47 protein-coding genes and 4 pseudogenes are annotated in these 57,671 nt (G+C 71.1%); 34 read left to right on the top strand and 17 right to left on the bottom strand.

What is annotated here, in order from left to right; translation table 11 throughout:
* Window positions 1-92: 92 nt before the first annotated feature.
* On the bottom strand, window positions 93-1,556 hold the full coding sequence (locus ACFYOU_RS12010; RefSeq protein ID WP_391305068.1) for a PucR family transcriptional regulator ligand-binding domain-containing protein: 1,464 nt from the start codon (window positions 1,554-1,556) through the stop codon (window positions 93-95).
* A 136-nt stretch (window positions 1,557-1,692) separates the two neighbouring features.
* Between ACFYOU_RS12010 and ACFYOU_RS12005 the strand changes: the two genes are divergently transcribed.
* The 3 genes from ACFYOU_RS12005 (at window position 1,693) to ACFYOU_RS11995 (ending at window position 5,704) form a co-directional block, all read left to right on the top strand.
* Window positions 1,693-3,267, top strand: a complete 1,575-nt coding sequence (locus ACFYOU_RS12005) for an aldehyde dehydrogenase family protein (RefSeq protein ID WP_391305066.1) — start codon at window positions 1,693-1,695, stop codon at window positions 3,265-3,267.
* Entirely contained in the window at window positions 3,264-4,427 is a 1,164-nt protein-coding gene (locus ACFYOU_RS12000; RefSeq protein WP_391305064.1) for a CoA transferase, read from the top strand. The genes ACFYOU_RS12005 and ACFYOU_RS12000 overlap by 4 nt, the downstream gene beginning before the upstream one ends.
* 80 nt (window positions 4,428-4,507) lie before the next feature.
* Window positions 4,508-5,704, top strand: a complete 1,197-nt coding sequence (locus tag ACFYOU_RS11995; protein WP_391305062.1) for an acyl-CoA dehydrogenase family protein — start codon at window positions 4,508-4,510, stop codon at window positions 5,702-5,704.
* Between the two features lie 119 nt (window positions 5,705-5,823).
* On the opposite strand, the gene ACFYOU_RS11990 is transcribed toward ACFYOU_RS11995, so the two are convergent.
* Window positions 5,824-6,384 carry a TetR family transcriptional regulator gene (locus tag ACFYOU_RS11990; protein WP_391305060.1) on the bottom strand — a complete coding sequence of 187 codons (561 nt, stop codon included), beginning with the start codon at window positions 6,382-6,384 and terminating at the stop codon, window positions 5,824-5,826.
* A gap of 88 nt (window positions 6,385-6,472) precedes the next feature.
* Here ACFYOU_RS11990 and ACFYOU_RS11985 point away from each other — a divergent pair, with 88 nt between their 5' ends.
* The 3 genes from ACFYOU_RS11985 to ACFYOU_RS11975 all read left to right on the top strand — a co-directional run bounded on the left by ACFYOU_RS11985 (window position 6,473) and on the right by ACFYOU_RS11975 (window position 8,753).
* Window positions 6,473-7,294, top strand: coding sequence for an SDR family NAD(P)-dependent oxidoreductase (locus ACFYOU_RS11985; RefSeq protein WP_391305058.1), 822 nt, complete (start codon window positions 6,473-6,475; stop codon window positions 7,292-7,294).
* A gap of 214 nt (window positions 7,295-7,508) precedes the next feature.
* A complete protein-coding gene (locus ACFYOU_RS11980) occupies window positions 7,509-8,108 on the top strand; it encodes a choice-of-anchor C family protein (protein WP_389766809.1) in 600 nt (199 codons plus the stop codon).
* A 306-nt stretch (window positions 8,109-8,414) separates the two neighbouring features.
* Window positions 8,415-8,753 carry a hypothetical protein gene (locus tag ACFYOU_RS11975; protein WP_391305057.1) on the top strand — a complete coding sequence of 113 codons (339 nt, stop codon included), beginning with the start codon at window positions 8,415-8,417 and terminating at the stop codon, window positions 8,751-8,753.
* Window positions 8,754-8,983: 230 nt separating this feature from the next.
* On the opposite strand, the gene ACFYOU_RS11970 is transcribed toward ACFYOU_RS11975, so the two are convergent.
* Window positions 8,984-10,930 (bottom strand): SMI1/KNR4 family protein, encoded by a 1,947-nt coding sequence (locus tag ACFYOU_RS11970; protein ID WP_391305055.1) that lies wholly within the window; start codon window positions 10,928-10,930, stop codon window positions 8,984-8,986.
* 52 nt (window positions 10,931-10,982) lie between these two features.
* On the bottom strand, window positions 10,983-11,423 hold the full coding sequence (locus tag ACFYOU_RS11965) for a DUF4259 domain-containing protein (protein WP_391305054.1): 441 nt from the start codon (window positions 11,421-11,423) through the stop codon (window positions 10,983-10,985).
* Between the two features lie 270 nt (window positions 11,424-11,693).
* Between ACFYOU_RS11965 and ACFYOU_RS11960 the strand changes: the two genes are divergently transcribed.
* The 3 genes from ACFYOU_RS11960 to ACFYOU_RS11950 all read left to right on the top strand — a co-directional run bounded on the left by ACFYOU_RS11960 (window position 11,694) and on the right by ACFYOU_RS11950 (window position 13,202).
* A complete protein-coding gene (locus ACFYOU_RS11960; protein WP_389766801.1) occupies window positions 11,694-12,170 on the top strand; it encodes a DUF5680 domain-containing protein in 477 nt (158 codons plus the stop codon).
* Between the two features lie 439 nt (window positions 12,171-12,609).
* Window positions 12,610-12,786 (top strand): hypothetical protein, encoded by a 177-nt coding sequence (locus tag ACFYOU_RS11955; protein ID WP_391305053.1) that lies wholly within the window; start codon window positions 12,610-12,612, stop codon window positions 12,784-12,786.
* A complete protein-coding gene (locus ACFYOU_RS11950) occupies window positions 12,786-13,202 on the top strand; it encodes an ATP-binding protein (protein WP_391305051.1) in 417 nt (138 codons plus the stop codon). The genes ACFYOU_RS11955 and ACFYOU_RS11950 overlap by 1 nt, the downstream gene beginning before the upstream one ends.
* Window positions 13,203-13,262: 60 nt before the next feature.
* On the opposite strand, the gene ACFYOU_RS11945 is transcribed toward ACFYOU_RS11950, so the two are convergent.
* Window positions 13,263-13,613 carry a zinc ribbon domain-containing protein YjdM gene (locus tag ACFYOU_RS11945; protein ID WP_391305049.1) on the bottom strand — a complete coding sequence of 117 codons (351 nt, stop codon included), beginning with the start codon at window positions 13,611-13,613 and terminating at the stop codon, window positions 13,263-13,265.
* A 204-nt stretch (window positions 13,614-13,817) separates the two neighbouring features.
* On the opposite strand from ACFYOU_RS11945, the gene ACFYOU_RS11940 reads away from it, so the two are divergent.
* Entirely contained in the window at window positions 13,818-15,041 is a 1,224-nt protein-coding gene (locus ACFYOU_RS11940; RefSeq protein WP_391305047.1) for an MFS transporter, read from the top strand.
* An 87-nt stretch (window positions 15,042-15,128) separates the two neighbouring features.
* Here the strand turns inward: ACFYOU_RS11940 and ACFYOU_RS11935 are convergent, their stop codons facing one another.
* Together ACFYOU_RS11935 and ACFYOU_RS11930 are read right to left on the bottom strand one after the other, a co-directional pair.
* Window positions 15,129-15,971: an AAC(3) family N-acetyltransferase gene (locus ACFYOU_RS11935; protein WP_391305045.1), complete on the bottom strand. Its 843-nt coding sequence runs from the start codon at window positions 15,969-15,971 to the stop codon at window positions 15,129-15,131.
* A gap of 112 nt (window positions 15,972-16,083) precedes the next feature.
* On the bottom strand, window positions 16,084-18,321 hold the full coding sequence (locus ACFYOU_RS11930; RefSeq protein ID WP_391305043.1) for a tetratricopeptide repeat protein: 2,238 nt from the start codon (window positions 18,319-18,321) through the stop codon (window positions 16,084-16,086).
* Between the two features lie 342 nt (window positions 18,322-18,663).
* On the opposite strand from ACFYOU_RS11930, the gene ACFYOU_RS11925 reads away from it, so the two are divergent.
* From ACFYOU_RS11925 to ACFYOU_RS11910, 4 genes are all read left to right on the top strand, one after another.
* Entirely contained in the window at window positions 18,664-20,106 is a 1,443-nt protein-coding gene (locus tag ACFYOU_RS11925) for a chondroitinase-B domain-containing protein (RefSeq protein ID WP_391305042.1), read from the top strand.
* 159 nt (window positions 20,107-20,265) lie between these two features.
* The gene (locus ACFYOU_RS11920; RefSeq protein ID WP_391305040.1) at window positions 20,266-20,625 is read left to right on the top strand and encodes a hypothetical protein; all 360 of its coding nucleotides are present in this window, start codon (window positions 20,266-20,268) and stop codon (window positions 20,623-20,625) included.
* A gap of 175 nt (window positions 20,626-20,800) precedes the next feature.
* The gene (locus ACFYOU_RS11915; protein ID WP_391305038.1) at window positions 20,801-22,045 is read left to right on the top strand and encodes a cytochrome P450; all 1,245 of its coding nucleotides are present in this window, start codon (window positions 20,801-20,803) and stop codon (window positions 22,043-22,045) included.
* A 209-nt stretch (window positions 22,046-22,254) separates the two neighbouring features.
* The gene (locus tag ACFYOU_RS11910) at window positions 22,255-25,095 is read left to right on the top strand and encodes an ABC transporter substrate-binding protein (protein ID WP_391305037.1); all 2,841 of its coding nucleotides are present in this window, start codon (window positions 22,255-22,257) and stop codon (window positions 25,093-25,095) included.
* Here the strand turns inward: ACFYOU_RS11910 and ACFYOU_RS11905 are convergent.
* Complete coding sequence (locus tag ACFYOU_RS11905) at window positions 25,083-26,330, bottom strand: amidohydrolase (protein WP_391305775.1); 1,248 nt, start codon at window positions 26,328-26,330, stop codon at window positions 25,083-25,085. The genes ACFYOU_RS11910 and ACFYOU_RS11905 overlap by 13 nt on opposite strands.
* 222 nt (window positions 26,331-26,552) lie before the next feature.
* Window positions 26,553-26,981, bottom strand: coding sequence for a hypothetical protein (locus ACFYOU_RS11900; RefSeq protein ID WP_391305036.1), 429 nt, complete (start codon window positions 26,979-26,981; stop codon window positions 26,553-26,555).
* A gap of 56 nt (window positions 26,982-27,037) precedes the next feature.
* Here ACFYOU_RS11900 and ACFYOU_RS11895 point away from each other — a divergent pair, with 56 nt between their 5' ends.
* On the top strand, window positions 27,038-27,583 hold the full coding sequence (locus ACFYOU_RS11895; RefSeq protein ID WP_391305034.1) for a TetR family transcriptional regulator: 546 nt from the start codon (window positions 27,038-27,040) through the stop codon (window positions 27,581-27,583).
* A gap of 328 nt (window positions 27,584-27,911) precedes the next feature.
* Here the strand turns inward: ACFYOU_RS11895 and ACFYOU_RS11890 are convergent, their stop codons facing one another.
* Complete coding sequence (locus ACFYOU_RS11890; RefSeq protein ID WP_391305033.1) at window positions 27,912-28,832, bottom strand: alcohol dehydrogenase catalytic domain-containing protein; 921 nt, start codon at window positions 28,830-28,832, stop codon at window positions 27,912-27,914.
* A gap of 75 nt (window positions 28,833-28,907) precedes the next feature.
* Here ACFYOU_RS11890 and ACFYOU_RS11885 point away from each other — a divergent pair, with 75 nt between their 5' ends.
* Window positions 28,908-29,327, top strand: a complete 420-nt coding sequence (locus tag ACFYOU_RS11885; RefSeq protein WP_391305031.1) for a winged helix-turn-helix transcriptional regulator — start codon at window positions 28,908-28,910, stop codon at window positions 29,325-29,327.
* Window positions 29,328-29,435: 108 nt separating this feature from the next.
* Here the strand turns inward: ACFYOU_RS11885 and ACFYOU_RS11880 are convergent, their stop codons facing one another.
* The gene (locus tag ACFYOU_RS11880; RefSeq protein ID WP_391305773.1) at window positions 29,436-29,852 is read right to left on the bottom strand and encodes a histidine phosphatase family protein; all 417 of its coding nucleotides are present in this window, start codon (window positions 29,850-29,852) and stop codon (window positions 29,436-29,438) included.
* 170 nt (window positions 29,853-30,022) lie between these two features.
* Between ACFYOU_RS11880 and ACFYOU_RS11875 the strand changes: the two genes are divergently transcribed.
* The 4 genes from ACFYOU_RS11875 (at window position 30,023) to ACFYOU_RS11860 (ending at window position 34,451) form a co-directional block, all read left to right on the top strand.
* Window positions 30,023-30,931, top strand: a complete 909-nt coding sequence (locus ACFYOU_RS11875; RefSeq protein WP_391305029.1) for an NAD(P)H-binding protein — start codon at window positions 30,023-30,025, stop codon at window positions 30,929-30,931.
* A 246-nt stretch (window positions 30,932-31,177) separates the two neighbouring features.
* A complete protein-coding gene (locus ACFYOU_RS11870; RefSeq protein WP_391305027.1) occupies window positions 31,178-31,363 on the top strand; it encodes a hypothetical protein in 186 nt (61 codons plus the stop codon).
* Window positions 31,360-31,860 carry a VapC toxin family PIN domain ribonuclease gene (locus tag ACFYOU_RS11865; protein WP_391305025.1) on the top strand — a complete coding sequence of 167 codons (501 nt, stop codon included), beginning with the start codon at window positions 31,360-31,362 and terminating at the stop codon, window positions 31,858-31,860. The genes ACFYOU_RS11870 and ACFYOU_RS11865 overlap by 4 nt, the downstream gene beginning before the upstream one ends.
* Before the next feature lie 710 nt (window positions 31,861-32,570).
* A complete protein-coding gene (locus tag ACFYOU_RS11860; RefSeq protein ID WP_391305771.1) occupies window positions 32,571-34,451 on the top strand; it encodes an amino acid permease in 1,881 nt (626 codons plus the stop codon).
* A 295-nt stretch (window positions 34,452-34,746) separates the two neighbouring features.
* Here the strand turns inward: ACFYOU_RS11860 and ACFYOU_RS11855 are convergent, their stop codons facing one another.
* The gene (locus ACFYOU_RS11855; RefSeq protein WP_391305024.1) at window positions 34,747-35,448 is read right to left on the bottom strand and encodes a 2-phosphosulfolactate phosphatase; all 702 of its coding nucleotides are present in this window, start codon (window positions 35,446-35,448) and stop codon (window positions 34,747-34,749) included.
* A 413-nt stretch (window positions 35,449-35,861) separates the two neighbouring features.
* The gene (locus ACFYOU_RS11850; protein ID WP_391305022.1) at window positions 35,862-36,248 is read right to left on the bottom strand and encodes a metalloregulator ArsR/SmtB family transcription factor; all 387 of its coding nucleotides are present in this window, start codon (window positions 36,246-36,248) and stop codon (window positions 35,862-35,864) included.
* A gap of 93 nt (window positions 36,249-36,341) precedes the next feature.
* Between ACFYOU_RS11850 and ACFYOU_RS11845 the strand changes: the two genes are divergently transcribed.
* The 3 genes from ACFYOU_RS11845 to ACFYOU_RS11835 all read left to right on the top strand — a co-directional run bounded on the left by ACFYOU_RS11845 (window position 36,342) and on the right by ACFYOU_RS11835 (window position 40,237).
* On the top strand, window positions 36,342-38,318 hold the full coding sequence (locus ACFYOU_RS11845; protein ID WP_391305020.1) for a heavy metal translocating P-type ATPase: 1,977 nt from the start codon (window positions 36,342-36,344) through the stop codon (window positions 38,316-38,318).
* Window positions 38,315-38,737, top strand: coding sequence for a (2Fe-2S) ferredoxin domain-containing protein (locus ACFYOU_RS11840; RefSeq protein WP_391305018.1), 423 nt, complete (start codon window positions 38,315-38,317; stop codon window positions 38,735-38,737). Before ACFYOU_RS11845 ends, ACFYOU_RS11840 begins: the two co-directional genes overlap by 4 nt.
* Before the next feature lie 981 nt (window positions 38,738-39,718).
* Entirely contained in the window at window positions 39,719-40,237 is a 519-nt protein-coding gene (locus ACFYOU_RS11835) for a hypothetical protein (protein WP_391305017.1), read from the top strand.
* 646 nt (window positions 40,238-40,883) lie between these two features.
* On the opposite strand, the pseudogene ACFYOU_RS11830 reads toward ACFYOU_RS11835, so the two are convergent.
* Window positions 40,884-42,283 (bottom strand): annotated as a pseudogene (locus ACFYOU_RS11830) (membrane-associated oxidoreductase).
* Between the two features lie 665 nt (window positions 42,284-42,948).
* On the opposite strand from ACFYOU_RS11830, the gene ACFYOU_RS11825 reads away from it, so the two are divergent.
* From ACFYOU_RS11825 to ACFYOU_RS11800, 6 genes and pseudogenes are all read left to right on the top strand, one after another.
* Entirely contained in the window at window positions 42,949-43,527 is a 579-nt protein-coding gene (locus ACFYOU_RS11825) for a CGNR zinc finger domain-containing protein (RefSeq protein ID WP_391305015.1), read from the top strand.
* Between the two features lie 309 nt (window positions 43,528-43,836).
* A complete protein-coding gene (locus ACFYOU_RS11820; protein WP_391305013.1) occupies window positions 43,837-44,142 on the top strand; it encodes a hypothetical protein in 306 nt (101 codons plus the stop codon).
* A gap of 159 nt (window positions 44,143-44,301) precedes the next feature.
* The gene (locus ACFYOU_RS11815) at window positions 44,302-44,466 is read left to right on the top strand and encodes a hypothetical protein (protein WP_391305011.1); all 165 of its coding nucleotides are present in this window, start codon (window positions 44,302-44,304) and stop codon (window positions 44,464-44,466) included.
* Between the two features lie 31 nt (window positions 44,467-44,497).
* Window positions 44,498-45,138: pseudogene (locus ACFYOU_RS11810) on the top strand (IS5 family transposase); the annotation flags it as partial.
* 438 nt (window positions 45,139-45,576) lie between these two features.
* Complete coding sequence (locus tag ACFYOU_RS11805; RefSeq protein WP_391305009.1) at window positions 45,577-47,229, top strand: FAD-dependent oxidoreductase; 1,653 nt, start codon at window positions 45,577-45,579, stop codon at window positions 47,227-47,229.
* Window positions 47,230-48,074: 845 nt separating this feature from the next.
* The gene (locus ACFYOU_RS11800) at window positions 48,075-48,377 is read left to right on the top strand and encodes a hypothetical protein (protein WP_391305008.1); all 303 of its coding nucleotides are present in this window, start codon (window positions 48,075-48,077) and stop codon (window positions 48,375-48,377) included.
* A 5-nt stretch (window positions 48,378-48,382) separates the two neighbouring features.
* Here the strand turns inward: ACFYOU_RS11800 and ACFYOU_RS11795 are convergent.
* The 3 genes and pseudogenes from ACFYOU_RS11795 to ACFYOU_RS11785 form a co-directional block, all read right to left on the bottom strand.
* Window positions 48,383-49,202, bottom strand: a pseudogene (locus ACFYOU_RS11795) (IS5 family transposase).
* A 260-nt stretch (window positions 49,203-49,462) separates the two neighbouring features.
* Window positions 49,463-50,173 (bottom strand): hypothetical protein, encoded by a 711-nt coding sequence (locus tag ACFYOU_RS11790; protein WP_391305006.1) that lies wholly within the window; start codon window positions 50,171-50,173, stop codon window positions 49,463-49,465.
* A gap of 66 nt (window positions 50,174-50,239) precedes the next feature.
* A complete protein-coding gene (locus ACFYOU_RS11785) occupies window positions 50,240-50,944 on the bottom strand; it encodes a hypothetical protein (RefSeq protein ID WP_391305004.1) in 705 nt (234 codons plus the stop codon).
* 174 nt (window positions 50,945-51,118) lie between these two features.
* Between ACFYOU_RS11785 and ACFYOU_RS11780 the strand changes: the two genes are divergently transcribed.
* The 5 genes and pseudogenes from ACFYOU_RS11780 (at window position 51,119) to ACFYOU_RS11760 (ending at window position 57,278) form a co-directional block, all read left to right on the top strand.
* A complete protein-coding gene (locus tag ACFYOU_RS11780; protein WP_391305003.1) occupies window positions 51,119-51,298 on the top strand; it encodes a hypothetical protein in 180 nt (59 codons plus the stop codon).
* A 442-nt stretch (window positions 51,299-51,740) separates the two neighbouring features.
* Window positions 51,741-53,914, top strand: a pseudogene (gene mobF / locus ACFYOU_RS11775) (MobF family relaxase).
* 8 nt (window positions 53,915-53,922) lie between these two features.
* Window positions 53,923-55,071, top strand: coding sequence for a hypothetical protein (locus ACFYOU_RS11770; RefSeq protein ID WP_391305001.1), 1,149 nt, complete (start codon window positions 53,923-53,925; stop codon window positions 55,069-55,071).
* Between the two features lie 769 nt (window positions 55,072-55,840).
* Window positions 55,841-56,770 carry a replication-relaxation family protein gene (locus ACFYOU_RS11765; protein ID WP_391304999.1) on the top strand — a complete coding sequence of 310 codons (930 nt, stop codon included), beginning with the start codon at window positions 55,841-55,843 and terminating at the stop codon, window positions 56,768-56,770.
* A 310-nt stretch (window positions 56,771-57,080) separates the two neighbouring features.
* Entirely contained in the window at window positions 57,081-57,278 is a 198-nt protein-coding gene (locus tag ACFYOU_RS11760; RefSeq protein WP_391304997.1) for a hypothetical protein, read from the top strand.
* Window positions 57,279-57,671 lie beyond the last annotated feature (393 nt).

Here is a 57,671-nt window from a genome sequence, read left to right as displayed (position 1 = left end):
GACGGGCCCCTCGGGTTCCGCCTGCCCCCGCGCCGGGTACCGACGACCGCCTACCCCCGCGCACATCGATCACCGGATCGTAACAGCGCCGGTCAGGCCAGGCCGTTCTCCCGCAGGTGCAGCCAGAGGTGGCTCGCCGTGTCCGGGTCGTCGAGGTCCGCCCCCATCAGCCGGGTGGCGGTCGAGATGCGGTGCCGCAGGGTGTTGCGGTGGACTCCGAGGTCGGCCGCGGCACGCTCCCAGTGGCCCCGGTGCCGCAGATAGGCGGCGACGGCACCGACCAGATCCGCACGCCGGTAGCTGAGGACCGGTTCCAGCGAAGGCGCCGTGGGGGTTGCGGTGGCCGCCAGATCGCGCAGGACGCCCGGCGGGACCGTGGCCAGGGTACGGCGGAGCGCCGGGAGCTGCCGGTGCAGTTCGGCCACGGCAGCCGGCGCACCGAGCACGGCTCGGGCACCGGGGAACCGTTCCGCCGTCAACCGCTGGAGCACGATCCGTACGGCCCGGGCGTCGTGGGGTTCGGCCAGGGCCCAGACCGCGTCCGGTTCGGCGACGGCCAGCAGCGGGCGGCCGGGGTCGACCGCCGGTTCGAGTGCGTCGAGCACGTCGTCGGCACCCTCGGTGAGCCCCGCCACGCCGAACGGCCGGACCCGGGGGGCGATCGCCGGCAGACCGAGGTCGGCGCCCAGGGACCGGGCGGCGTCGAGGTGACCGCTCAGCACCAGCCGGGCCACACAGGCCCGCGCGGTGCGTGCCGCCGCGACACCCCGCCGCCGCTGCTCGCCCTGGAGGGCGAGCAGTGCGCACGCGGTCAGGACGAGCTGCCGGTCGGGGGCCTTCATCGGGCGGGGGCAGCCGGTGGCGACGAAGCCGCTCAGCGGTCCGCGGCCGGCCAGCGGATGCAGTACGACGTCGTCGTCGCCCAGCGGGAACGTCGCGGAGGAGTGCGGGCCCGCCACGCGTAGCCGAGCGACCTCCGCCGCGATCCGCCGGGCGCTCGAACGGTGCTCCCGCGGCCAGACCGCCGTCACCTCGCCCTGCGGGGTGAGCTGGGCGGCCCAGCCCTCCACGGCGGCGGCCAGGGTGCGCACCACGGCGCGGACGGGGTCCGGTCCGGCCGCTGAGCGGATGAGTTCGCGGTGGGCGCCGAGGGCAGCGGCCAGTTCCTCCTGTCCGGCGGCGGCGGTCAGCGACCAGTAGGTGCGCGCGATGCTGAGGAAGGGAGTGGGCGCGGGGACGGCGCACAGCGGTAGCCCGACCGCCTCGCACGCCCGGACGAGGGTCTCGGGGACGCGGGCGTGCACCGGCCCGAGACCGATGCCGAGTGCGGCGACGCCGCGGGCCACCAGCCGTGCGGTGTACGCACGGGCCTGCGCCGTCTGGTTGGTGAGCCCCATACCGGTGGTGAGCAGGAGCTCCCCGCCGGTGAGATAGGGCGTCGGGTCGGTCAGCTCGCTGACGTGGACGCCGGTGATGTCCAGCGGGGGCGCAGCCGCGGGGGTGACCGGTGTGAGGTCGGCGCCCAGCAGCCGTACCAGGTCGTCGAGCGCCGGCACGGGCCCTCCCGGTGTCCGAAGGCGTGCGGTTCGCACAGGGTCCGCCCATTGTCGGATGAAACGTACAAGGACTTCCAGGCCCGGTCGCGCATAGTTTTCGGAGGACCAGCGACCCGCCGACGGAAGGACGTCCCCGATGTCCGCAGCTGTCCCCCCTGCCGAGACGCAGCGCGCCGCGGAACCCGGGGCCGAGGTGAGCCGTGACCCGCGGACCGGCGCCGCGACCGTCGGGCCGTCGGCCACCACGTCCGCGGAGCTGTCCGCCCTCCTCGCCGCCGCCGTGCGGGACGCGGACGAGGTCGCCTCCCGCGCCCCCGCGGTGCGGGCGGCCTGGCTCGGGGCCGTCGCGGACTCCCTGGTGGCGCACGCCGACGAGTTGACCGCGCTCGCCGACGCCGAAACCGCCCTGGGCCCGGACCGGTTGCGCGGTGAGGTGGACCGCGCCGCCGCACAGCTGCGTTCCTACGGATCGGTCGCCGTGGAGGGCGGCTGGCTCGGCATCCGGATCGACGGGCCGCGGACGACCGGCTCGGTGGAGCTGCGGCGCATCAACCGGCCGCTCGGCCCGGTGGCGGTCTTCGGCGCCAGCAACTTCCCGTTCGCGTTCGGGGTCGTCGGGCACGACACCGCGTCCGCCCTGGCCGCCGGGTGCCCCGTCCTGGTCAAGGCGCATCCCGCGCACCCCCGGCTGAGTGCGCGACTCGGCGCGCTGGTCTCGGACGCGTTGCGCGCCGCCGGCGCACCGGCGGGGGCCTGGGCACTGGTCACCGGCTTCGACGCGGGACTCGCCCTCGTGGACGCCCCCGAGGTGACGGCCGTGGCCTTCACCGGATCGCAGAGCGGTGGCCTGGCGTTGGTCGAACGGGCTGCCCGCCGCCCGGTGCCCGTGCCCGTCTTCGCCGAGATGGGGACCGTCAACCCGGCGGTCCTCACGCCCGCCGCCGCTGCGGACCCGGCCCGGCTGACCGCCGCGGCGCAGGGCTTCACGGAGTCCTTCACGCTGGGGCAGGGCCAGTTCTGCACCAAGCCCGGTCTGCTGCTGGCCCCCGCGGGCAGCGGCGCCGCGACCGCGGTCGCCGCGGCGCTCAGGGGCGTACGGCCCGGTTGGTTGCTGACCGAGGAGATCGCGGCGGCCTGTCGGCGGGGGATCGCCGACCTGGTGACCGCGGGGGCCGCGCCGTTGGCCTCCGTACCACCGCCCGACGAGGGGTTCACCGCCGCGCCGACGGTGCTCACCGCACCCGCGCGGGCCCTGCGCTCCGGCTCCCGGCTGCTGGAGGAGTGCTTCGGCCCGGTGGCCCTGGTCGTGGAGTACCACGGCGCGGCCGGTCTGCGGGAGGCGCTGGCCGCACTCCAACCGTCCCTGGCCGCCTCGGTGATCTCGGCAGGACCCGCCGACCCCGACCTGCCGTGGCTCGTGGAGCGGCTGGCGGGACGCTCCGGGCGGGTGGTCGTCGACGGCTGGCCGACCGGGGTGGCGACCTCCTGGGCCCAGCAGCACGGTGGCCCCTGGCCCGCGACCAGCAGGCCGGACGCCACCAGCGTCGGTGCGGGCGCGCTGGACCGCTTCACCCGTCCGGTCACCTACCAGAACGCGCCCCGGGCCGCGCTGCCCGAGGCGCTGCGCGACGACAACCCGTGGGGCGTGGTGCGACGGTTGGACGGCGTACCGCTCTCGGCGGTCCCCGTGACGACGGGAGGCGGAGCGTGAACGGACCGCTGGACGGGGTGTTGGTCGCGGACTTCAGTCGGGTGCTGGCCGGGCCGCTGTGCACCATGACCCTGGCCGACCTGGGCGCGACCGTCGTCAAGGTGGAGCGGCCCGGTTCCGGGGACGACACCCGTTCCTGGGGACCGCCCTGGTCGGCGACGTCCACGACGTACTTCGAGGGCGTCAACCGCTCCAAGCTGGGCGTCGCCCTCGACCTGACCGACGACGCCGACCGCGCCCTCGGGCAGGAGCTGGCCCATCGCGCCGATGTCGTGGTGGAGAACTTCCGCACCGGCTCCCTGGAGCGCCTGGGCCTCGGCTACGAGCAGGTGTCCGCCGTCAATCCCGGCGTCGTGTACTGCTCGATCACCGGTTTCGGCAGCGGCGCGGGGGCCGGACTGCTGGGTTACGACTTCGTCGTCCAGGCCGTCGGCGGTCTGATGAGCATCACCGGCGGGGCCGACGGCGAACCGACGAAGGCCGGGGTCGCCCTGGTCGACGTGCTGACCGGCAAGGACGCCGCGATCGGCGTGTTGGCCGCGCTGGCGGCGCGGGCCCGGACCGGCCGCGGCTGCCGGGTGGAGGTCAATCTGCTGTCCAGCCTGTTGGGTTCCCTGGTGAACCAGGCCCAGAGCTACCTGGAGACCGGTCTGCCGCCCGGGCGGATGGGCAATCGTCATCCCTCCATCGCCCCCTACGAGACGCTGCGTTGCCGTGACGGGTTGCTGGCGGTCGCCTGCGGCAATGACGGCCAGTTCGCGCGGCTGGCCGCCGTGCTCGGTGCCGCGGAGCTGGCGCAGGACGCGCGGTTCGCCACCAACGCCGGCCGGGTCGCTCATCGTGGGCAACTGGTGGCGGCCCTGGAGGAGCGCCTGGCGCACGGGGACGGCGCCGATTGGCAGGCGCGGCTCACCGGGGCGGGCGTCCCGGCCGGGAAGGTCGGCACCGTCGCCGACGGCTTCGCGCTCGCCGAGGAACTGGGGCTGTCGCCCACCGTGACCCCGGCCGGCGGGGGGACGCCGGCGCCCCGGCATCCGGCCGTGTACTCCACCGACCTGGTCCAGGAGGCTTCGCCACCCCCTCGGTTGGACGAACACGGCACGGCGGTGCGCGCCTGGCTCTCCGGGCCGGGCGACGAGCCGCTCCCCACCGGCGGTTGACCGGTCGGGCCGCCGGCCCCGTGTACTCCCTTCTCCTGGACGACGAGCAGCCCCAGCCCCGCATCCGAAAGGCAGGACCCATGTCCATCCCATCCGACTCCGCACGCGTCAAGACCGACCCGCTCGACCTGGCCGGCATCGACGACCTGCTCAGTCCCGAGGAGAAGGCGGTCCGGGCGGCCGTCCGGCAGGTCTGCGACTCCGCCGTTGACCCCTACGTCGCCCAATGGTTCGAGAACGGCGAACTGCCCGCCATCCGTGAGCTCGCCAAGGAGCTCGGTGGCCTCGGCCTGCTCGGCATGCACCTGGAGGGTTACGGCTGTGCGGGGATGAGCGCCGTCGACTACGGTCTCGCCTGTCTGGAGCTGGAGGCCAGCGACTCGGGCATCCGCTCGCTGGTCAGCGTCCAGGGCTCGCTGGCGATGTACGCGATCTGGAAGCACGGCAGCGAGGAGCAGAAGCAGCGGTGGCTGCCGTCGATGGCCGCGGGCGAGGCGATCGGGTGCTTCGGCCTGACCGAGCCCGACCACGGCTCCGATCCGGCCGGGATGCTCACCCGTGCCGTCCGGGACGGCGGTGACTGGATCCTCGACGGACGCAAGATGTGGATCACCAACGGTTCCGTCGCCGACGTCGCGGTGGTGTGGGCCCGGACCGAGGAGGGCGTGCGCGGCTTCGTGGTGCCGACCGACACCCCCGGGTTCTCCGCCCCGCTGATCAAGCACAAGCTGTCGCTGCGGGCATCGGTCACCAGCGAACTCGTCCTGGACGGGGTCCGGTTGCCGGCCGAAGCGGTGCTGCCCGAGGCACGCGGGCTGCGCGGCCCGCTGTCCTGTCTGAACGAGGCGCGCTACGGGATCGTCTGGGGCGCGATGGGAGCCGCCCGCAGTTCCCTCCGGGCGGCCCTGGAGTACGCGGGGCAGCGTGCGCAGTTCGGCAAGCCGATCGCGGGCTTCCAGCTCACCCAGGAGAAGCTGGCCGAGATGGCGGTGGAGCTGACCTGCGGCACCCTGCTCGCCCTGCACCTGGGCCGGCGCAAGGACGGTCCCGGGCTGCGGCCCGAACAGGTCAGCATGGGCAAGCTCAACAACGTGAACAAGGCCCTGGACATCTGCCGCACCGCGCGCACTGTCCTGGGGGCCAACGGGATCTCGCTGGAGTACCCGGTGATCCGGCACATGGCCAACCTCGAATCCGTGCTGACGTACGAGGGCACTCCCGAGATGCACAAGCTCGTCATCGGCCAGGCCATGACGGGACTGTCCGCCTTCCGGTAGGGGGCGCCGTCGAGGAGGAGCGGCCCGGTGCGTACCCGCACGGCCCACCGCACCGGGCCGGCCGGCGAGCCGTCCCTCGCCGGAGCCTCTGTGCCTCTGTGCCTCTGTGCCTCAGTGCCTCAGTGCGAGGCCAAGCCGCGCAGGGTGAGGTCCACTTGGTGCGCGACCGCCTCCGGCTCGGCGTCGGGCATCAGCTGCACGATGCGGATGAGGCCCAGGAAGCGGTAGGCGATGTCGTGGGCGGTCACGTCCGCCGCGAGGGTGTGATCGGCGCGGGAGCGGTCCACGGCGTCCTGGCCGATCGCGGTCAGGTGGATGAGACAGCGTTCGAGGTCCTCGTCCGACGGTGATCCGTCCGTGAGGAGATCGACCAGCGCCTTGTTGGCGGTGAGGTGGGCGATCGCCGTACGGAAGAAGGCACCCAGACCGTCGATCGCGCAGACGTGCGGGGGCAGCGCACCCCCGGCGAGCGAGGCGAGGTCGGTGCCGGTGACGGCCCGTACGAGGTCCTCGCGGGTGGGGAAGTGGCGGTACAGGGTCCCGATGCCGACACCGGCCGCCGCGGCGACGGCCCGCATGTCCACGGTCATGCCGGTGCGTCGGAAGGCGTCCTGTGCGGCGACGAGGATGCGCTCCCTGTTGGCCGCCGCGTCCCGCCGTTGTCTCCGGTCCCCTGTCATCCCCTCACTATAGCGATTCGGAACAGCCGTTCCGTTTGCTGCTACGGTGTTCCGGAACACGTGTTCCGTTACGGAGGGGTGGGCCGGCATGAAGACGATCGTGATCACGGGAGGCACCGACGGAATGGGCGCCGCGCTGGCGCGTCACTTCCTCGCGGCGGGTGAGCGCGTCGTGGTCGTCGGGCGCAGTCGCGGAAAGTTCGAGGCACTGGTCTCGGCCGTGGCCCTCGGGAACCCCTCGGCCACGGCGCGGGCCGAGTTCCTCGCGGCCGACCTGTCCTCGCTGGATGACGGCCGCCGAGTCGTCGACCACCTGGTGGCGCACCACCAGCACATCGACGCACTGGTCCTCGCCGCTTCCTACGTCCGGCAACGCCGCCGGGTCACGACCGAGGGGCACGAGGCGTCCTGGGCGCTGTTCTTCCTGAGCAGGTACCTGTTCGTCACCGCCCTCGCCCCGCTGCTCCGGGCGGCCGGGCGGCCCGTCGTCATCAACACCGCCGTGCCCGGCGCGCCCGTGGACGCCATCGCGTTCGACGACCCCGGGATGGCCGACGGATTCACCTTCAGACGGTCCAACGCCCAGCAGCGGCGCGCCAACGAACTCCTCGGCATCGTCGCCACGCGCGACCACCCGGACCTCGCCTACGTGACCTGGGGGCCGGCCCGGCTGGTGCGCTCCAGCTTCGCCGGCGAGGTCGGCACGGCCATGAAGGTCGCCGCCCGCGTTCTCGGGCCCCTGCTCGGCCAACGTCCGGAGCGTGCGGTTCGTCCGATCATCGACCTCGTCGACGACCCGACCCCCGGACGGGCCGCCTACCGCGGCGCCGCAGAGCGCTCCCTCACCGTCGGCGACCACGACGAGGACGACGCCGTGCGTCTGGTCGCGACGGTCGAGGAACACCTCTGACTCGGGACGGCCCCACGGAACGGACCCTTGGCGGCCGCGGTGGATCGTTCACACCGGACCGGACCGGCTCGTCGGAGCGTTCCGGCGTGTGCACGGTCCCTGCGCTCTGCTTGATCACTCCTGCACACCCCGGCGCACGCCTTCTCACCCCCTCCTGCGTGCCGAAAGGCTGACGGCGCAGGACAGTGCACTCACCCCCCTTCAGGAGGTACACATGGCAGTTGCGCGTTCCATGGCCGTCGCCGTAGTCGCGGCGGGACTCCTCACGGCCGGTCCGGGTGCGGCGTGGGCCGCCCCGTCCGCGGCGGCCGTGAGCAGGTTCGACGACGGCAGTTTCGAGTACCCCACCGCGCCGGCGAACTCGTTCACCACCCTCAGCAGCGGACAGTCGATCGGACCGTGGCAGGTCACGTCCGGGGGAGTGGACCTGATCGGCGCCGGGTTCTGGCAGGCGGCCGAAGGCGACCAGTCCGTCGATCTGAACGCCGGTCAGCCGGGCGCCGTCGCACAGAGCTTCTCCACGATCGTGGGGCGGACGTACACGGTCACCTATGCGCTGGCGGCCAACCCCGAGGGCAGCCCGGCGGTGAAGACGGGCAAGGTCCTGGTCGACGGACAGAACTTCCAGGACTTCTCGTTCGACTCCACGGGCAAGACCCGCGCGGCCATGGGCTACGTCCAACGCCAGGTGACCTTCGTGGCCAACGCGCCGACGACGACCCTCGGTTTCGCCAGCACCGTCTCTGGCGCCTACGGACCCGTCATCGACGACGTCCGCGTGACCGCGGGCTCCCCGTGTTCCTGCACCCCGTGACGGTCCCACCGGCCTGACCGCGGCCCGCTGCCCGGCAGCCGTTCCACCGGGCAGCGGGCCGGGGCGCGTCCTCCCGTGATCGGAGCCGCCCGGGCAAGTCGCCGAGGCCGCAGCCGACTTGCCCGGCCGCACCCGGCCCACCTGTGGTCCACACCGCCCGGCCTGGGGGGCGTGTTGGACGGGTTCACCCTTTCGGGGCGTTGCTGCAAAGCGTGTGGAAACGGACACTGAACGCAGTGGAGCGCGGCATTCGGCTGGATCAGCCGGTCGGTGTTCGGGCCGTGCTAGCGTGGAGAGAGGACCACTGTGTCCATCATCACTGCACCGGAAACCCCCATCGAAACTGCCGAGCAGATCGCGGGCGCCGTCGCCGGCGGCAACGTTGTCGACGTGTGGCGCGGATGGGTCAACTGGGGCCCGTACAACAACTGGGTCAACTACCCCATCACCTGGAACGTCATCACCGCGAACTCGACGGTTCTCGTCGCGGCCAGTGAGATCGACGGCAACAACGTGCGGTTCCTGGGGGCCGCGCCCATCACCGTGGCGAACATCGTCCCCGCCGCCGGGCTCGTCACCGTCAAGATCAACGTCGCCTGGAGCAGCGCCCTCCGGATCCGCACCGACATCGTCGTCCTCAACTGACCCATCACCCGGCTGCTGAGGCCGGCGGCCGACCGGCCAACGGCTCCAGGGGCTCTCGGTAGCGACCCGCCCACAGCCGATGGCACCGGCCGGCCGCACGCGCCTTCGCGGTACACGCCGTCCACCCTCCGCTTCCCCGGCCCACGCGACGACCCGCTGCCGAGTGGCGCTCGACACCCGCTCGGCAGCACCCTCGCGGGGCGCGGCAGACATCCTCGGGCCCAGCGGGCCTAGCTCAGGCGTCGCCTCTCGCCGTCCTCCGGCTGACCGTCCTCCGGACGCGCGGTCGTCCAGTAACTCCGCACCCTCGGGCGGGACCCTGCCTCCTCCGGCGCCGTCCAGGAGCGGGTGGTGAAGGTGTGCAGCCGACCGGCCTCGATCGCATGACGCGGTAGACGGGCGCCGAACTCCCGGGCCACCGCTTCCAACAGCGAACGCTCCACCTCGGCGCCGTCTCCCCGGCCACCGAAGAAGCGGCCCGGGTCCAAGGCCTGCGGTACCTCCCCACGGGTGCGCACCTCTGTGTCCACGTACGTGAAGGCGTACTGTTCGGCTCCGTCCCGTGCCACCGAGAGGTGGAAGAAGGCCCCCCGGCTCCCTGCTCTCAACCCGCACCACACCACCACTGCGCGGGTGCCGGGGGAAGCGGCCGGGGCGGGGGAGACGAACTGGTGCCGGTCGAACCCGGCGGGGGCACCGTCGAAGGCGAAGCTCCAACCGGGGCCGGCCCGGCCGACCGTCACGCAAGCCTCGTCGTCCTCGTACGGGAACGCCCTCCGGTACCGCGGCGCCGACCGACGGATCTCCCAGAAGGATCGGGGCCGACCCAGCACGGCACCGGCCCCGTCCGCGAGGCGCTCGGGCAACTCCGCCGGCTCCACCCCCTCCACCAGCACGAACCGGTAGCAGGTGCGGCTGGTGAGCGAACCCGGGTCGGCGAGCCAGGCAAGGCCCCCCGGGTCGAGCCCGGCCGTCGGCTCCGGAACCCCGCCCACCTGCCCGCCCCTCGGAGTGGACAACAGCTCACGGCCCCGCTCCGAGGTCAGGAGCGGCCCGAGCACGGGATCGGCCACCCAGCCCAGGGGTGCCAAGTGGTCCGGCCCCAGCGGTTCCCACCAGGGCAACGCCTCCCGCAGCGTCTGCCAGGCCTCGTCGGTGTCTCCCCACCGGGCCAGCTCGCGCGCCCGCTCGACCGCCTCCCCGAACGGGCCGCCCGGCGCGTACCGGTAGCCGCCGCTCCTCACCAGCTCCACCGTCGCCCGGGCCAGGGCCATCACCTCGTCGTCGGCGCCCCGCAGGACGAACGGCAGCGTGGAGCCATCCAGGTACGGGCGCGCCGCCTGCCCGGCCACCAGCACCGGCAGCAATTCCGGCGCGTACCGAGGATCCGTCACCAGGCCCTCGAAGGACGCCTCGCGGTGTCCCGACAAGCGACGGATCTGGTCGCCCAACCCGGCAGCCCGCGGCCTGCCGTACCCCGCAGCCCCGTCCAACAGTTCCTGGGCACGCCCCCACCCACCCCGTAGCGCTTCCAGCCGAGCCTCGTCCACCAACGCGTCCTGCTCGCGCGTCGTGTCATTGACGAACACCGGCCCCTCATGGTGCGGACCCGCCCGCAAGGAGTGGAACTCCCGGTGCATGTCCTGCATGAACGCGAAGAAGCTCGGGTAGTGCCGGGGCGGCGCGGCCCGCCAGCTCGCCCAGCTGTACACGGCCCACTCGCCGTCCTCACCCACACCGTCGGGGTCCATGACGAGGCGCGTGGCATCGGACTCGACGTCCAGTTGCAGCCCGTGCCGCCACACCTCCGCGCCCCGCCGCTCCTCCGGCTCGGCGTCCTCGTCCAGGTACTCCTCGAAGGTGTCCGCGAGACCGTACGCGTCGTCGTGCCAGCGGGCTTCCGCCGTCCCGGCCAGCAGCCACACGAACCCGCCGGCGTGCTGCCAGCCATCGCTGACCTTCAGGAACTCCCGGTACGACGGTGGCATCCGCCGCCCGAGGCGCGCCTCCATGGCGACGATCCGCTCCTCGGACGCGGGCGGGAACCCCAGCCACCGGGCCCGCTGGGCTGCCGTGTCCTGCTCGCTCCGCGTCTCGTCGTCCGGTGGGCAATCCGCCCACTCCCCGCTCCACTTGAGGAGGAAGGGCCGCCAGTCGAAGCTCGCGCTGTCCGTCATGCGCCCGATGCTGCCACCCGCCACTGACAGCGGCCGCGGCGCGAGGCGTCGGTCAGATCCCGGCGGAGGCGACGTCCCCTGACGACGGGACGGACGGGTCGAGCGCGTCACGGAGACGGGTGACGTCCTGCCGCCACTTCGGGCCGTCCGCGGATTCGTTCCAGAGTTCGGCGAGCTCGGACCGGTCGGAGAGCACCTGGGTCAGGGCGCTGACGGCGAGCACCCGAAGGTCCGCGGGCAGATCCGGGAGCGGCTCCGACGGGCCGTAGTTCGCACACGCGGGCTCGCCGTCGCGTTGCTGTGCGGCGAGCAGGGCGGCTGCGGCCACGGCTCGCTCGCCGTAGTACGCGTCCAGGTCGTCCGTGGGACGGGCAGCACGTTCGAGCGCGCCGCGGATCTTGGCTTCACGTTCGTTCAACGCCACGTCGTCCAGGCCGCCTCCGAAGTCGGCGGCGGTGTCGTTGTCGAAGGGTCCGATGTCCCAGGTGCCCATGTGCTGCTCTCCTCACGTGTCCTCCCAGGATGCTCGCACGGACCCCTGACAGTGAGGATGCGAGGTGTGCAGTTCCCCGCGGTGCAGTACCCCGCCGGCGCCGGACGGCCCGGCCGCCTCCCGGCCCGGCCGATCCCGTCACCGCAACGGGAGTCGCTGGGCACGGGGGGCGGCGCCGGGGGCCCCGGCCATCCAACGGTGCACCGCGGGGCCGGGCGCCACCCGACCGGCAGGGCCCGGTTGTCAGACCCGGCTGATAGGAATCCAGCCATGGAGACCCTGACACTCACACCGGCCGCCCTGGAGTCGTTCATCGTCCGGGCCAAGTCCTCCACCTACGTGGGCGGCGCGGGCAAGGTCGCTCCCCTGCGCACCGCGTCGCACGACCTGGAGTACCGGGAGGGCGAGTTGATCTACCGGGACAGTTACTTCGGCGGTACGGACTTCCTCGGCCAGGAGACGGTGCACTCGGCGGGCCGCCCGATCTGGGGCATGAACTACTACGGATACCTACTGACGGATGCCATAGACGCCTTCACCGCGGGCGAGACCATCAAGGCGGCACTGACCGCGCTCTATGCCGAGGGCCGGTTCCTCGGGGGATTCCGCCACACGGCCGGCGCACTGACCTATGTCGACGAGACCCTGGGCGAGGTGAACCGCTTCCGCGGCGTCGAACACATCGCCACCGCCGACGGCACCCTGGTGTACGAACTGCGCTACCACGGCGGCCGGATCCTCGAATGATCCTGAAGGCGACGGGGGAAGCTCCGACTTCGTCAACGCGACCACGCGCGCCCAGGACACCCCTGTGGGAAAGGCACCGTCCTTCGGACGGTCACGGAACACCGCCTCGCTGAACCGGTCCCGGCCCCTGTCGGTGCCTTACCGCTGGCCGCGGACCGGATCAACCGGCGCCCGTCGTACGACCGTTCTCGGATCACGTCCAGGGATCCCGACCGACCGTCACCACATGGTGAATTGCAAAGTTCTGCAACTCCATACATCATGGCGCGGGACTCCTTCGTGGAGCGTGGCCCCTGGCCCGCCTGCCGGTGCGGTGTGGGCACGACAGGGCGCTCCGCTGCCGGTCGTGGCCGTCGTCATCCCGTGCGTGTCACGGACGACGGCCCGGAAGGGCTGAGGACCGGCGCGAGTAGTCGAAGGCGAGGGAGACGTGGGGGCGATGCGGGTTCTGCCGGATCAGGCGTTGGCCGAGTTCTTCCGCATGCCCGGGCGTCCCCTACGCATCCGGCTGCTGGAAGTGCTCCGGGGCGGTTCGGCGCCGGTGCGCGCCCCCCTCGCCCGCCTCCGCCCCCGGGTCGCCACCGGCCACCCCCACCACGGAGGGCGGTCCCTGTGATGTTCCCCGGGATAGAGGCCCTGCCCCTCCAACTCGTCCTGGTCCTGCCCACCACCGGGAAGGCCGTCCGCACCGCCAGGGAGACCGCCGAACAGGTGGTGAGGCAATGGGGGATCTCCCCGAGCCACCCGAGCGTGGGCCCGGCCCTGCTGATCGTCTCCGAACTGGTGACCAACAGCGTTCGTCACGCCGCCATCCTGTGCGAGGACCTGACGGTCCTGTTCGCCGCCAGCCCCGACACGTTCGCCCTCGCCGTCCACGATCGCCACCCCCACCAACCGCCCCTCCACGCAGCCGCCCCGGGCGGGGGCCTCGCCACCGTCACCGAACTCACCCTGGACCTCGGCGGCACCGCCGAGATCCGGGAGGACGCCGACGGTCACGGCAAGACCATCTGGGTCACCCTGCCCCTCTGATCACCCGAGGGCGGCGCGTCCGGGAACGGTGGCAGAGCCCGGAGCGCCGCTCCTGGCCCGTCAGGCCTTCTTGACCACGCTGGACTTGAGCTGCATCGCACCGAAGCCGTCGATCTTGCAGTCGATGTCGTGGCCGTCGACGCCGTCGACGATGCGGATGTTGCGGACCTTGGTGCCGGACTTGATGCCGGTCGGGCTGCCCTTGACCTTCAGCGTCTTGATCACCGTCACGGTGTCCCCGTCGACGAGGACGTTGCCCACCGCGTCGCGCACCACTGCGGACGCACCCTCTTGGTCCGCTTCCGAACCCGGGGACCACTCGTGGCCGCACTCCGGGCAGACCAGGAGCGCACCCATCTCGTAGGCGTGGACGCTTGAACACTCGGGGCAGGGCGGCAGGTTCTCACTCACCACACCAGTCTATTTCAGCCAGCAACAGCAGATCGCCCGCAGCGCCGTCAGGGGTCCGCCGCAGCGACGGCCGCCGCAGAAGCGCGTTGAGCGTCCACCGCTCCCGTGTTCTCGGCCAGCACACCCTCAAGCCGTCCCCGCGGCAGAACACGTGTGGGTACGTTGCCCGGGGGGCGATCGGCGTCCACATGCGGAAGGGGCTGCATGACCACGGCACCGCCGGCTCGTTGGCACCGGATGGCCTTGCTCGCCGCCCTGATGGTGGCCGCGTTCACCTTCAACACCACCGAGAACCTACCGATCGGGCTGCTCGAACTCATCTCGGTCGACCTCCGGGTGTCCCTCTCCGCGGTGGGCTACCTCGTCACCGGATACGGGCTCACCGTCGCCGTGGTCTCCCTGCCGATCGCGCACGCCACCCAGGCGATGCCGCGCCGCCACGTGCTCACCGCGCTGCTGGCCGCGCTCGTCCTGTCCAGCCTGGTGTCGGCGCTCGGCTCCAGCTACTGGCTGCTCATGGTCGCCCGTCTGGTGACCGCACTCGCGCAGGCACTGTTCTGGGCGGTGATGGGCCCCGTCGCGGTCGGCCTGTTCCCACCGCAGGTCCGGGGCCGGGTCATCGGAGTGCTGTCGGTGGCCGGTTCGCTGGCGCTGGTGCTCGGGGTCCCCGTCGGCACCTGGCTGGGGCAGCAGAGCGCGTGGCAGGTACCCCTCGTCGTACTCGCCGGGCTGGGCCTGCTCTCCCTCGTCACGATCGCCGTCCTCCTCCCCACGTCCCGCCCCGGGGAGGGACACGCCGCCTTCGGCTCGGCACCCGATCAGCGCCGGTTCGGGATCGTCCTGGTGACCACGGCCCTCTCCGTCACCGGCGCCTTCGCGGGCTACACGTACGTCGTCACGTTCCTGGGAGACGTGAGCGGCTTCGCCGACACCTCGGTCAGCGCCCTGCTGATGGTCTCCGGAATCGCCGGCGTGATCGGCGTGACGATCGCGGGACCCCTCCTGGACCGCTACCCCCGCGGCACGCTGCTCGTCCCGGTCGCCACCCAGGCCGTCGGCATGCTGGGCCTGTACGCGACGGGCACCGCCGAGGCAGGAGCGGTCGTGTGCCTGGCGCTGCTGGGCGGTTCGCTCGGCCCGGTGTTCATGGCGACGCAGAACCAGATGCTGCGCTGCGCCCCCGGCCGGACCGAGATCGCGCTCGCCGCCAACTCCGGTGCCTACAACGCGGGGGTCGCGGCCGGGGCACTGCTCGGCGGCCTGGTCCTCCCCTCCCTGGGCGTGCGGGCCACGTTCCTCGTGGGCGGAGCGCTGACCGCCGCGGCGTTCACGGCCCTGCTCGCCGAACGGATGCTGCCGCCCGCGGAACCGGACCGGGTGACCGAGACCGGCGACGAGGTGACCGGCCGCCCCAGCGAGCACCGGTGATCTCGCGCGCGGCACCGACGGCTCGGCGTTCGGCCTCGTGCGGCGGGGCCTTGGCCCGTGAACGACCGCGTGGCCGCAGCGCCCTCATCAGCCGAGCGGGCCGGACGGCAGGGGCCCGCCCGCCGTGGCGTCTCGGCAGGCGCGACACCCCGCCGAGCAGCGGGTCAGCCCCGGATCGGCGACCAGGGCGGGAACCACCGCCGCCAGTGCCGCCCGGGCCGGATGGGTGACCCAACGCGACGCCCCCACGGCCGTGGTGCGGGCGCAGGGTCGGAGCAGGGGCTCCAGTTGGGGGAACCCTTCCGAGCAGGAGCCCACCTCCACCTGCGCGGTGCGGCCGTCCCGTGTGCGGGCCCAGCGCCGGAAGAGCCGGCGTCCGGACCGTTGCTCGGCGAGGTGCAGCAGGGTCATCCGGTTCAGCCCGACCCCGACGAGCAGGCTCCGGCCGTCCCCCTCGGCCAGTGCGCGCAGCGGTGCGTACACGTCCACCGGGCTCTGGCCGCCGACGAGTTCGGTCGCTGCCGGCCCGAGTGCCGTGAACGAGTTCAACGGATGGTCGCCCCGGCGGGTGCCCCGGCGAGTGAGCAGCGCAGCGGGCAAGGCCCCGAGGCGGGGATTGACGAGCCCGCACTCGGGTGAGTACGCGGCGGGCGCGGGGTGGGAGGGAGGCGGCCAGGGCCGTGCGTAGTCCACTCCGTTGCGGGTCGGGCGCATGGCCGGCCGGACGGGCGGAGCCACGGCGAAGTGCGGTTCGGTGAAGGTCGGGACGAGGACGGTGCACCCCCGGTCCAGGAGCACGTTGACGACGGCGTCCGCCCCGCCGTCCACACGGGCGCCGAAGGACCGCAGGGAAGCGTGGACCAGCACCGGCATCCCGGACAGGCCCAACGCGTCCGCCGCGCGTCCGAGGTGTTCGGCGGTGACGCTCACCCGGCCCTCCCTTCGTCGTGGGCGGGGGCAGTACGCCGTACCGACGGTACGCTCCGTTCCGTTCCGACGGTAGGGACCGCGAGGTCGGAACGGGCGGTTCGAGAGGGGCGCATCAGACGACGTGATGGGCCTCGAAGGGCTCGCCGCTGCGCAGCGTTTCGAGCGCGCGGGCCGTGGCGACGGTGTGCGGGTGGTCCTCGCCCAGCACCCGACGGCGTTCTGCGAGGACCGAGCGGGAGATCCGTTCGGCCTCGGTGAAACGTCCCTGCGCGGCGAGTGCCCAGGCCAGTTCGTGGCGGCTGGTCAAGGTCTCGGGGTGACTCGCCCCGAGCACGCGTCGCCGGGCGCGGAACACTGCGCGGTAGAGCGTCTCGGCCTCGGCGTGCCGGCCGTCCATCCCGCGGACCCACGCCAGTTCGTGTCGCGTCGCCAGCGTCTGTGGGTGATCCCTGCCCAGGACCTGCTGCCGCTGTGCGTGGACCCGACCGAGTGCCGTGGCCGCCTCGGGGTAGCGGCCCCGGTTGGCGACGGCCCAGGCGAGTTCGTGGGCGGTGGTCAGGGTGTCGGGCGCGGTCGGGCCGATCGCGCCCTCCCGAGCGGTGAGCACCCGGCGGTACGCCCGCTCGGCCTCCTGCCAGCGTCCCTGGCAGGCCGCGATCCAGGCGAGTTCGTGCCGGCTGCTCAGGGTGTCCGGATGGTGCTCCCCCAGGACCCGTCGTCGAGCCGCGCACACCTGACGGTAGTGCGCCTCGGCCGCCGGCGCGTCCCCACGGAAGGCGATCTGCCAGGCGCGTTGGTGGCGCAGGGCGAGCACGGCCGGGTGGTCGGGGCCCAGACGCGCCGTGTGCTCCAGGGCGGCGAGGCACAGCCGGGCGGCCGACCGGTGGGCGCCGTCCCGGTCGGCGGCACGGGCGGCGTCGGCGGTGGCCGCCGCCAAACCGGCCAGCGCACCGGCGTCCAACCGGTCCGCGACGTACCGGTGGAGGGCCGCCAGATGCGGGGTGAGCAGCCGGTAGCGGTGCCAGTCGTCGGGTTCGTCCATCCGCAACCCGCCGAGGGCGGTGACGACGAGTTCGGCGGCGGTGGCCGGGATCCGGGTGCCGTCCCCCCGTACCCGGTGGTCGCGCTGGTCCGCGGACAGGCCGAGGTGGAGCCGCCCGGTGTCGGCCACGACCGGGTGGACGGTCATCCCGGTGGCGCCGTCCGCAGTGCGCCGGGCCGTCAGGAGCCCCACGTCGATCAGTCCGCGCAACGCCCGTTCGACGGTTCGCTCCCCGGCGGATCCCGCGGTGACCCCCGCCGCGACGAGAGCGGCCAGCGCGGGCACCCGGCAGTCGAGCAGCGCGCGGGGGACCGGCTCGCCCGACTGGTAGCACGAGAGCAGCCGCAGCAGGGTACGGGCCTCGGGGGCGCCCCGGTGGGCCAGGGCGTCCAGGGAGATCTCCCAGGTGCGCATCACCGTGGCACGCGGGTCCGCACGCGGCCCCGGGTCCCCGGGCCATCCGTCGGGGGCGTCGAGGGCGTCCCGGTAGGCGGGGAACGTCGACCGTCGGGCGACCCCGGAGTCGAGGTAGGAACCCGCCAGGGCGAGCGCCAACGGCAGCCCGCCGAGGCGGCGGGCCAAGCTCCGGGCGGAGGCGACGTCCCCTGCACCGGGAGCCAGGTCAAGCAGCACCCGGGCGGCGTCGCCGTCACCCAGGGGCGGCACGGCCCGCAGGACGGCGTCCCGGCCCCAGGCCCGCTCCCCGGCATGTCGGGTCGTCACCACGACCAGCCCGCGCGCGGACGGCCGTAACCACCCCGCTCCCATGAGGACGTCGGGGTCGTCCGCCTCGTCGAAGACGAGCAACCAACCCGCTGGCGCCTGGCTCAGCACCCGCCAGAAGTGGTCGGCCGCGTCCGCGGAGCCGTGGGACAGCGACTCCAGGTCGCTCCGCCGGGCACCAGCCTGCCGCGCCACCGTGACCACGCCGCCCGCGAGCGCGGCCGGATCACCGGCGGGGACCCACCACACCGACCGCTGCCGTCCGCGGAACCGGCGCCGGTGCGCCCACTCGGCGAGGGCCGCGGCCACGGTCGACTTCCCGACACCGCCCGGGCCGTGCAGCACCACGACGTCCCCGCGCGGGCGGCGCAGGTGTTCCCGCAGCGTGTCGAGGAGCTGCCCCCGCCCCCGTACCGCGCGCGGCAGCTGGGCGACCGGCGGACGCACGGACGAACCCCGAGGACCGGTCGTGTCCGCAGCGCCGGACCGGTTCTGCCCCGGTGCCCGCAGCTGCAACCAGGCGACGCCGAGCCCCGCGAAGGTCCCCACCGTGCCGAACAACGCGATCACCGACTCGAAACTCACCGTCGCCCCCCGCCACCTGCCGACCGCCACACCGACCGGCACCATCCTGGCGCACCGGCGGCCCCCGCGGCAGGGCCCGCACCACGGCACCGTCAAGCCGGCCCCGGCCAGGCCGCGACTCCGCCGCGCCCACCCGTCCGCGGACATGTCTGCATATCGCACGGGCAGGGGTCGAGGATTCCGTGGCGTCGCCCGAGGTTCATGCACCAGCCAGGGAACGGGAACCGCCCCCGCCCCCTCCTTCCGCATGGCGGGCCACCGACAAGGGCCCGTCCAGCGGGCTCCGACAGCGGGCCCGAGGCCACGGGAAGCCGACGAGGCTCCCCCTGCAGGAGAGGCATCATGCAGCGACGCACCTTTCTCACCGGCACCCTGCTCGGCGCGGCCTTCGCCACCGCGCCGATCACCGCCCTGACCACCACCAGCGCGTCCGCCGCCACGGTGACCGTCAGCTCCATCGCCGACCTCCAGCGGGAGATCGACCGCGCCGCGCCCGGTGACCGGATCGTCCTGGCCAACGGCACCTACGACGTCCCCGCCGCCGGCATCCGGATCTCCGGCAGGCACGGCATCGGCACGCACATCACCATCGTCTCCCAGAGCCGGGGCGGTGCGGTGCTCCAGGGCGATCGGAGCTTCGTCCTCAGCAACTCCAGCTCCATCACCATCAGCGGCTTCGCCTTCCGCCAGCGCCAGACCCTGGTGATCCCGGCGGACTGCTCCGACATCCGGCTCACCCGCAACGACTTCAAGTTCGCCGACACCGCGGGCGTCGACTGGGTCGTCGTGAAGGCGGACGGGGTCAAGGTCGACCGCAACTACTTCCACGACCGGTCCACCGAGGGCGTGTTCCTCGTCGCCGACGGCCCTGACGCCCCCGTCGACCCGAACAAGGAGACGATGGTCAAGGGCCTCACCATCCTCCGCAACCACTTCGCCCGTCACACCTACCCCGGGACCAACGGCGGCGAGTCCATCCGGCTCGGCGTCAGCCACCGGGCGCTCGACAACGCCGGGGCCGTGGTGGAGTACAACCTCTTCGAGCAGTGCAACGGGGACCCCGAGGCCATCTCGGTGAAGTCCTCCAACAACGTCATCCGCTACAACACCCTCCGCGACTGCGCCGGAGGCATCGTGCTGCGCCACGGCAACGGCACGCTCGTGCACGGCAACCACCTCATCGGCGGCACCGAGGGCATCCGGCTCTACGGCAACGACCACACGGTGTTCAACAACCACCTGACCGGGCTGTCCGGGCGCGCCTTCGTGATCGGCAGCGGCTCGGCCCGCGACCACCTCCCCGGCGAGTCCAAGCCCCTGCAACGGGGCAACGACGCCTGTGACCGGGCGCTGATCACCCACAACACCCTGGCCCACAACGCCCGCACCCTCGTGGGCGAGAACCGCGCCCACGAGCCCCGGGACGTCGTCCTCAGCAACAACATCCTGGTCGCCAACGCGGGCAGCCTGGTCGAGCTCGGGCAGAACACCGGCTTCACCTGGCAGGGCAACCTGCTGTGGGGCCAGGCGACCAACGGCACCATCCCCTCCGGCGGCTTCGTCCGCACCGACCCCCGCCTCCAGCAGGGCGCCGACGGCGTGTTCCGTCTCCTGTCGAACAGCCCGGCGATCGGCGCGGCCGTCCCGACGACCCATGCCGTGAACGACGACCTCGACGGCCACCCGCGCGGCAGCAGCCGTGACGTCGGCTCGGACCAGTACACGACGGCGGCGCCCCTGCGCGCCCCGCTGACCGGCGCGGACGTGGGCCCGAACGCGGCGTGAGCCCCGCTCCGGTACGGGTCACCGCGGCGCGGACCCGTACCGGAGCACCCTTTGAGCCCGATTCCCGTAGACCGGAGCCGTCGCGCGGATCGAGCCGGGGGAGTGCGACCACCCCGCGACGCCGCCCCCACTGTCAGACCTCCTCCGTAGGCTTCGCGCATGAGTGTTTCCCTCTACTACGGCGCGCACCGCGCGACACCCTTGAACGAGAGCGAGTCGACCGTGGTGGCACGCGTGGTCACCGAGCGCACGGCGTCGTTCCCGTACGACGACGAGGAAAGCCTGTACCTGCACGACCGGGCCGCGGCCGAGCCGCGGGAGGTCGTCGCCGGTTCCACCAAGATGCCCGTCGATCCCGACCGGGTGGTGCCGGTGATCGTCCATGTGCTGGATTCCGTGACGGAGTTGCGCCGGGCCGTGCCGGACGCCGAGTGGCACGTGCACCTGGACGACCTCGACGTTCCCTGGGACGAGGTCGACGGGTACGCACTGCCCGGGATGCGCGACGCGGGCCTCTGATCGCGGCGTTGGAGCCAGGACACCCGCTTCCCACGCCCGTCCACCGGGAAGGAACCACCCAGCACCGTCCACCGCGGCACCCCGTGCTCCGCAGGAGCGTGCCGCCGGCCAGGACGGGGGACGACCGGGCGCGCGGACGGTCGGCCCGGTCTTCGAGGAGAGGGAGGTCCCGCTCATGGACGGCGAGTCCGGTGCCGAAGGTGACGCGGTCGAACCCGGGTCGGACCGGGGATTCGGTTACCGCAAGATCGAGCGCGGCGCAGCGGTGCCCGCATGCCCCGTCGCACGAGGAGGCGACGGGGTCTGGGAGGTGAGCGGGTACGACGAGGCGCGTGCCGTGCTGCGCAGTACCTCGACCGTGCAGGCCGGGCTCGGGATCGAGACCACGTCGAAGCTACCGAAACGCATCCGCCGACCGGTGCTCTACCGGGACGGCCCCGAGCACCGCGAACACCGCCGCCAAACCGCACGGTTCTTCACCCCGCGCCGCGTCGACCAGCACTACCGCGACGTCATGGTCCGGGTCGCCCAGACCCAGATCGACCGGCTCCGGGCCGACCGCCGCGCTCGGCTGTCCGACCTCAGCTTCGACCTCGCGATCGAGGTGGCCTGCGCCGTCATCGGCCTGACGAACAGCAGGCCCGGCATCAAGGAACGACTGGAACGCTTCTTCCCGGAGCGATTCGGTACGCCGGGGCTGACGAGTCCGCACGGCATCTACTGGACGCTGCGGCAGAACACCAACTGGCTGCGGGTGTACGTCGGCGACGTGCGCCCCGCCGTACGGGCCCGCCGCCGGACCCGGCGCGACGATCTCATCTCCCACCTCATCGACGACGGCTGCTCCAACGCGGAGATCCTCGGCGAGTGCCTCACCTTCGCGGCAGCGGGCATGGTCACCACCCGTGAGTTCATCAGCGCGGCGGCCTGGCACCTGTTCTCCGATACCGACCTGCTGGCGCACTACGGGGAAGCGGACGAGCCGGACAGGCTCGCGCTGCTCGCGGAGATCCTGCGGCTCGAACCGGTCCTGGGCCGCCTCAGCCGCCGTACCACCGCACCGATCGACCTGCCCGGCGCCGACGGCGGGACACTGACCGTCCCCGCCGGCGACCGCATCGACATCCTGCTCGACCACGTCAACGTCGACGAACGGACCGTCGGTGCCCGCCCGCGCTGCTTGCGCCCGGGACGGGCCATGAAGGAAGCCGGAGCACCGGGACTGGCCTTCGGTGACGGCCCGCACAAGTGCCCGGGACTCCACATCGCGCTCCTGGAGACGGACGTCTTCCTCAGCCGCCTGTGCACCCTGCCCGGGGTGCGCATGGCGAACCCGCCGACGATCGGCTTCCTGGAAGCCATAGGCAGCTACGAACTGCGGGACTGCGTACTGGAGATGACCGGCGAGCACGCCGAATGAGCGCCTCCTCCCGTGCGCGGACCGGGACTCTTCCCCACAGCGCTCCACGCCCCGCGAGCCGACGCGTGGACCGATTACGGGACAACCTCGGTAAGCACTCCGCAGCGAGAGCGCGCCCACTAGGTTCATAGCTCGGACTACGTACGGGGGTAGACGTGCCGAACGGTGATCGTGAACCACCGCCGAAGTGCCCCGGTGGACATCTCGGAATGTCGACCAGCGCCGGCGTCGAAGTCCAGAAACGACTGGAGGTCCTGATCCGGGACTTCCGCACCAGTGACCCGCCGATGCCCGTCGCCGTGCTCCACGCGGAGGACAGCGCCGATGACGACCGCGTCGTCGATCTCGTGGAAGAACTGCACCGCGGGCAGGACGCGCACGGCACCCGGTGCGCCGTCGCCCCGGCCCAGCAGGAAGGCGCCACCGAAGTGCGGCGGGCCGCCGCACTCGTACGCGAACTCGCCGATCCCCGACGGTGGGACGGACAGCGCTCGGTCTACCGGCGCTACGCCTTTCCCCGGCTACGCCTGGTGCAGGCCATCGAGGACGCCGTCGGGGCACTGGACGACGACTGGCCCCAACCGGCATCCACCTCAGCCGGCCGACCCGACCCCGCCCTACGGCTGCTGGACCAACTCGCCACGCAGCGCTGGCGGCCGAAGGACACCAGACGCTGGAACCCGGGGCCCGCCCAGCTCGACATGGCCCACATACTCCCGGCCAGCCTCGTCGCCGGCCTCGCGGCCCTGCTCGCCAGGAGCCACTGGTCGGTGGCGTTGGCGTCCGGCGCGGGGTTCCTCCTCCTCCTGCTGCTGCTGGACAACGTCCTGCCGGGACGGGCGCCGATCTTCCTCTGGTTGCGCCGTGAGAGCCGGTGGTTCATGACCACGACCTTCCTCAGGGCCGCATCGCGCGGACGCCCCACCGACGTCTCGCTCCTGCGCCCGATCGGCTCCTGGAAGGCCATCGCGGCCCGCGCGTACGACGTGGCCGAGGCGCTCCAGGAGGGAGACGACTTCCAACTCCAACTCTACGTGTTGGCACTGTTCGAAGACCTGCGCGACAACCACCGCCGCTGGAGCTGGGACCTCCGTGGCCTCAAACGGCATCGGCCCCCCATGCTCTTCCTGCCCCACGTGGGCGCGGACAACGGCGGCGTCGAGCTGATCAAGGCGGTCAGCGACGTACGCAGCCGCCGCAGCGAACTGGACCCGCTGCTGATCGTCGCCGCGGTACCGGGCTCCGAGTTGCACCGCCTCCAGCGCACGGTGGTCCAAGAACCCGGCGGCACCCTGTGGATCTGGTACCAGGAATGGGCACGCAACCTCCGCGCGGGCCAGTCACCCAGTCGCGAGCTGGCCGAACTGCCCTGGGTGTTGAAGGTGCCCCTGCCCAGCGCCCGCCTGGGCCCGCTCGCCGATGGACGACTGCCGTGCGTGCGCGCCGACTCGCGGCCCACCGTCGCCCGGGTGGTCTGGTCCGTGCACGCTCTGACCCTGGTGCTGCTGCTGATCGCCGCAGGCATCTGGGTGCGGGCCGACAACCTCCAGGACGAGTACTGTTCGGCGTCGATCCTCACGGCCAACCGCAACTCCGTACGCAAACCCGGACCCGACGAGCGCACCGAATGCATAGGAGTCGCCACCGGTGACGTCCGCTTCGCGACGTGGCTCCCCGACAACGGGAAGGCGTCCGCCGAGGACGACACCCCGTGGTCGGTGCCCTGGCTGGAGGACCGCATCGCCGGTCAGAACCGAGAGGTCCTCGCCAAGTACCGCGACGAGTACGTGACCGTCATCTACGCCGGACCGCTCAGCCACGACCCCGACAAGGGCACGTCCCCCGTGAAGGGCATCGAGGAACTGGCCGGCGTCTACCTGGCGCAGGCCGTCATCAACGACACCTATCCCGTCAAGCTCCGGGTCCTGGTCGCCAACGGCGGGGTGGACCTCCACCACCAACAGGACATGGCCCACACCATCGCCGCGTACGCCGCCGATGATCCCACCGTGGTCGGCGTGGTCGGCACCGGCCGCGACCTGAAGTCGAGCGAGAAGACCACCGAGACGTTGCAGGACGCGGGGCTCCCGGTGGTCTCCGGAACCAACTCGGCCACCCATCTGCCCCGCAAGTTCGCCAACTGGTTCAGCCTCGCCGCCCCCGACGAATGGCAGGCCAAACAACTCGGCCTGCTGGCCGCCCAATTGCGTGAACCGGGCGAGGAACAACACGCCTTGGTCCTGGCCCGCGACACCAGCGAGTCGGATGACCTCTACACCGACGAGCAAGCCACGTACGGCCAACGCATGCTGAAACGACAGGGTTTCTCCATGGTGCGGCAGCGCCGCTACCTCCTCGCAGGCGGAAAGCCCGAGCTGCGCGTGCACACGGAGAAGATCTGTCAGGGCTCCAAAGTGCCCTCCGTGATCTACTTCGCCGGACGCGCGGAGGACATCGGCCCCTTGATGGCACAGCTCGGCACCGAACCGGGCTGTGCACAGCGCACCATCTCCATCCTCACCGGTGACGACCTCTCCAAGGCCAAGTTCACCCAGGGAAAGGACGCAGTGGCACCCAAGGTCACGCTCTACCACGCGGCCCTGGCGGAGTTGGAGAAGGCGGCCTCATCGACCACCTTCTACAAGGACGCGAAAGAGCACCTCCTGGATCAGGAGGACGAACAGCCGACGCACGAAACCGGCGTCTTCTCCAGTGGCCAGACGGCGTTGAACCACGATGCGACGCGGGCGCTGTACTGGGCCGCGACCCGCGGCAGCGAACCGCAGAGCCGTGCTGCCACCTGGGTGAACCTCCGCACCGTCAAGCTCAGCGGAATGGCCACCGGCACCATCGACTTCACCGGAGCGCCGCTCTACGGAGACCGCAGCGGACACAGCGTGGCACTCAAACAGGTACGAAGCTCAGCGGACGGCACCCCACGGACACGGTTGATCTGCAGCAGGGTCGCCGGCGACGCCGAGCCCCTCACCCGGCGCGAATGCGCGATCGACTCCCCATCTCCAGGGGGTGACACGGGCTACCGACGCTGAGGCTGGCGCGGAGCACCCGTGAGGTCCGGCGCCCTGCGGGTGCGCTCCGCGAGCCAGCCCGCCATCGCCCGTACGCCGACGCCGATGGCACGTTCGTCCGGAGCGAAGTCGGGGTAGTGCGGATAGCTCGCCGTGACGGGCGAACCAGGTCCGCGGACGCCGAGGAAGGTGTACGTACCGGGGAGCCGCTCCAAGAAGAGGGCGAAGTCCTCACCGCTGAAGGGCGGGAAAGCAGCGTGCAGCTCGGTGACCGCGTTCCGGCCGACGGCGCCCCGCAGATGGCGGGCGAGCAGGCGGGCATCACGCTCCGAACACACCAGGGCCGGGAACGGCTCAGCGGGGAAGCGCACCTCGGCCCCCGCGGACGCCCTGGCCAAGCGGCGGATGTCCGCGCGCACCTCCCCGTACCGCTCCTGCGGCCAGCAGCGGTACGACACGTTCACCCTGTCGCCCCGGGCCGTTGCCCGGACCGCTACGAACCGGGCCAGCGGCCCGTCGGGCGTCTGCGCCTCGGCGACGATCTGCTCCAGGTCCGCCGGGGTCTGTGGCAGGGCCACGGTCGCGAGCGCGCCGAGATCGACCGCCAGGCGCCGCGCGGAATCGAACGCGTCCGGCCCGGAAAGCGTCACCTCAGCCTTGTCCTGACCCGGCATCCCGTAGCCCGGGGTCACGGCGAACCGGCCGACGGGAAAGGGCCCGCAGTGCAGCGCATGGACCTCGTCGACGCCCTCACGCTCCAGCACACCGGACGCGATCAGCGAACGGGCGCCGGACAACGTCTCCTCGGCGGGTTGGAAGAGGAAGACCACCGTTCCCTCCAACCGGTGCCGCAACCGCGCCAGGACCCGCGCGACGCCGATGCCCACCGTGGTGTGGACGTCGTGTCCGCACAGATGAGCCGGCGCGGAACCTCCCCCGACGATGTCCGAGGCCGGGACCGCGTCCATGTCCGCCCGGTAGGCAACGGTCCGGCCCGGACCCGAGCCCTGTAGGACCCCGACCACTCCGTGCCCGCCCACCCCGGCGGTGACCGTCAGCCCCGCCGCCCGCAGCTCCCGGGCCACCACCGCGGCCGTGCGCTGCTCCTGCCCCGGTGCCTCGGGGTGCCGATGGAGGTCGCGCCGCAACTCGATCAGTACCCGTTCCAGACGCGCCGCCTCGGCAACCACCGCGGCCTTCCGCACCGGACCGCCCCACCCACCCGCGGTGGCCTTCCCCGTGCCCACCCCCACCATTCCCGCACCGGCTGCCGCAGTGCCGACCAGTAACGCGCGACGCGCAGGCCCCTGCTCCTCGGGTTGATCCACGGTTGCCCCTTCGGCTCAAGTCGTCTTCCGGGACACACCATCGCCGCACCCGCAGGCCCTTGCCCATCCGGTGAGCCACCCCTTGGCGGTGGGGGTAACCACACCGCGGGGGACAGGAGTCGGTGGCCGACGGTCGACCTCCCGCCGGAGTCACGTACGGGAGGCCGATGCGACCGTTCCCACTCGGTGGGAACGGTCACCGGCAAGTGCGCCCAACAGGAAGGCCGCGTACCCGCCCAACAGGAGCAGCAGAATGCGCCCGCTGCCGCTCTCGTCGGTCCGCGGGTAGAGTCCGCCAGCGGCTAGGACGAGGACGACGTCGAGGAGTTGGCCGATGATCACGACGGCGATGCCGAGACGGGTTCCGTACCCGGCCGGGAGGAGCCGCCCGACCAGGACGCCGATGCCCGTGAAGGTGGCGGCGACTGCTCCTGCGGTCAGGGCGGCGGGGGTGTCCGCGAGCGTCGGTGCCAGGGCGATGACCCCCGCCGTGGCCGCCACCCAGATCACCGAAGCCCCGATGGTCTCGGGCCATACGTGCACCAGCCGTTGCACACCCACCACGTCGCACCTCGCCATTCCGCTAGTATGTAGCGATCGCTACATAGGCTACATGCTGGTCGAGGAGGAAGCGCGTGTCCCGTCGTGAGGAGCTGCTGAGCGCGGCCATGGGTTACGTGGGGCAACACAGTCTCGCGGCGCTCACCCTGCGCCCCCTCGCCGCCGCGTTGGGCACCAGCGACCGCATGCTCGTGTATCACTTCGGGAGTCGCGAGGGGCTGGTGGTGGCCCTGTTGGACCGGGCCTTCGCCGACCTCGCCGTCGTGTGGCGCGGTCAGCCGGTCGCCAAGCCGTCCGATCTGGTGCGCGCGTTGTGGCAGGCCTTCGAGGAGCCCGGGGTCCGCGTGGCCATGCGCCTGTATCTGGAGGCCGCCTCGTTGGCCGGCACGAGCGAGCTGTGGAGCGAACAACTGGCACCGGCGACGGCGGCCTACCTCCACACCGCCGAGCAGTGGCTCATCGAGACGGGTGTGCCCCCCGCCACCGCCCCCCAGGCCGCTCGTCTCACCTCCGCCACCCTGGACGGTCTGCTGCTGCAGTTGAACATCGACGGGGATCGGGACGCGGCAGAAGGAGCCGTGGAGCTGCTGGCCCGCCACCTGGACGGTCTGTCCGACTGAACCCACCTGCGCCGGTCCGCCGATCAGGTACCAACGCCCTCCCGCCCTCGTTGCGATCCGGTAGATGGATTCCAGGGGTTCGGGGGTCCCGGTGGGGTGGTGAGGTCGAGTTGGACCAGGTGGGGCTCCCGTTCACCGCCCGATCCCGATCGTGCACCAGGGCCTACACGGTCCTGGTGCACGCCTTCTGGATACGCGACGCCGGAGGGCGACCCGTTCGAGGAACGCCGCGCTGCCGAAGCGTACGCACATGTCCGTGAAGACCTCCGCCGCCCCTGCCGTCAACCAGTGAGCGCGACCTGACCTGTGCGGAGGAGCGCTCTTCGCTTCACGGCACCAGCACCAGGCGACCGCGTAGCCCGCCCGTCTCCAGCCTGCGGTGCGCCTCGGCGACCTCGTCCAGCGGCAGCACGTCCGCGACCCGCGGACGCAGTCCCGCGGCGGCCACCTCGGCGAGTCGGGGGCCGTCCGCGCGGATCCACACGTTGCCCACCCGAATGCCACGCAGCGGCGTCGGTGCGTTGCCCCGCACGCTGACCAGCGAACCCCCGCCGCGCACCGCGTCCAGCGCGAGCGTGCCCACGGATGCCGCGTCAACCGCTGCATGGACACCGCCGGGCACCAGGGCGCGCACGGCGGCGGGCAGGTCCGCGGTCCGCGGCACGAAGAACTCCGTGCCGAGATCACGCAGCAACTCCTCGTCGCCGGCGCTCGCGACGGCGACCACCCGCAGACCGGCCCGCGCGGCGAGTTGCACCGTGTACCCGCCCACCGCCCCCGCCGCTCCGGTGACCAGCAGCGTGTCGCCGGGCTTGGCTCCAGCGATGTCGAGCGCTTGAACAGCGGTGAGACCGCCCAAGGGGAGGGTCGCCGCGGCCACCAGGTCGGTTCCGGTCGGTACTGCGGTGACCGCGTCCGTGTCCAGCACCACGTACTCGGCCTGCGCCTTGGAGGGCAGCGACAGCCGGTCGGACAGTCCCATCACCGCGTCGCCGGGGCGGAAGTCGACGACGTCGGGCCCGAGCGCGTCGACGGTGCCGGAGACGTCCCAGCCGATGCCGATGGCGTCCCGCTCCGGGATCAGACCCGCCGCGGTGAGCGCACCGGAGCGGGTCTGGAGGTCCACCGGGTTGACTGCCGCGGCGGCGACCCGAATCCGGACCTGGCCCGGTCCCGGCTCCGGCGCCGGGACCTCCGCCACCTCAAGAACGTCAGGGCCGCCGAAGGAACGAATGATCACAGTTCTCATGTCCACGAACCTAAAGGGCGTTACTCTCCATCAGGAAGTACGCACTTGGGAGTGCGTACCCGACCTGGGAGTGCCATGGCGACGCGCACCGCCGCTCAGCGCCGTTCCGACGAGCGGGCCGCTTACGACGCCTACCTCGCCACCTGCCCGGCTCGACAGTTGCTGGACCGGATCAGCGACAAGTGGGTGAGTCTGGTGCTGAACGCACTGGCCGCCGGGCCGTTGCGGTATCGCGACCTGAACCGGATCATCGCGGGGGTCAGCCAGAAGATGCTCACCCAGACGTTGCGCGCCCTGGAACGTGACGGCCTGCTCACCCGCACGGTGACCCCGTCGGTGCCCGTCCGGGTCGACTACCAGCTCACCCCGCTCGGCCACAGCCTCCTGCCGGTGATGGCCTCGATCAAGGCGTGGGCCGAGTGCCACATCGAGGAAGTCCAATCCGCCCGCATCGACTACGACCAGGGCGCCGCCGCGCACCCACCCACCTCCTAGAGACCAAGGCACGGTCTTGGGCCGCCGACAGGGGCGAGACGGAGGCACGGCTCGTGGGGAGAGCAGGGGCACGCGGTCGGCGGCGTGGAGGCGGGCCGGGCTGAGGGGTCACCCTGATTCGGCGGAGCCGAGATGACGGGTGTCACCGAGGCTGACGACTTGACGGTTGTGGAAGAAGTCGTCTTCGCGCAGCGTGGTGATGCTTCCGGAGGGTGCCCGGAAACTGGCATAGCCGGCTGATTCGATCGGCATCTTGATCCAGGACGCCACGACGAACGTCAGGGAGCCACCGTGCGTCACGACGATCTGGTGTTGGCAAGGGCTCCGCAGGATCTCGTCCATGGCCGCGTAGATGCGTTGTGCCCACGCCGCCTTGGTCTCTGCACCCTGCACGCCCTCGTCGTGGTGCATTCGTTCCCCGGCAGCCGGCGGGGGGACGAAGCGCCGGTCGAGCCACTTCTGCGGCCTTCCTCCCGCCTCGCCGTATGACTTCTCCCGTAGCCTGCGATCCAGGACCGGCTTCACGCCGGACAACTCGGCCCGCCTTCCTGTACCCGCAGCTGGCGAAGGTGCGGCTGGTGGCCGCGTCGATGCCCGGATCGGCACCGAAGTCGAACTCCCACAGGAACTCCTCCCGCGGGAAGCCCGCGGCGACCTGCTGGTTCCGTCTCATTCCTCCCGAGCCGCTGTCGCACTTGACTGCCTACGATGGTGCGCCTGGTGACGAGGCGACGGGGGCAACGGTGCGCATCGCGGTGACGGGGGCGGCGGGCAGGCTCGGCGGAAGGGTGGTGCAGCTGCTCGCGGACCGGGCCGATGCGGACGTCGTAGCGATGACCCGGCGCAAGCTGCCTGCCGAAGCGTTGCCGCCGCAGGTGGAGGTCGCCGTCGCCGACTACACCGACCCTCCCGCTCTGCGCGCGGCGCTGAAAGGCGTGGACACGCTGGTCTTCATCTCCAGTGACGGGCCCGACGCACAGGTGCTGCTCCACCACCGCAACGTCGTCGCCGCCGCGGCCGCTGAGCGCGTCGCCCATGTCGCCGCGCTGAGCAGCGTCGACGCCGACACGGCCTCCCCGTTCTGCTACGCCGTGGTCAACCGGCTCACCGAGGACCTGCTCCTCGCCGCTGGCATCCCGTGCTCGTTCGCCAGGGCTTCGCTGTACGTCGAGTTCTTCCAAGCGTGGCTCACCGAGGCGCGCGTGACCGGGCTGCTGAGACTCCCGGCAGCGGACGGCCGGATCTCCCTGGTGGCGCGCGACGACGTGGCCCGCGCCCTGGCCGCACTCGCGGTGGGCGAGCCGACCAACCGTCACCATGACATCACGGGACCCGAGTCGCTGGACCTGGCAGGCATCGCCTCGATCACGGCGGATGCGTGGGGCACGTCCGTCACCTACGTGAACATCCCTGCTGAGACGTACCGTGCCGAGACGGCGGCGACCAGCCTGGATCCTTGGTGGCGCTACGCCTTCTCGTCCATGTTCGCCTCGGTGCGCGAGCAGCGCTGGGACCGAGTCCGAAACGACTACGCCGAGCTGACCGGGCGCTCCCCCCTCGCTCTCCGCGATGTCCTGTCAGGAGCTCGGCGGCCTCCGGGCTGAGCATCCCGCAGCCACGGTCAGCGATGAAGGACCCCTTCGGTCGCTGGCGCGAGGACCTGGCCGGGGCGCGGAAGCAACCGGTCGCTTGGAAGCCTCTACCGTTCGTCCCGCTCGTCGCCCGACGCATCGGGCCCACCCCGCTCATGATCTACTGGCGAGGACCGGCCGTACCGCGGTCTGCGAAGGCGTCCGCGCGACAACGACCGACAGCGTCCGCGGCAGGACCACGACGGGGGTGGGCACCAGATGTTCGGAAACCGGCAGCGGCGGAACGATCCGCCGGACGAGCGCGCCAGAGGCGGGGGCAAGGAACTGGTCCTGCCGTCCGCCGACCCCGACGAGCGGGCGCACGCCCTGAGCTGGCTCCAGGACCACGCGGGCCACTACCTGCACTCCGGAGCCCTCGCCGACCGTGAGGACCTGCGCCGGTGACCCCCCTCCAAGGGCCGGCCCCGCGCTACCTCGCCCACACCTCACTGCTCTGGCGACTGCTCTTCGGCACGGTCGGCGACCCCTGGCCCGCGCGCGTCACCGAAGGACTCGTGACCATCTGCCCCGTGGCCCACGCCGAACTCCGCCACGGGCTGCGCCGCGGCGCGGACCCCGCGCCCTTCCACCTGGCACTCGACCAGGCCTTCGGCTCCGTCCCGATGAAGCACTTCGACCGGCAGCCCGAAGCCGCCGACACGCAGAAGCGGCTGCGCGCACTCGGCGTCGGGCAGACGCCTTCCCTGATGGACATCGTGACCGCGCTTACCGCACGGGACCACGGCCTGACCCTCGTCCACACCGACGACCGCATGGACGTCATCGGGCAGGTGCACCCCGACATCCCCATGGTCAAGGTGGCGGCGGACCGCCCGCCGCGCCCCGCGCCCGAATCGAACAACCGGCGCCGGGGCTTCCTCCGCAGCCTCCTGGACGACTGACGGCGAGCCTGAGCCACGGCACCGCTCGGGGAGCACCTGGCCCTCGGGCTCGATGCCGCACCGGGCGCCGCGCTGCCCGCCGCGCACGAGGGCCGGACGACATTCCCGCTGCGACGTCCGGACGCTGACGGCGAACCTCCCTCCGACCCCTCGGAGTTCACCGGGCCGGAGCGGGGGAGTGACGTACCGGAGGAAGCGGTCTGGGTGGCCGGCCTGACGGCGTGGACCATGGGCTAGGTAGACCGGGCGACGGGAAGACCGCCGCCACGCTTGCACGCGCGGCACCCAGATCACCGGATCCGGCCCCGCTTCTGTCCACACTGAGCGATGTGAACAAGGGCCATGAAGAGGATGAGCAGGACTCCGGAGTGCCTCGTCCGTCCGATGTGCTGCCGGGTCTCGACCAGGAGCAACTCCGAGTGCTGCGCCAGGTCGGCCGGCAGTGGCGTCGCGCAGCCCCGCAGTCCGGGACCGGGCGCCGGGAGCTTCCCGTCAACCCTGACACGGGTACGTTTCCCCCGGCGGCGGACATTCACCCGACTCGGTACGGCCAGTTGGTGCACATCACCTCTCTGGGCGGACATGCACCGGCACCGGAGACCGGCGGCGCGGACGAGGCCGTTCGCTCGCGGATCGGCCGCATCGCGCATCGCTCCCGTCGGGTGTTGCTGGGGGCGCCGTTGAAGAGCACTGCCGTCGTGCGCGAAAGCATGCGCAAACTGGTGGCGCTGCCGGTGCTCTCGGCCGACGCCCTGTCTTCGGTGGCCTACGGCCCCGAAGCGATGCTGGCCGTCCTCGTGCTCGCAGGCACTGCGGGAATGGCGTACTCCCTGCCCATCGCAGCCACCATCGCCTTGTTGATGCTGGTGGTCGGGGTGTCCTACCGGCAGACGATCCGCGCCTATCCCCACGGGGGCGGCTCCTACATCGTGGCCGGTGACAATCTGGGACGCCTGCCGGGGCTGATGGCGGCGGGGGGCCTACTGATCGACTACGTCCTCACCGTCGCGGTCTCGATCGCCTCCGGGATCGCCGCGATCACTTCCGCCGTTCCCTCACTGGCGCCGGCCACGGTTCCCTTGGGCCTGGTCATGATCGCTCTCCTCCTGGTCGGGAACCTGCGCGGAATCCGGCAGGCCGGCGTTCTGTTCGCCGCGCCGACCTACGCTTTCATCCTCGCGATGTTCGCCCTGATCATCAGCAACCTGGCGGACTCCGCCGAGGACGGGTTCCGGCCGACGCCCACCCCTCATCTGAACGCGGTCGAGGGTGTCGGAGTACTGCTCGTCATGCGCGCCTTCGCCTCCGGTTCCACGGCCATGACCGGCATCGAGGCCATCTCCAACGCCGTTCCGGCCTTCCGGCCCGTCCGATGGCGCAACGCACGTACCACCCTCACCTGGATGACGGGCCTGCTCATCGCCATGTTCGGGGGCATCATCGCCATCGTGCATCTGCGCGGCGTCGTCCCCCGCAGCGGCGAGACCGTGCTGTCGCAGCTCGCCCATCTCACGTTCCATTCAGGTCCGATGTATGTCTTCGTCCAGGCCGCCACCGCAGCGGTCCTCCTCCTCGCGGCGAACACCGCCTACAACGACTTCCCCCGCGTGCTGTTCCTCCTGGCCCGCGACGGCCACGCCCCCCACATCTTCCTCAGACAGGGCGACCGACTGGCCTTCAGCAACGGCATCGCCCTGCTGTCGGTAGCTGCTGCCCTCGTCTTCGTCGTGTTCGCCGGCAACACGAATTCGCTGATCCCGCTGTACGCCGTCGGCGTCTTCCTCGCGTTCAGCCTGTCGCAGACCGGAATGGTGGTTCACTGGCGCCGCGTCCGCACCCGGCACTGGCGCAAGAGCCTCACCTTCAACGCCACCGGGGCAGTGCTCTCCACGCTCGTTCTGATCACCGCGGCCATCACCAAGTTCACCTCCGGCGCCTGGGTCGCCCTCATGGCCATCGGCCTGTTCTTCCTCCTGGCCACACGCATCCGGCACCACTACCAAACAACTGGCGCGGCGCTGCGACTGCGCCCCGACACCACCGAAGCACCCGGCCCCCTCGGCACACGTGCCCCTGCCCCCGCGCCCCTGCCAACGCAACACCCCCTACCACCCGAAGCAGGACGGACCGACCGCGAAAGGCAGGAGGCAGAAGAGGGAGAAGAGGAGAGGGAGGAAACACCCCAGTCCGTACATCACCTGACGGTCGTCGCCCTCGCCTCCCTCGATCTCGCCGGCCTACGCGCCCTCGCCTACGCCGCCTCACTCCAGCAACCCACACTCGCCCTGCACATCAGCCCCAGTGAGGAGGAAGCACAGCGATTCCGCGACTACTGGACCATCTGGGGCGACCACGTGCCGCTCCACGTCGTCCTCTCCCCCTACCGCGCGATCGTCGCACCCTTGATCCACTACATCGAAGCACTCCATCGCCAACGCCCCGACCTCACCATCACGGTGATCCTCCCCGAGATCGTCACCCAACACCTGCGCCACCGACTCCTGCACAGCAAGGACGCCGCCCGCCTCCGCCGCGCCCTGCGACCGCTCCCCAAGATCGTCGTGACGAGCGTTCCCTTCCACGTCCCTTGAGGGAGCGCCACGGCGAGCGCGCCGAGCCGTTCGCCCCGCACGCCAGCCCCGTACGCATGCTGGCTGCGAACGACGAGAGTTCCCTCGTAGGGGCTCCGGGGTAGTTCAACTGCCCCCCGAGGAAGCCATGTTGGACGCGGTGCTGCGGGGCCGGCGTGCTCAGCAGAAGCCGCGTGCCTGAAGCATGAGACGGTCGAGCACCGGGAACGACGGGCACGCCGGTTCATGGAGTTCACGAACGAGCACCCGCAGCAGTGCGTACCGGCCCATCGGATTCCCTAGCCCTCACCAGCAGTCAGACCGAGCCCTCGTCAGTCAGCGAAGGCATCGCGCGTGGACGCAGGACCATGAGCGAGCCTTCCAGGGTCGCCACCATCGCGAAGGGGAACCGGTCGAGCTCAAGACAGAGTGCGACATCATCGGGGTGGACTCCTTGACGCACGCCCTCCGCCAACTCGGCGGCGGCGCGCGACTCGGCGGCACGGCGGAGGAACGCAGTGGCATCCGTCCCAGGCGCGGTAGCCCTTCGAGCGACGTACTCAGCACACGCCAGATCTTCGTCGGCCCGCCCGTCCTCGCCAGTGACCACGAACGTGACACCGCCACTCTTGTGCGTCCGCAAGAGCTGAGCTGTTGCCTCCGCCACCACGAAGCTGGCGCACAGCACCAGCGACGCTTCCTTGACCGCGAGGGCGCCGACCGTCCCTGCCGTGGTCTTCTGCACGACGGTCCGTCCGTCGAGGTCAACAGACCGCAGCAAGCCGGGGGAGTTGACCATGTCGAACCCGGGCGCGCGGGGACCGTCTTTGAGCGCCGCCCAATCCGGGTGGCGAGCCTTGAGTGCCAGGGCTTCGTCCAGCGACTCCGCAAGGACGATCTTTTCCGCTCCCCGGGCAAAGGCCCAGGCGGCCACGGTGAATGCACGCATGACGTCGACCACGACCGCCACGGACGGGGTTTCGACCAGATCAGCGATGCCAAGGAAACGAGCGTCCATGCCGGTCATGATCACGCATGCCCGACCCAAGACCCCTGGAGAGTGGTGCGCATCACGTCAACTGTCCCGAGAACGCCACCTCTCCAGCTACCTGTGCCGCGAACGTGATCTGCAACCACACGCCTGCCCAACAGCCACACGGGGTCAACTCGTACTCGGCCTCTGCGGCCACGAGCCACACGTTCGTCACGCACCTGGCCGAGGAGGACGTGCGACAACTGCCATGCGTGACGACCTCACCGAGCCCATCGCTGTGGCCGGAGCAGTGAGGACGCCGAAGAGGGCGGCTGCCAACATCGGCGGGAAGCCCACAGAAGGGCTCGTCAGGCCGAGGTCGAAGCGGTCCAGGATCCGAATGCGCCGACAGGGTCATCCCGAGCGCGTGGCAGACGGTCCAGGCGGTCGGTGCGCTGTCAGTCGGCGGCGGTCGTCGTCGGCGCGGCGGTGGGGGAATCGCGGAGGCCCAGGCGCAGGTGTTCGACGTGGTAGAGGGCTTGGTCGAGGAGTTCGGCGACGTGGTTGTCGTAGAGCGCGTAGACGATCGAGCGGCCGTGGCGTTCGCCGATGACCAGTCCGAGGTTGCGCAGCAGGCGCAGTTGGTGGGAGCAGGCGGAGGCTTCCATGCCGACGGCCTCCGCGAGGTCGCTGACGGAGCACGGGCCTTCCTGGAGTCGGGCCAGGATGTGCAGCCGCGAGGGCGTGGCGAGGGCCTGGAGGGTGGCGGCGACGTCGGCGGTGCCGACGGCGTCCAGGCGCTCGCGGGTGGTGGCGCTGCTGGCGGTATCGGTTCCGTGGCCCATGGGGACATCATACCGATAACATCTGAAGACCTATTCATGTATTCCTGTATGGTGGAGGTGCTGCCCCATCCACCCGTGAAGGGTTGTTCTGCCATGCCTTCAGCCCTTGACCAGCGGCCCGCTCCAGCCGCTGCCGGACCACGTCCGGTGCTGCCGAAGCGGGGCACACGGGTGTTGGCCCTGCCGGAGGCGCGGTGGGCGTTGGCCGCGCTGGTGCTGTTCCTGGTCGCCCTCCCGCTGGATCTCCTCGGCGCCCCGCCGTGGCTGTGGGCGCCGCTGTATGCGGCCGTCTACATCACCGGTGGCTGGGAGCCGGGGTGGGAGGGCCTGAAGGCCCTGAAGGACAAGACCTTGGACGTCGACCTGCTGATGGTCGTCGCGGCGCTCGGCGCTGCCGCCGTCGGCCAGGTCCTCGACGGGGCTCTGCTGATCGTCATCTTCGCGACCTCCGGCGCGCTGGAGGCCGTCGCGACCGCTCGGACCGCCGACTCCGTCCGCGGGCTGCTCGACCTCGCGCCGACCACCGCGACCCGGCTCCTGCTCGGCGACAGGGAGGAGAGCGTGCCCGCCGATGCCCTCACGGTCGGCGACGTCATCCTGGTGCGGCCCGGCGAGCGGGTCGGCGCCGACGGCCAGGTCCTCAACGGCACGAGCGACGTCGACCAGGCCACCATCACCGGCGAACCCCTCCCGGTGGCCAAGCGGACCGGGGACGAGGTGTTCGCCGGCACGGTCAACGGCACCGGCGCCCTGCGCGTGCGCGTCGAACGCGATCCGTCGGACTCGGTGATCGCGCGGATCGTGAGGATGGTCGAGGACGCCTCCGAGACCAAGGCGCCCACCCAACTGTTCATCGAGAAGATCGAACAGCGGTACTCCATCGGCATGGTCGTCGCCACCCTCGCCGTCTTCGCGATCCCGCTCGCCTTCGGCGGCGAACTCCAGCCGGCCCTGCTCCGCGCGATGACGTTCATGATCGTTGCCTCGCCCTGCGCGGTGGTCCTCTCCACCATGCCGCCGCTGCTGTCCGCGATCGCGAACGCCGGACGCCACGGCGTCCTGGCGAAGTCCGCCGTCGTGATGGAACGCCTCGGCCAGGTCGACGCCGTGGCGCTGGACAAGACCGGCACCCTGACCGAGGGGACCCCGCGCGTCACCAGCATCCGCCCCCAGTCCGGCTCCGGCCTGGACGAGAACTCCCTGCTGGCGCTGGCAGCGGCGGCCGAGCATCCCAGCGAGCACCCGCTGGCCCGCGCCGTCGTCCAGGCCGCCCGCGAGCGGGGACTCGCACTCGCCGAGGCGACGGGCTTCACCTCCACCCCTGGCTCGGGCGTCACCGCCACGGTCGAGGGCCGCACCGTCCGGGTCGGTTCGCCGGCCCGCGTCGCCGCCACCAGCGATCCGCAGACCGTCAGCACGGTGCAGGAGCTAGAAGACCAAGGCCACACGGCGGTCCTCGTCCTGATCGACGGTGCACCGGCCGGGGTGCTGGGGTTCGCCGACCGCCTCCGCCCGGACGCGAAGGCCACGGTGGCCGCGCTCACCACCCTCACCGGTCGGGCCCCGGTCCTGCTGACGGGCGACAACGAGCGCGCCGCACGCCACCTGGCCGCGGAGGTCGGCATCACCGACGTCCGCGCCGGGCTGCTGCCGCAGGACAAGGTGGCCGCCGTCCAGGAATGGCAGGCCGAGGGTCGGCGAGTGCTGGTGGTCGGCGACGGCGTGAACGACGCCCCCGCCCTGGCCGCGGCTCATTGCGGCATCGCCATGGGCAAGGCCGGATCCGACCTCGCCCTGGAAACAGCCGACGCCGTCGTCGTCCGCGACGAACTCGCCACCATTCCCGCGATCGTCGACCTCTCCCGCAGAGCCCGCCGCCTGGTCGTGCAGAACCTCGTCATCGCCGGGACCTTCATCACCGCGCTCGTCGCCTGGGACCTGATCGGCACTCTCCCCCTGCCGCTCGGCGTCGCCGGCCACGAAGGCTCCACCGTCATCGTCGGCCTCAACGGCTTGCGCCTGCTGCGCGAGCGCGCCTGGACGAACTCCTTCGGTAAGGACACCTCATGAGCAAGCGTGCCCGCCGCGACCGCACGGCCGCCCCCACAGGGGCTGCCGGCGCTCGGTGCACGGTCACCGTCTGCCGGGGCTGCTGCTGCGGCACCCTGGCCAAAGCCCCCCACCTGGACCACGAGGCCCAGCTCACCGACCTGCGAACCGCACTCGCCGGAGTCGCGACGATCCGGCGCGCCAACTGCCTCGACGTCTGCGAGCGTGCGAACGTCATCGTCGTCCAGCCCTCCACCGAGGGACGCAAGGCAGGAGGCCGACCGGTCTGGCTCGGCCAGGTCAACGACCCGAGAGCTGCCGCGGACATCACCGCCTGGGTCACCGATGGCGGACCCGGCCTGGTCGAGCCGCCCGGAGTCCTCGACCTCTACGCCTTCCAGCCCTCACGCCGCGTCCGGTCCGAACTCCACGACGGGTAGTAGCACCGACCAGCACCACCGACCCGCGCGCAGACCGCCTCGACTGCTATCCGGCGCGCGGCCGCCGGCCGGAGATCCGAGCGCTCCGCCTCGGCCAGCCGGTCGAGGTCCGCACGCGCCGCGTCCACCGCATCGGTCCCGGCCCTGACCGGACACGGGCCTCCACTGCCATAACCAGCCGCGCGTCACGACCCGCAAGTGCCGTCCTTTCCGCTGCGTACTCGGCCCCGAAGGCGCACTTCCACCCGCCGGGGTACCGGCGCAACCTCCACCCCAGCACCCCCCCCGGCCAGGAGGATCCCCCCAACCAAGTAGCCGATGAAGTCCATGACTCACAACCGAACGGTGCCCTCTAGGTGCAGTGACTCCGACGGGCGCCTGGATGGTGAATCCGGAGACGGGTCCGGGAGTCGATACCGCGGCACCCAGGGCCGCCCCGATCCAGAGCCGGGTCGACACCGCCCAGAACGAGTGGAAGGCGGACTGGCCGCCGCGCCCTTGCCCGTAACGCGGAACACCGGGCACAGGCGCGGCGGGCAGCACAGGAAGAACAGGCGGTGAGGGCCGTGGCCGAGCACGAGGCCCGCCGACCCTGTGTGCAGCGGAGCTGCGGGGGAGGTTCACGGACGAACGGTGGCGGCCGACCGAGCGCATCGATCGGGGGTCGGCCCAAGAGCCCCGCCGGTCGCTGTCGGGGGACTGCGACCGGCTGCACGAGACCTACTGGGTGCACGCCGCGCCAGGCGTGAAACGCCGATGAGCCGGGCAAGCCGCCGCCTGGCGCCGGAAGCCCACCCCGGGACATCGTCGCGGCCCTGACCAAGGCGGAGCCAGCCGGGAACCGGGACACCGGCCCGGAGCACTGAACCCGCCAACTCCGCGGCCGCTCCCTCGCAGCTCTGCCACTGCACGCACCGGAGATGCCACGCACCCCCGGTTTCCGGCCGTGCGGAGCGGGGGATGCGCGGTGACACTGAGGGCATGACCGACGGTATCGGCGCACAGGAGCCCAAAGGCCCGCGGCCAGCGGCTGAGGCGCGGGTCGACTACACGGGGGCCGTGTACGGGTCGCTGCTCGCCGCATCGGTCGTCGTCGGCACGGACCCGCTGGAGTCGTTCTCCCGGTTGCGTCTCGTGCTGCTGCTGCTCGCCACCGGAGTGGTGTTCTGGGCCGCGCATGTTTTCGCCCGTCTGTTCGGGGCGCGGGTCGCGGAGGGGACTCTGAGGGGCCGGGCGGTTCGGCAGGATCTCGTCGCGGAGTGGCCGATCGTGAAGGCGGCGGTGCCGCCGGCCCTCGCCGTGGCTGTCAGCCCGCTGCTCGGGCTCGGCCCGGAAGGGACCCTGTGGCTGGCCCTCTGCGTCGCGATCACCGGTCAAGTCGGCTGGGCGACCCTTGCCGCGCTCCGGGCGAACGCCACAAGGCGGCTGATGCTGGTCGCCGGCGCCGCGAATCTGCTGCTCGGCCTGCTGATCGTGCTCCTCAAGGTAGCTCTCCACTGAGTACTGGACGCTCGGAAGAACGACGCCTCGCCCGGCCGCGCCCATGTCGTCGCCCACGGGCGCTGCGGTATCGAACGTCCTGGGCGAGGGCCTCGGATGCGTGGGGATGGCTCGGGAGGCTCGGCCGCAAAGAGAGAATGAGCGCATGGCGATATGCAAGAAGTGCGGTGCGGAAAAGCGCCGTTGGCCATGCGACTGCACCCGGTGCCGCTCCCGGTCGGACCTGGGGAGTTCGGCACCGGACGCGGCCGAGCTAGTCGTGGAGACCGGGAGCCCTGGCCTGGACTGGTGTGGAGCGCCGCCCCGGCCGCCCTGACCCCCTCCCGTACGCTCCGCTGCCATGAGCACACCTAAGGGCTGTACCCAACTCCCTCGCCTGTTGCTGTGCTTGCGCCGGTGACAAGCGGTTCACGAAGCGGTCGCCTTTCGCGTGGCTGCCTGGCCTCCTGCCTCGATCCCGTCCCGTCCCGAAGGGTGTCGGCCAGTTGCTCGCCTGCCGAAGCCACTCCCACACTGCCGGTCGCTTGGTGAGCCGTAGATCAACATGTCTCGCGTAGTCCGGTCAAGACCTCAGTGCCGCCCAGCGCATCAACCCAGCAGCCCGTCGCACGAGGGCGAACGATGCTTGACACGGCACTGGAGAGGGTCATTGGCGGCTGACCGTACGGGTCACGCCCGCGACGATCGTCGTCGCCAGGGTCCAGCCGGTGATGATCAGGGCGTACGACAACCACTGGTGCCAGCCGTCAGGGGCGAACGCCGGCTCCTGGCCGAAGTTGACGACCGGCAGGAGCAGGTCGAGGGTGTAGAAGACGGAGTTGAAGTCAGGGGCCTCGCCTGCCTTGATCGGGCGCGGGTGGTCCAGGCCGTACGCGATCGATCCGATGGTCATGAGGGACAGCAGCCAGACGGCCGCGCGCAACGGGCGGAAGCCGTAGCCGACGGTGGCGTCCTGGACATACCCCCACAGCTGCCCGTACCAGGTGAGCGTGGTGCGCCGGCGGCGCTGTTTGGCGAGTTGGGCGAGCCGGGCCGCGTCGTTGTCACCGACATGACGGTAGGCCGCCGTCAACTGCTCGTAGGGGTGAGTACGGTGTACGTGAGATTGCTGAGATGGACTCGGTCCGGCAACATCTCCGGTTCAAGGGTCAGGATCTCTATGTGAGAACGCCGTAGATTCAGGGCGCCCTCGATGCGATCACCCCTGCGCAGCCAGAGTTCACCGATGACACAACTGCTCGCCCGCAGCGCCGTGTCGCCCGGATGCGACAGGTGGGCGTGGGGGAGGTCCAGACGGCCCGATATGCGCGAGCCTCGGAGCTCGACCCGGCCCTGCGCTCGTACGCACCGCGCCCGTACATGGGCTCCCACGTTGAGGTTCTGCGCGTCCAGCGCGATGCCATCGGGCTTGTTGAACTCGGCGTCCTGAACGTTGATCCGCCCGGTGACGGAGGCACCAGTGAGCCGTACCTGTCCGCGTGCGCGCATTCTTGGCGCCCACAAGTCGTCGCCGATCGTGGCCTGGTTGAGTTGCAGCACCGGCTCGGAGTCGTCCGGCGCCGTGAACTCCGCGCGCTCCATGAACAGCGCCCCGGAGATCTGCGCCCCGCCGAGCCGCACCGGCCCCCGCATACGGCAGTCCGTCATCCGCAGGACCCCCTCGACCCGCAAAGTCTCCGAGGTCAGGCCCGGCAGAACGGAATTGCTCAGATTCAGCTGGCGCAGCTGAGCACCGTACAGGTTAGGAACACCGTCGAAATGACAGTGGCTCAGCCGGATCGCGGCGTCGACCGTGGCGTACTTCAGGTCCAGTACACCGGTGATCCGCGCCCCCGTGATCTCAAGCGCGGCGATCTCTCCCTCCTCCTGCGGAGCTTTGATCAGCAGCGCCCGCAGCACACTCGCCCGTACGGTCCGCTCGGCGCCCCAGGTGTTGCCGAGCACCGGATCCTCGTTCTCGGCGACGCGGAAGTCCACGGACTCGCCTCGCGGAAACGCCCGCCATACACGCACCTCGGCCGGCCTCAGATCGTTGATCTCGCTCACGCCGGGACTCTGACGTGCGGTGTTCGGACTGTCAACTGCCTTACGGAGCAATCCATGTCGCCCGACCGCACCCTTCCGCCAGGCCCGGTTGATAGCCCGGACCGTGGTGTCCTCTCCGGCGAGGCGGTCCAGAGTCTCCCGCACGTCCAGACGGGCTGCCTCGTAGATGAGCACACCGGGCTCGCTGGTGAACTCCGCTTCCTCTTGGCGTCAAGGCCGGCGGGACGGGCGGTGCTAGGACTGACGCCTGCGCCCGCGCGCGGACGTTCGGGCAAAGCGGACGCGGCTCCAATGTCCGGCCTCCCAGCGGGCCGCCGCCCGGAGGAAGGGATGCCGGGCCGCATCGGTTCTGGTGTGCCGACCCCGCCACGCTATGCCGCTCGGAGGGTGCACCGGGATGGTTCGCCCGCGCGGGATGCCGGTGGCCTTGCACGCCCCAGGGGCCCTTGGGCCCGACCGGACGAGGGGTCACCTCCGTAGCCGCTTGCGCAGTGCCAGGGCGATCGGAACGGACTGCCCCTCTGGGAGCGCAGCCGAAAGCCGCGACACTCCCTCGCCCGTCACCTTCAAAAGGGTTACGATGGTGACGTTAAGGGGATGGGTCGTCACCGTCAAGTGGGACACAGTGGTGACGGTGAACGTGCGACCAAGGAGGCTTCAACGCGATGAACGACCCCAGCAACGCGGCGCCCGGCGCGCTGGAAACAGTCCGTAGATTCGTCGACACCCAGGACATCTACAACAGCCGCGACGACCTGACGGACGTGGAGACCGCCACCGCGTGGTTGAGCGCTGAGGGCATGTGGAACAAGGACCGGTCGATGACCGCACGCGACCTGTCGGCGCTGCACGGCCTGCGCGAAGCCCTGCGTGCGATGACCGCGGCCAACACCCTGGGTGAGCCGCCGCCGCGCGCGGCCGTCGACGCGTTCAACGAACTCACCGCACCCCATGCCGCGTCAGTCCGACTCGAAGTACGACACGACACCATGACCGCCTCTTGCCAGCCACGAGAGAACGGCAGCGGGGGTGTGATCGCTATCCTCGCCGCCGCCGTGCACGAAGCCGTGCTCACCGGGACCTGGGCGCGACTGAAGTCGTGCGACAACCCCGAGTGCCGATGGCCGTTCTACGACGAGTCGCGCAACCGCACCGCCCGCTGGTGCAGCATGCGCGGCTGCGGCAGCATCGTGAAGGCCCGCCGCTACCGCGACAGGCAACGCCGCGCCGCGCATGCTCCGTGATGGACACTGCACCTGGCAGACCCGTTCGCCGGGTGGCTGGGAGTGAGGAGGCGGCGGATTTGTGAGGATCGCGCAGGGTCAGCTTGGCCTTCGGGGCGGCGGGTACGGTCCTGTGCCCCGAGACGGGGAAGGCATGATCATGCAGAAAGTTCCTTGCGATGGGGAAGCACTGCACGAGCAAGACGAAGGGCACGGTCTCGAAGTCCGGGGAGCGGGTAGCACCGACGGCCAGGGCCGCAGCCCGAGGTCGATGGCGATGTCACGACCGACTACGAGTCCGACTGATTCGGTGGGCCAGCGGTGATGGTGGTGACGTCCCTGGAGGATGTCACCGCGGACCTCGTCATCGAGGAGCTGAACGGCCTCGGTGCGCGGGTGGTGCGGGTCGATCCGGCCGACATCGGCCCTGAGCTGATGTTCGGGGTCGTCTTGGGCCCCTGCGGGTGGACGGGTTCATTGACGACCGCGAGTCGCGCGGTGGCGTTCGAGGAGATCGAGCCGGTGCACTACCGAAGGCCGAGCCCCTGGCTGACGCCTCGACTCGAAGGCGCTGACGAACGGAGGCGCGCGTTCGTGGCGGCCGAGCCGAAGCTAGGGGGCTTGTCTGGCAAATGATCACCGAGCGTGTGCGTACTCCGCCCCAATTGCCTTGCCGTCCTGACGCTTGCCACTGATTCTGGGCAGGTGCCAGGACAAGGGAAAAGAAGGCGGCGGCAAGAGGACGCGCGGCAGCGGCTTGCTGCTCGCACCACGTCGGACGCGGGACAGTGGGAAGTGGTTGTTGAGACTCCGGACCAAGCGGAGTTGCGCACGACGTTGCGCCGTCTTCGGGAAGCAGGAGTCGACGGGTCGGTGATCCGGATCGACACGCTGTGCGGACGCCTGGCGGTGCCGACCACCTACCGGCTGAGCCGTTTCATGACGGACCCCGCGCAGTAGTCCGAGCACGAGCACTCTGACCATTGATCTTGTGGCAGGTCGAGGCGAGTTGACGGAAGCGGCATGGGAGCGGATAGAGACCTTGTTGTCGCAGGTGGACGGGCGTGGTCGTCCGTGGCGTGACCACCGGCAGGTGGTCAACGGGGTGCTGTGGCGGCTGTGGACCGGAGCTCCGTGGCGCGATCTGCCCGAGCGGTACACACCCTGGCAGACCCTCTACTAGCGGTTCGCCCGCTGGGAAGCGGACGGGACCTGGGCGAAGCTGATGGAACACGTCCAGGTCCGCGACGACGCGGTGGGCCGGGTGGAGTGGACCGTCGCCGTCGACTCCACGGTCAACCGTGCCCACCAGCACACCGCCGGCGCCCGCAACAAGGGGCCGCAGACGGGGACGAACTGGAAGGTCCGGGCCGCTCGCAGACGCGCCAGGCCCTCGGCCGGTCCCGAGGCGGGCTGACCACCAAGGTCCACCTCGCCTGCGACGGCCGGGGCTTGCCCCTGGCCGTGGTGATCACACCCGGCAACGTCAACGACCCGACCGTCTTCGATGCCGTTCTGGACGCTCTGAGGGTGCCTCGCAACGGTGCTGGACGCCCTCGCAGGAGGTCCGACGCTGTTATCGCGGACAAGGCGTACTCATCTCGGGCGATCCGCCAGGCTCTGCGCGGGCGAGCTGGTTCTCCGCCGCACCCGACCTTTCGCTCAGCTGGAACGGGGCCAGACCGTGCGGATTGGCACCCGGTAACGTGCCAGCAGGTGCGCCAGCACGTCGACCTCTGCATGAGGCAGGGCGATGGCGGCCAAGCGGCGGGCACGGGTGACGGCGACCTACCAGACACGTACGACCTCGTCGGCGGCCGAGTCTGCGGTGCCAAGCGCTGGACGCTTCCGGCATCGGACAGCAACAGCAGGACGCCGTTTACTTCTTTCGGTAGAGACTGATCAGCGAAACTCCGGGAAAGACTGGTCGAGATACCTGATGCCGAGCGGCCGACAACTCTGATCTCGCCTTCAAGGAACAAAGGGACCACGCGTTGCCCAACGGCACCCGACGACCGACAACGCCCGGTTCCTGAACCCTCCGTACGCGCCCCAAGCGAAGGAGTCAGGATGACCACCTCAGAGGAAACGTCCTTACCGGCGGAGTACCGTGCGACAGACGAGGAGCGCGTCGAGGTAGACGCCGTCATTCTCGGCGCCGGCATCGCCGGGCTTCACCAGCTGCACCTGCTCCGCCGACTGGGACTGCGCGTGCTGCTTTTCGACAAGGCCGGTGACGTGGGCGGGACATGGTGGTGGAACCGCTATCCCGGTGCCCGCTTCGACAGCGAATCCCACGTCTACCAGTACATGTTCGACGAGGAACTTTACAAGGGCTGGAGCTGGACGGAGAGGTTCCCTGGGCAGCCCGAGATCCAGCGCTGGACCCAGTACGTCGCGGACCGGCTGAACCTCCGGGAGCACATACGGCTCTCGACGACGATCACTAGCGCGGTGTTCGACGAGGACCGCAGCCGCTGGACGGTGCGTACCGACCGCGGTGACACCGTCGACGCGCAGTTCTTCGTCAGCTGCGCCGGACCGCTCTCTGCCCCCCTGGAGAATCTCTTCGAGGGGCAGAACAGCTTCTCCGGCGACATCCTGCACACCGCGAAATGGCCTGCCGAGGACGCAGACATGACCGGCAAACGCATCGGAGTCGTCGGCATCGGCGCCACCGGCATCCAGGTGATCCAGACAATCGCCGGAAGAGGTCAGCACCTCACCGTCTTCGCACGTACGCCGCAGTACGTACTCCCGATGAAGAACCGCGTCTACGGCGAAGAACAGCAATCCGCCTACAAAGCCCGCTTCGACGAAGTCAGCTCGACCGTCCCGCACACCTTCGCCGGATTCGACTTCGACTTCGCACACGTCTGGGCCGAGTACACCCCACAACGGCGCCGCGAGGTGATGGAAGAGCTCTACGCGGACGGCTCGCTCAGACTCTGGGTAGGCGGATTCGCTGACCTCTTCTTCGAACGCGAGGTCAACGACGAGATCTCGGAGTTCGTCCGGGACAAGATGCGAGCCCGCCTCCGAGACGACCGGCTCGCCGACATACTGGTCCCCTCCGACTACGGCTTCGGCACCCGCCGAGTCCCCCTCGAAGACAACTACCTCGAGGTCTACCACCGCCCGGACGTCGAACTGGTCGGCATCCGGGACAACCCGATCGCACGTATCGCCCCCGAGGGCATCGTCCTCAGCGACGGCACCGTCCACGAACTTGACGTCATCGTGCTGGCGACAGGCTTCGACGCCGCCACCGGCTCGCTGACCCGCATCGACGTGCGGGGACGCGACAACCGCAGCCTCGCCGAAGACTGGAGCCGCGACATCCACACACTGATGGGCCTCGGCATACACGGCTACCCCAACCTGTTCACCATCGGAGCCCCCCTGGCACCGTCAGCCGCGCTGTGCAACATGACCACCTGCGCACAACAACAGGCCGAATGGATCAGCGACGCCATCGCACACGTCAGAACCCAAGGCGCCACCACGATCGAGGCCACCAAGGAAGCCGAAGACGCCTGGATCGAACATCACGAGCAGACCGCCGCCGAAACACTGGTCCCCGGCACCGACAGCTGGTACACCGGATCCAACGTGTCCGGCAAACCACGACGCCTCCTCTCCTACACCGGCGGTGTGGGGGCCTACCGGCAGAAGTGCCACGAGGTCGCCACCAGCGGCTACCCCGGGTTCGCCATCACCTGAAGGGCAACCAAAGCACCGGAACCTGAGCATCCCCCTCCACCCTCAACTCCGCCGTCCTGAAAAGCCGCTGGTAGACGCTCTCCGGCTCCCTGGGAGCTCTACGCTCTGCCGATTTGCTCCGGAGACGGGGCACCTTGCCGCTGCTCGGTCAAGCGCCGCACTGCTGACACCGTTTCCGGGCCGGCTGGATGTGGAGAGTGCTGACCACACCCACGTTGCGGCGATGCTGGTGGAAGTCTGGGACGTGGAGCCCGTTGTCCAGTCTGTTGCCGACTGGGACGACCGGGGGGGAGAGAGAGCGTCTTGGCGTCGGGGAAGCTTGCTGTGTGGGGTGTGACGGCCGGCCCGCTGGAGGAGACGCTGCGGCTGTCGGAAGGGCCGGGGCGGCGGGCGGTACGCCTGTACGTACAGGGGCGCGCTGAGGTCGCTCGCTTGGCACAGGAGGGTATCCCGGTAGGCGTCGAGCGGTATCTCGTCCAGGTTTGGCCGGCCGAGGCGTGGCCGGTCAGGTGCCACTGAGCTCGTCGGCCCCTGGCGGGCTACGAGGTCGGGAGGTGACCGGTTGCTGTAGTGGCGGCGGACCGGTGGGCGTCGGCCTGAGGGCTTGCGTCTGACCGTCGGGGGAGTGGGACGGTGGTTAGTGTGATGGCATGGGTGAGTTACGGATAGCCATGCAAGTCCACATCGAACGTTCGCTGTTCGGGATGACTTCGGAGGGAAGCCCAGTCTCGTGGACGGACCTGCCGATGGGACCGACGGGGGCAGTGCACGTGGTGGACGGCACGGCGCTCTTCATTAGTTGTGCCCAGGAGCATGTTGCCACGCTGACGCTGCAGGTCAGTCGTATGAAGACGGAGAGCCTCGGCGACGGATATGTCCTGGTCGGGAGCTGGGCGTTCCAGAGTCATCTCGGGCAGTTGGTCCTGGACACCATCAGTGGGGGTGGGTGGGTGGACGTCCGTCTGGAGCCCGGCCGGTTGTACACGATGCACGTGTGGCGCAGGGGTGGGGAGTCCGCTGAGGAGCGGTTCTACGGCGAGTTGCGTGGCGTCACACTAAAGGCGGGCCTTGAGGACTACCTGATCGAGTTCGTGCCTACGGGCGTGCACACTGCTGCCGCGGGTACGCGGATGTCCGCGCTGCCTTAGAGGTCCTAACAAAGGCGTTGGACGTGTCGGTGGGTGATGAGGCAGGTGGCGAGGCCAAGGAAGGCTTCGTGGATGTCGTCGCGTCGTTCCCAGTGGACGCGTAGACGCCGGAAGCCGTGCAGCCAGGCGATGGTCCGCTCGACAACCCACCGGTGGATGCCGAGGCCGGATCCGTGAGGGACTCCGCGGCGGGCGATCACCGGTTTGATGCCCTGGGCCCAGACGAGACGGCGGTACTTGTCGTGGTCGTAGCCCCGGTCGGCCAGCAGCATGTCCGGCCGTCGCCTGGGCCGGCCGACTAGGCCGGCCACAGACGGGATCTTGGCGAGCAGAGGCATCAGTTGAGTGACGTCGTTGCGGTTTCCGCCGGTCAGAGACACGGCGAGCGGGATCTCCTGCCCGTCGACGAGGACGTGGTGCTTGCTGCCCGGCCGTGCACGGTCGACCGGGCTGGGCCCGCTTTTGGGCCCCGCCGAGCAGCCCGGACATGGCTTGAGTCGATCACCGCCCGCGACCAGTCCAGCTGCTTGGCCGACCGCAGCTCCTTGAGCAGGACCAGGTGCAGCTGGTCCCACACGCCAGCCTCATTCCACAGGGCAAGCCGTCGCCAGCAGGTCATGCCCGAGCCGAAGCCGAGCTCCTGGGGCAGGTACTCCCACTGGATCTCGGTGTGGAGTACGAAGCAGGATCCCACACAAGGGCCTGCCGGTCGGGCACCCTCGGCCGCCCCGACACCAGCTTCGGCGCCGGGACCGGGAGTAACGGCTCGATCAGCGACCACAGTTCGTCCGAGACGATCCACGGCCGGGAGTTCCTCTTCGCCACGAACGGACCAACGAGCAACCAAGCTGACAGTCACATGATCAACAGCTTCTGTTAAGACCTCTTAGAGACCGGGCCCGCTCGGATCAGCGTCCTGCCGAGCCCCACGCGCCGCCCGTCAGGGTGCCGGGCTCCACACCAGCAGGGCGACTATCGCGGCCGCAGCGATCAGCATCGCCGCGAACACCCCGACGACACTGCCCTGCCCGTCCGGCCGATCACCGCCGGCCGTCCGCACCTCCGCCCATGTGCGCCTGCCTTCGTCAGCTGTGGGATGACCGCCCGGTCACCGAGTCCCATCGCGCCCGCGCCCGGTCCAGCTCCCGGCGTGCGGATGCCGGCCGGAGATCCGAGCGCTCTGCCTCGGCCAGCCGGTCGAGGTCCGTACGGGCCGCGTCCACCGCATCGGTCCCGGCCTTGACCCGGGCGAGGTCCTCCACCGCCACCGCCAGGCGCTGCTCACGCCCCGCAAACGCCGTCTTCTCCGCCGCCACCGCGTTCGTGACCCTGCCCGCGAACCCCCGCACCTCGTCCTCCGTGTGCTCCTCATAGGGCAGGGTCGCGAACCGTTCACCGCCGTCCGGCAGCGTCGCGTAGAGGAACTGACTGGCCTTGCCCACCTCTATCCGGACCACCAGCCCGACGAGCGGCAGTTCCTCCCGGCCGACGACCAACACGTGCTCGTACAGTGAGGCCCTATCACCCAGCTGGTCAAGGAGCTGCCCCGGGCCCGGGAACGCGATGCCCTCCACTCGCAGCTCCGCCGCACGGACCCGCCGCCGGTAGACCCCCTCCGCATCCTTCAGACGCCCCTCAACGGCGGCCCTGCGTTCTGCTGCTTCGCTGCGCAGGCGGGACACCTTGCCACGGGCCCGGTCCAGGGCCTCACGCTCCGCCGCGTACTCGGCCCCGAAGGCGTACCTCCACCCTCCGGGGTACCGCCACAGCCTCCACACCAGAAACCCTCCGGCCATGAGGATTCCCCAGGTCAAGTAGCGGACGACGTCCATGACTTCCCTTCGCAGCCGACACGGTCGTCTCTACGTGTAGCGCCTCCGAAGGGCCGCTGGAGGGAGAATCCGGAGACAGCCCGGGAACTGATACTGCGGCACCCAGGTCCTACCCGATCCGGAGCTGGGGACGGTCTCGCCGCAGGTGCGGGTGCTGCCCCGGTTCGACCGGGAGGCTCCGGACGCCCGGGCGGACGATCTGGTGGAGCTGGCCGCCCTCAGTTCCGACCGTCCCGCCGCCTCCGGCCCGGACGGTTCGGCCGCCAGATCGAGGTTCCAGGAGGCCAGGGCCGCCTTCGCGGCGCCGTAAGAGCCCGCGCCCTGGTCGGCGGCGATCGAGCCGATCTGGACCTCCATGCCTCCCGGCGCGCGGCTCGCGCCGGGAGGCGTGGAGGTTGGCGCGGTAGGCCCGGGCGTGCCGGGCCAGGTCCGCCGCCGTCCCCTCGGCGTGGTCGTCGTCCCCGTCCTGGGCGAAGTCGTTTTGCCGCCCGCGTTGTTGACCAGGACGTCCAGCGCGGCGGGAAGTTCGGCGGGCAGCGCGGCGAGTGCCACCGGGTCGGTGTCGTCGCACACCACGCCCCGCGCCCCGGTCTCCCGCGCTGCCGTGGTCAGCGGGCCGTCCCGGCGGCCGGTGATGACGACCCGGTCGCCCGCGTCCGCGAAGTGCCGGCCTGCGAACGTCTGGCCGCCCGCGCGGTGCCGGTCCCGCGAGGCTCCCCCGTCGTGCCCCGGCACCACCTCCCACCTACGAAGGAGTGGCCTTCTTCGCCTGGTTGTCGGGCCTTCCAGAAGTTCGGGGCATCGTCGTCCGGGTGGGGCCCGTAGCCGCCGACCGACGGGCCGGAGCCCTGACTCTGTGGTCGTCCTGTCCGGCGCGGACCCGCCGCGCCTGCTTTCCGAGGGGGAATCGTGTCCACGCTCGCTCTGCTGGTTGCCCTGCTGCTGGTCCTGGTCGTACTGCTGATCGTCTGTGCCGTGGGCTACGCGGTTCACCGCGTACCGGCGCTGAACCGTCCGGTCACGGCCGGGATCGCCACCGTGGCAGCGCTGGCGGCCGTGATCGCCGTCGTCGTCGCAGGTGGCCACTGACACCCGCCCCGAGGCCAGCACCGGAGCGCCCGTTCCGCCCGGTGACCGCCACCCCGGCCCGTGACACCGCAACCCCGTGACGCCCCCGGGCGGTGCCGGGTGGCGGCCGCTTCGTCGCCGCGCGCCCGGACGCGCGCCCACCGTCTCTGCACCACCCGCTGGACCGAGGCCGACCTCCGGCCCGCCCGCCGCCGTGACGCCCAGGACCAGCAGTTCCCGCCCGACACCGGCACCCCGGCTGGGCCCGGGCTCCCGGACGGAGCGGCGGGGGAGTGGGAGATCCCCCGGGCCCCTCTCCGATATGACCGGGCCGTCATCGCCGCCGGGGTGCAATGCCGCCGCCGGCTCCCGCGGTGCGGGGCCGGCGGTGAACGCTCGGTGAACCCTCCCGCCTCACGGGATCAGGCTTTTCCCCAGCTCAGGGTGGGTGTCCTCTGGGGTGATGTTGAGTGTCGCGAAGGTTCAGAGGCGTAACGCCTGGCGCTACTACATACGCGGAGTCGCGTTCGGGGATGGCCGCCGCCCGGTCGGCCAGTCGTTGAAGGACGCACAGGAGATGGCCGGTCTCCCGCCGGGACGGTGGTGGGGGCGCGGTCCGGCCGCGCTCGGGCTCACCGAGGGCGGCCAGGTGTCCGAGCGGCAGCTGGAGCTCGTCTTCGGAGAAGTCCGGCACCCGGACGCCGACCGGATCGAGCAGCGCCTCCTGGACGACGGCGCCGACGCGGCCACCGCGCGATGGGCGACCGTGCTGGGGCAGCCGGTCGAGGAGATCGAGGCCCGCAAGCAAATGCCGCTGCTCGCTCTGGACTTCACCTTCCGGCCGCAGGCGTCCCTGATCGTGTTGTGGGCGCTGGGCGCCGCCCATCCGCGCCGGGTCATCGAGCGGGCGCACGAGCGGGCCGTCGCCGCGGCGCTGCGCTGGATCGAAGACGAAGTAGCCGAGACCCGGTGGTCCTTCGGCCGCGGCCGCGCGAAGAGACCGGCGTTGGTGGTCGCCGCGTTCCGGCACTACGACAACCGCGACGGCTTCCCGCTCCTGCACGACCACTGCCTGGTCCTCAACCGCGTTCAGCGCCTGGACGCCGACGGTGAACCGGTCTGGGGCGCTCTGGACACCTACCGTCTCTACCGGCACGTGGTGGCCGCCGGGACGCTCTACACCCTCACCATGACCACGGAGGTGTGCGAGGAGCTCGGCCTGGCGACCGTGCCGAGGGAGGTGACACCCGGGCTGCGCTCCGTCATGGAGATCGCGGTGTCGACGCCGAGCTCATCGACTGGTCCTCCACCCGGCGTCAGCGCATCGAGGACGCCCTGGAGGTGCTCACCGACCAGTACGTGAAGGACCACGGGCGGCTGCCCGGGGAGAAGGCCCGGCACGGCCTCGGCTGGCAGGCAGCCCAGGACACCCGCCCCGAGAAGAAGACCCCGCGCCCCTTGAAGCAGCTCCTCGCGTGGTGGAAGGCGTCCGCGCTGCTGAAGTTCGGCAAGCAGATGGTCGACGGGCTCCTTGAGCGCTGCCGGGCTGCGGGTGCGGCGATCCGGGCCCGGGTGGATCCCGCCGTGGACGTGGCGCTCGCCGCCGTCGACGTCGCCGTGGTCGTCTTCACCGTGCGCGAGAAGTTCTCCCGGCGCCACATCCTGGCCGAAGCGCGCCGGCACCTGCTGGAGACACTGCGCGGCCGAGCGTTCCCGCCGGGTCTGGACGACTCCATCGCCGACCGGGCCCTGCTCCGCTACTCCCGCCGTCACACCGTCACCAAGCCCGGCCGCGAAGCGCCTGCGGCGGACCGGATGACCTACACCGCCGACTTCCCGGTACCCGACCGGTGGTGGATCGCCGACGCCGAAGGCACACCGCCGCGGGAGTCCAGCCGCTACGAACGCGCCCGCCTCGCCAGCCTCGCCGTACAGGGCGCGATCCGAGATACCCGTATCCAGGCCGACACCGCCACCGAGGCGACGACCACGACCTCGGCGGTCTCCGCACCCGCCGACGCCCGCGACCTCGACGAGGGCGAGCACGACCAGGCCCCGCCGCACGCCGTCGACCACCCCGGCCGGGACGCCGCACTCACCCCGGCACAACGGTCCGCCGCCGTCCACGCCCACCTCCAGGCCGCGATGCCCCAGGAGTACGCGGAGGGCCGGACGGCCGATCCGGAGACATGGACGACATCCCCGGAACGCCTCGCCGCCCTCGCCAAACTCACCGCCACCACCGAGGCCCGCAGCCGCGCTCTCGCCGAAGCGGACGCCCACCACCGCGCCATCGAGGAACGGGAGTCCCCGCTCACCGACCCGGCCACTCCAGGCGGCCAGCGCCGCTGGACGGCGGGTGCGGGCGCGACCGCACCACCGCACCGGACCGGGTGCGCACCGAGCGCATCACTGCCGTTGTGGGAGTGGAGTCCACCGGGCCGGTGGGTGGGCAGGGTGGACTCCATCCGGTGCGCATCCGGTGGGAGTGGAGTCCACCGCGAAGCGCACCGGGCGGTGGTCCGTCAAGGGGATTCCGCTGGACATCGGGCGGAATTGGATGGCTTGGACAGTTCTGTACTGACTCGTGTCGGGAAGCGCAGGATGCCGGTCGTCCGCTGTTCTCGCCTGCGATGAGAGGTCTCATGACAGACATACCCACAGGGACGCGCGCCGGACTCATCAACAGGGCCTCCAAGGCCTCCCTGACATGGGACAACAACTACGCGCGCTGGATACCGGACGGCGTCCAGGGACTCAAGCCGTTCTGGGGCCTGCTGGGGTTGGACAACAACCAGTTCTTCCTACAGCTCGACCGGCCCGGCGGTGGTCTCCTCACCGTGCGGAGCGACCGGGGGGACGTCCCTGTCGGGGAGTACGGCGCCGGCCACCGGGAACTGCAACTGCTGTCCCCGTTCGCGGGTTCCGATTCGGCGGCCAGGCGCCAGGTCTTCGTCCTGCGTCCCACGGACTCCGGCTTTTACACCATCAGCAGCCAGGACGGCGCACGCGCGCTCACCGCCATAGACGGCGGTCTCGTCCACATGACGCCCGTCACCGGCGCCCCGGCGCAGCAGTGGTCCATGAGGTCCCAGCAGCAACACTTTACCTTCCGCGCCATGCCTGAGAGCCCCACCCGGCATGTGGTCTACGACGCCTTGGGCCCCACCATCAACACGGTCGTCCCGCCCCCGAACATCACCTCCTACGCGCGGCCGAACCCGGACACCACCCCTGAGGTCCTCCTCGGCATCACCGCCCTGCCCTCACCCCTGGTCCAGGACCCTCAGTACCCGGGCCAGTCCAGACAACAGGCGATAGATCACCCGTGGTACCTCGTCCGCCGCTACGGCTTCTACCGGGTCGGCTACTACTACGACAGCACCGGCGTAGACCCCAGGACCGAGACGCAGACCGTGAAGGTCGGCCTGACCAGTACCAACGCGCAGGAGATCGAGCGCACCACCGGCATCTCCGTCACCTCCGAGGCCGGCTTCGCGTTCAAGGGCCTCTCCGCCTCCGTCAGCACCACCTACAGCCAGCAACTGCGCACCCTGACCTCCTCGTCGACCACCCAGGACAGCGAGAAGACCATCAGCATCACGCGCACCTTCAGCAGCGGCTACCGCAACGCCCTCTCCATCTGGTACCGCGCCGACCGCTACACCGTGGAGCGCCCGCCCAAGAGCAACCCAGGGGGGCAGTTCGGCGACGTCATCCTGGAGTGGGAGACGACGCTGGAGAACGACACCGTGGAGCGCTCCTACGCGCCTGACAAGCCGAGGACGAGCTGAGCCGTCCGTCAGATGGGGTGGTGCGTGGTGCGGACGATGCCGTGCATCGCCGTACGGCGGACCACCGGACTCCGGTGGGCGCACCGGGGAAGCGCACCAGCGCTGCTGTGGGCGTGAAGCGCCCCTCACCGATGGGTGAGCACGGTGGACTTCATCCGATGCGCGGCACCGGGTGGGAGGGGGCATGACGATGGGGGAGTAAGGAGGGCATCCGATCCACCCGCGGCGGGCCGCACCCCCCTTGTCCTCCTCCGCTACCTCCGGCATCCCCACCGAAACGGGCGGCGTCGGGGGGAGGAAGGATCCCTCCTCCCCCCGACGCCGCCCCGACTGGTCCGGCTCGGGCTGCGTCCGGCCGGTCGCCCTGTGCTGCGCGTCCGGCCCCGTGGGCAGAGGCCCGCGCCCGGGGTGCGGTGCGGGCGTGACTCCAGTCACGGACAAAACCACCCGTCAAGGGGATAGGCAAGGCGAAATCGGACACCCGCCGTCGGTGATGGCCAGACCGCGGTCAAGGGGTGGCTCCTCACGGTGGGGCCCGGCCCGTACGCACATCCGCCTGCGGGCCGGACCTGTCACCGATCCGGCCTTGATGGCCGGAGAACCGCGAGGATCCGATGACCACCGCCCCCACCCCGAACACCCCGACCGTCCCGCCAGCCCCGGCACACCCCGCTGCGACAGCGGGCCCCGCAGCAAGCCCTGCGGCGGGCCCCGCGCCCGGCCCCGCGGTCGTCGGCCGCCGCCTGGCGGTTGTTGCTGGTCAACCCCCTTGCCCGCCCTCCCCGGCCGGTTGCAACTCCTCTTCTCCCAGCATGAATGTGCCTGGAGAAGCGTCCCGGCCCCGCAAGGCTGCGGCAGCGAAGGCCGGCGCGGAACTGCGTGGCGAGGTCCTGCTCACCCTGGCCCGGCTACGCCTGGCCACACCCCGCCAGCTGAAGGCCTGCTGCTTCCGCACCAGCAGGACACCGACCACGTCCGCCGCGCGCTGCGCAACCTGCTCGCCGAGTCCCCGGCCCTCGTCGGCCGGACCCACCGCGCCCAGCAGAGCTACTGGTACTGCACCCCGGCGGGTCTCGCCGAAGCCGCCGCCTCCGGTGAGCTCGCGTCGCCGGTCGGCCGGACGACGGGCAAGCGCATCGCTGCCAGCAACACGGGCCTTCGGGAACACGGCCTCGCCTTGGTCGACACCGTCATCGCCTTCCACCAAGCGGAGATAGCCGACCACGCCGACTGGCGGGTGGAAGTCGGCCACCCCACCCCGGCCGGGAACCTGCTGCCCGACGGCGTCGTGCTCCTAGCCGACGGCTCCAGCGCGTTCGTGGAGATCGACCGCACGATGTCCTACGCCGGTCTGCTCGCCAAGCTGGAGCGCTACGACGCCTACCGCAACGCCCCGGCGTCCGGGCGCGGGAACGCCGCCCGCGCCCCGCGCTCCCACTGGCAGGAGACCTACGCCGGGCCGTCCCTGGAGCGGCCCTTCCCGCTGCTGCTGTTCGTCTTCGCCCCGGCCAAGCGCCGCGCGACCCCGGACACGAGGGAGGCCGCCTTCCACGACCGTGCCCGGCCGAACTGGCGGATCACCGTCGCGACGACGACCCTGCACCGGCTCACCCATGAAGGAGCCGACCGGCCGGTGTGGCGGATCGTCGGCCGCGGGGAGAACCGGCGGGTGCTGGCCGCAGCGCCCAGGCCGCAGTGAGCGCAGCGGACCGGGCCCCGTCCCTCGCGAGCCCTCGCCAGAACCCAGCCCGAGAGCCGGCGCTCCCCGAGAACCTCGCGGACCGCCGACGTCGGCGGAGCCGGCGGAAGAAGCTCGGTGGGGAACCGGTCGTAGCTGACGCCGTCGACCGACCGCACATGGTCGGGCGCCCGGAAGGCAGCGTGAGGGACCGGGGCGGGTATCGGCGCGAAGGCGGCGATCATTTCCGCCGCCGGCGGCGTTGAAGCCGGGTATGGGACTGAACGAGCAGGCCGCGCCCGTGGTTGAGTAGTGGGCCGAGTCGGCGGTGGTGAGCGCCTGTCATCTCGCCGACGTCGTCGCGCCCACGGCCTGGAGCGCTGCGGCGGCCGAGGACGCGCTCGACGCAATCGACGTTCTGGCCGCCGCGCTGTCCGGGATCAGCCCGGAGACCGCCGGGGCGCTCGCCGCCGTGGTGGCGGCCAGCGCCGACGCGCGCAGCCAGGCTCGGTCTCCCCGCCGACGCTGACACCGCTGATGCCAGGGATCCGGTCCTGCCGGCGGCCCGTACCGGTCCCGGGACGGCGTCGCGGTCCCGGCCGAGGCGTCGTGGACTCCCGGATACAGGGGTCTGCCCGCGCCCGCTGCACGGCCGCCTGCATCCGGGCCCCGGGCGGTGGGTGTGCCCGGCTCCCGGTGAGGTCCGGGGCCGGCGGGGGTGAGTCCGGGGGCTTGAGGTGGGGGAGGGGCGGTTGTGCACACTGCCTGGCATGGCGCTCTCCGTTGTGACCCGTGTCCACCTGATGGTGACGTTCGTGCTGGTGATGTGATGAATCTGCCGACGATCACCAGATCGATGGGTTGTCTGAGCTGGTGATCTAGTGATCGTTTCCGGACTGCTCCAGGCGCCTCTGGAGTGGCC

Origin of the sequence: Streptomyces sp. NPDC005955 (assembly GCF_042871255.1) — a bacterium.
Lineage (GTDB): Bacteria > Actinomycetota > Actinomycetes > Streptomycetales > Streptomycetaceae > Streptomyces.
This window is presented reverse-complemented; position numbering and strand designations above follow the sequence as displayed.

Coding starts and splice junctions, on each gene's coding strand:
- ACFYOU_RS11890 (WP_391305033.1), bottom strand. CDS start 28,832: ATGAGAACTGTGATCATTCGTTCCTTCGGCGGCCCTGACGTTCTTGAG.
- ACFYOU_RS11900 (WP_391305036.1), bottom strand. CDS start 26,981: ATGGCGAGGTGCGACGTGGTGGGTGTGCAACGGCTGGTGCACGTATGG.
- ACFYOU_RS11915 (WP_391305038.1), top strand. CDS start 20,801: ATGGACGGCGAGTCCGGTGCCGAAGGTGACGCGGTCGAACCCGGGTCG.
- ACFYOU_RS11920 (WP_391305040.1), top strand. CDS start 20,266: ATGAGTGTTTCCCTCTACTACGGCGCGCACCGCGCGACACCCTTGAAC.
- ACFYOU_RS11965 (WP_391305054.1), bottom strand. CDS start 11,423: ATGGGCACCTGGGACATCGGACCCTTCGACAACGACACCGCCGCCGAC.
- ACFYOU_RS11905 (WP_391305775.1), bottom strand. CDS start 26,330: ATGGTGGGGGTGGGCACGGGGAAGGCCACCGCGGGTGGGTGGGGCGGT.
- ACFYOU_RS11985 (WP_391305058.1), top strand. CDS start 6,473: ATGAAGACGATCGTGATCACGGGAGGCACCGACGGAATGGGCGCCGCG.
- ACFYOU_RS11980 (WP_389766809.1), top strand. CDS start 7,509: ATGGCAGTTGCGCGTTCCATGGCCGTCGCCGTAGTCGCGGCGGGACTC.
- ACFYOU_RS11925 (WP_391305042.1), top strand. CDS start 18,664: ATGCAGCGACGCACCTTTCTCACCGGCACCCTGCTCGGCGCGGCCTTC.
- ACFYOU_RS11970 (WP_391305055.1), bottom strand. CDS start 10,930: ATGACGGACAGCGCGAGCTTCGACTGGCGGCCCTTCCTCCTCAAGTGG.
- ACFYOU_RS11870 (WP_391305027.1), top strand. CDS start 31,178: ATGTTCGGAAACCGGCAGCGGCGGAACGATCCGCCGGACGAGCGCGCC.
- ACFYOU_RS11910 (WP_391305037.1), top strand. CDS start 22,255: ATGTCGACCAGCGCCGGCGTCGAAGTCCAGAAACGACTGGAGGTCCTG.
- ACFYOU_RS11790 (WP_391305006.1), bottom strand. CDS start 50,173: ATGGCCGGAGGGTTTCTGGTGTGGAGGCTGTGGCGGTACCCCGGAGGG.
- ACFYOU_RS11995 (WP_391305062.1), top strand. CDS start 4,508: ATGTCCATCCCATCCGACTCCGCACGCGTCAAGACCGACCCGCTCGAC.
- ACFYOU_RS11850 (WP_391305022.1), bottom strand. CDS start 36,248: ATGGGCCACGGAACCGATACCGCCAGCAGCGCCACCACCCGCGAGCGC.
- ACFYOU_RS11825 (WP_391305015.1), top strand. CDS start 42,949: ATGAACGACCCCAGCAACGCGGCGCCCGGCGCGCTGGAAACAGTCCGT.
- ACFYOU_RS11955 (WP_391305053.1), top strand. CDS start 12,610: ATGCGGGTTCTGCCGGATCAGGCGTTGGCCGAGTTCTTCCGCATGCCC.
- ACFYOU_RS11950 (WP_391305051.1), top strand. CDS start 12,786: ATGTTCCCCGGGATAGAGGCCCTGCCCCTCCAACTCGTCCTGGTCCTG.
- ACFYOU_RS11770 (WP_391305001.1), top strand. CDS start 53,923: ATGACAGACATACCCACAGGGACGCGCGCCGGACTCATCAACAGGGCC.
- ACFYOU_RS11800 (WP_391305008.1), top strand. CDS start 48,075: ATGAAGACGGAGAGCCTCGGCGACGGATATGTCCTGGTCGGGAGCTGG.
- ACFYOU_RS11885 (WP_391305031.1), top strand. CDS start 28,908: ATGGCGACGCGCACCGCCGCTCAGCGCCGTTCCGACGAGCGGGCCGCT.
- ACFYOU_RS11805 (WP_391305009.1), top strand. CDS start 45,577: ATGACCACCTCAGAGGAAACGTCCTTACCGGCGGAGTACCGTGCGACA.
- ACFYOU_RS11860 (WP_391305771.1), top strand. CDS start 32,571: ATGCGCAAACTGGTGGCGCTGCCGGTGCTCTCGGCCGACGCCCTGTCT.
- ACFYOU_RS11940 (WP_391305047.1), top strand. CDS start 13,818: ATGACCACGGCACCGCCGGCTCGTTGGCACCGGATGGCCTTGCTCGCC.
- ACFYOU_RS11835 (WP_391305017.1), top strand. CDS start 39,719: ATGACCGACGGTATCGGCGCACAGGAGCCCAAAGGCCCGCGGCCAGCG.
- ACFYOU_RS11990 (WP_391305060.1), bottom strand. CDS start 6,384: ATGACAGGGGACCGGAGACAACGGCGGGACGCGGCGGCCAACAGGGAG.
- ACFYOU_RS11840 (WP_391305018.1), top strand. CDS start 38,315: ATGAGCAAGCGTGCCCGCCGCGACCGCACGGCCGCCCCCACAGGGGCT.
- ACFYOU_RS12005 (WP_391305066.1), top strand. CDS start 1,693: ATGTCCGCAGCTGTCCCCCCTGCCGAGACGCAGCGCGCCGCGGAACCC.
- ACFYOU_RS11855 (WP_391305024.1), bottom strand. CDS start 35,448: ATGGACGCTCGTTTCCTTGGCATCGCTGATCTGGTCGAAACCCCGTCC.
- ACFYOU_RS11845 (WP_391305020.1), top strand. CDS start 36,342: ATGCCTTCAGCCCTTGACCAGCGGCCCGCTCCAGCCGCTGCCGGACCA.
- ACFYOU_RS11960 (WP_389766801.1), top strand. CDS start 11,694: ATGGAGACCCTGACACTCACACCGGCCGCCCTGGAGTCGTTCATCGTC.